At 53.4% G+C, this 56,309-nt stretch carries 56 protein-coding genes and 2 riboswitches (3 of these 58 cut by a window edge); of the genes, 31 read left to right on the top strand and 25 right to left on the bottom strand.

Annotated elements, in window-relative coordinates:
* The 4 genes from CA264_RS02750 to CA264_RS02735 form a co-directional block, all read left to right on the top strand.
* A protein-coding gene (locus CA264_RS02750; protein ID WP_025604372.1) for a neutral/alkaline non-lysosomal ceramidase N-terminal domain-containing protein crosses the window boundary here: on the top strand, positions 1 to 1,385 show its 3' portion. Its footprint begins 1 nt before the window's first position; 1,385 of the gene's 1,386 nt are visible here — the last part of the coding sequence; only part of the start codon is in view: it crosses the left edge, with 2 bases visible at positions 1 to 2; it ends in the stop codon at positions 1,383 to 1,385.
* A 327-nt stretch (positions 1,386 to 1,712) separates the two neighbouring features.
* Positions 1,713 to 1,955 (top strand): hypothetical protein, encoded by a 243-nt coding sequence (locus CA264_RS02745; protein ID WP_025604371.1) that lies wholly within the window; start codon positions 1,713 to 1,715, stop codon positions 1,953 to 1,955.
* Between the two features lie 112 nt (positions 1,956 to 2,067).
* Entirely contained in the window at positions 2,068 to 3,033 is a 966-nt protein-coding gene (locus CA264_RS02740) for an alpha/beta hydrolase family protein (RefSeq protein ID WP_025604370.1), read from the top strand.
* A 39-nt stretch (positions 3,034 to 3,072) separates the two neighbouring features.
* A complete protein-coding gene (locus CA264_RS02735; protein ID WP_025604369.1) occupies positions 3,073 to 3,651 on the top strand; it encodes a hypothetical protein in 579 nt (192 codons plus the stop codon).
* Between the two features lie 61 nt (positions 3,652 to 3,712).
* Here CA264_RS02735 and CA264_RS02730 read toward each other — a convergent pair whose 3' ends face one another.
* The gene (locus tag CA264_RS02730) at positions 3,713 to 4,201 is read right to left on the bottom strand and encodes a peroxiredoxin (RefSeq protein ID WP_025604367.1); all 489 of its coding nucleotides are present in this window, start codon (positions 4,199 to 4,201) and stop codon (positions 3,713 to 3,715) included.
* A 153-nt stretch (positions 4,202 to 4,354) separates the two neighbouring features.
* Between CA264_RS02730 and CA264_RS02725 the strand changes: the two genes are divergently transcribed.
* The 3 genes from CA264_RS02725 (at position 4,355) to CA264_RS02715 (ending at position 7,753) form a co-directional block, all read left to right on the top strand.
* Positions 4,355 to 5,047 carry a glycosyltransferase family 2 protein gene (locus tag CA264_RS02725; protein WP_025604366.1) on the top strand — a complete coding sequence of 231 codons (693 nt, stop codon included), beginning with the start codon at positions 4,355 to 4,357 and terminating at the stop codon, positions 5,045 to 5,047.
* A gap of 17 nt (positions 5,048 to 5,064) precedes the next feature.
* Positions 5,065 to 6,441 carry an MptA/MptB family glycosyltransferase gene (locus tag CA264_RS02720; RefSeq protein ID WP_025604364.1) on the top strand — a complete coding sequence of 459 codons (1,377 nt, stop codon included), beginning with the start codon at positions 5,065 to 5,067 and terminating at the stop codon, positions 6,439 to 6,441.
* A gap of 250 nt (positions 6,442 to 6,691) precedes the next feature.
* Positions 6,692 to 7,753 carry a serine hydrolase domain-containing protein gene (locus tag CA264_RS02715; RefSeq protein WP_025604362.1) on the top strand — a complete coding sequence of 354 codons (1,062 nt, stop codon included), beginning with the start codon at positions 6,692 to 6,694 and terminating at the stop codon, positions 7,751 to 7,753.
* A 93-nt stretch (positions 7,754 to 7,846) separates the two neighbouring features.
* On the opposite strand, the gene CA264_RS02710 is transcribed toward CA264_RS02715, so the two are convergent.
* The 5 genes from CA264_RS02710 to CA264_RS02690 form a co-directional block, all read right to left on the bottom strand.
* Positions 7,847 to 8,533 carry a DUF2461 domain-containing protein gene (locus CA264_RS02710; RefSeq protein WP_036775183.1) on the bottom strand — a complete coding sequence of 229 codons (687 nt, stop codon included), beginning with the start codon at positions 8,531 to 8,533 and terminating at the stop codon, positions 7,847 to 7,849.
* Between the two features lie 223 nt (positions 8,534 to 8,756).
* The gene (locus tag CA264_RS02705) at positions 8,757 to 9,353 is read right to left on the bottom strand and encodes a TIGR04282 family arsenosugar biosynthesis glycosyltransferase (RefSeq protein ID WP_025604359.1); all 597 of its coding nucleotides are present in this window, start codon (positions 9,351 to 9,353) and stop codon (positions 8,757 to 8,759) included.
* The gene (locus tag CA264_RS02700) at positions 9,340 to 9,855 is read right to left on the bottom strand and encodes a rhodanese-like domain-containing protein (protein WP_036775050.1); all 516 of its coding nucleotides are present in this window, start codon (positions 9,853 to 9,855) and stop codon (positions 9,340 to 9,342) included. The genes CA264_RS02705 and CA264_RS02700 overlap by 14 nt, the downstream gene beginning before the upstream one ends.
* A gap of 35 nt (positions 9,856 to 9,890) precedes the next feature.
* Entirely contained in the window at positions 9,891 to 10,706 is an 816-nt protein-coding gene (locus tag CA264_RS02695) for an anti-sigma factor (RefSeq protein WP_025604355.1), read from the bottom strand.
* Positions 10,696 to 11,253, bottom strand: a complete 558-nt coding sequence (locus CA264_RS02690; RefSeq protein WP_025604353.1) for an RNA polymerase sigma factor — start codon at positions 11,251 to 11,253, stop codon at positions 10,696 to 10,698. The genes CA264_RS02695 and CA264_RS02690 overlap by 11 nt, the downstream gene beginning before the upstream one ends.
* 190 nt (positions 11,254 to 11,443) lie before the next feature.
* On the opposite strand from CA264_RS02690, the gene CA264_RS02685 reads away from it, so the two are divergent.
* Positions 11,444 to 12,808 (top strand): NAD-dependent succinate-semialdehyde dehydrogenase, encoded by a 1,365-nt coding sequence (locus tag CA264_RS02685; protein WP_025604351.1) that lies wholly within the window; start codon positions 11,444 to 11,446, stop codon positions 12,806 to 12,808.
* A gap of 586 nt (positions 12,809 to 13,394) precedes the next feature.
* Here the strand turns inward: CA264_RS02685 and CA264_RS02680 are convergent.
* The 4 genes from CA264_RS02680 to CA264_RS02665 form a co-directional block, all read right to left on the bottom strand.
* Positions 13,395 to 14,159: a YdcF family protein gene (locus CA264_RS02680; RefSeq protein ID WP_025604350.1), complete on the bottom strand. Its 765-nt coding sequence runs from the start codon at positions 14,157 to 14,159 to the stop codon at positions 13,395 to 13,397.
* A gap of 138 nt (positions 14,160 to 14,297) precedes the next feature.
* Positions 14,298 to 14,519 (bottom strand): DUF2905 domain-containing protein, encoded by a 222-nt coding sequence (locus tag CA264_RS02675; RefSeq protein WP_025604348.1) that lies wholly within the window; start codon positions 14,517 to 14,519, stop codon positions 14,298 to 14,300.
* A 40-nt stretch (positions 14,520 to 14,559) separates the two neighbouring features.
* On the bottom strand, positions 14,560 to 15,162 hold the full coding sequence (locus CA264_RS02670) for a hypothetical protein (RefSeq protein ID WP_157593621.1): 603 nt from the start codon (positions 15,160 to 15,162) through the stop codon (positions 14,560 to 14,562).
* A gap of 11 nt (positions 15,163 to 15,173) precedes the next feature.
* Positions 15,174 to 16,019: a metallophosphoesterase family protein gene (locus CA264_RS02665; protein ID WP_084196133.1), complete on the bottom strand. Its 846-nt coding sequence runs from the start codon at positions 16,017 to 16,019 to the stop codon at positions 15,174 to 15,176.
* A gap of 283 nt (positions 16,020 to 16,302) precedes the next feature.
* Between CA264_RS02665 and CA264_RS02660 the strand changes: the two genes are divergently transcribed.
* Positions 16,303 to 18,750, top strand: a complete 2,448-nt coding sequence (locus CA264_RS02660) for a type IA DNA topoisomerase (RefSeq protein WP_025604343.1) — start codon at positions 16,303 to 16,305, stop codon at positions 18,748 to 18,750.
* Between the two features lie 122 nt (positions 18,751 to 18,872).
* Here CA264_RS02660 and CA264_RS02655 read toward each other — a convergent pair whose 3' ends face one another.
* A complete protein-coding gene (locus tag CA264_RS02655; RefSeq protein ID WP_036775049.1) occupies positions 18,873 to 19,274 on the bottom strand; it encodes an Ig-like domain-containing protein in 402 nt (133 codons plus the stop codon).
* Positions 19,275 to 19,781: 507 nt separating this feature from the next.
* On the opposite strand from CA264_RS02655, the gene CA264_RS22040 reads away from it, so the two are divergent.
* Positions 19,782 to 20,753 carry an SWFGD domain-containing protein gene (locus tag CA264_RS22040; RefSeq protein WP_025604339.1) on the top strand — a complete coding sequence of 324 codons (972 nt, stop codon included), beginning with the start codon at positions 19,782 to 19,784 and terminating at the stop codon, positions 20,751 to 20,753.
* Positions 20,754 to 20,967: 214 nt separating this feature from the next.
* Positions 20,968 to 21,576, top strand: a complete 609-nt coding sequence (locus CA264_RS02645) for a porin family protein (protein WP_025604337.1) — start codon at positions 20,968 to 20,970, stop codon at positions 21,574 to 21,576.
* Positions 21,577 to 21,645: 69 nt separating this feature from the next.
* Here CA264_RS02645 and CA264_RS02640 read toward each other — a convergent pair whose 3' ends face one another.
* The 4 genes from CA264_RS02640 to CA264_RS02625 form a co-directional block, all read right to left on the bottom strand.
* Entirely contained in the window at positions 21,646 to 22,287 is a 642-nt protein-coding gene (locus CA264_RS02640) for a carbonic anhydrase (RefSeq protein ID WP_025604335.1), read from the bottom strand.
* A 50-nt stretch (positions 22,288 to 22,337) separates the two neighbouring features.
* Positions 22,338 to 23,909 (bottom strand): SulP family inorganic anion transporter, encoded by a 1,572-nt coding sequence (locus CA264_RS02635; RefSeq protein WP_025604333.1) that lies wholly within the window; start codon positions 23,907 to 23,909, stop codon positions 22,338 to 22,340.
* 145 nt (positions 23,910 to 24,054) lie between these two features.
* The gene (locus tag CA264_RS02630; RefSeq protein ID WP_025604331.1) at positions 24,055 to 25,452 is read right to left on the bottom strand and encodes a HAMP domain-containing sensor histidine kinase; all 1,398 of its coding nucleotides are present in this window, start codon (positions 25,450 to 25,452) and stop codon (positions 24,055 to 24,057) included.
* The gene (locus tag CA264_RS02625; RefSeq protein ID WP_025604330.1) at positions 25,449 to 26,132 is read right to left on the bottom strand and encodes a response regulator transcription factor; all 684 of its coding nucleotides are present in this window, start codon (positions 26,130 to 26,132) and stop codon (positions 25,449 to 25,451) included. The genes CA264_RS02630 and CA264_RS02625 overlap by 4 nt, the downstream gene beginning before the upstream one ends.
* 139 nt (positions 26,133 to 26,271) lie before the next feature.
* On the opposite strand from CA264_RS02625, the gene CA264_RS02620 reads away from it, so the two are divergent.
* Positions 26,272 to 27,183 (top strand): cation diffusion facilitator family transporter, encoded by a 912-nt coding sequence (locus tag CA264_RS02620; protein ID WP_025604328.1) that lies wholly within the window; start codon positions 26,272 to 26,274, stop codon positions 27,181 to 27,183.
* Positions 27,184 to 27,185: 2 nt separating this feature from the next.
* Here the strand turns inward: CA264_RS02620 and CA264_RS02615 are convergent, their stop codons facing one another.
* The 4 genes from CA264_RS02615 to hpf form a co-directional block, all read right to left on the bottom strand.
* Positions 27,186 to 27,545, bottom strand: a complete 360-nt coding sequence (locus CA264_RS02615; protein ID WP_025604326.1) for a DUF1801 domain-containing protein — start codon at positions 27,543 to 27,545, stop codon at positions 27,186 to 27,188.
* A 154-nt stretch (positions 27,546 to 27,699) separates the two neighbouring features.
* Positions 27,700 to 28,329 carry a DsbA family protein gene (locus CA264_RS02610; RefSeq protein WP_025604324.1) on the bottom strand — a complete coding sequence of 210 codons (630 nt, stop codon included), beginning with the start codon at positions 28,327 to 28,329 and terminating at the stop codon, positions 27,700 to 27,702.
* A gap of 226 nt (positions 28,330 to 28,555) precedes the next feature.
* Entirely contained in the window at positions 28,556 to 29,389 is an 834-nt protein-coding gene (locus tag CA264_RS02605) for an SDR family NAD(P)-dependent oxidoreductase (RefSeq protein ID WP_237151165.1), read from the bottom strand.
* 144 nt (positions 29,390 to 29,533) lie between these two features.
* On the bottom strand, positions 29,534 to 29,839 hold the full coding sequence (gene hpf, locus CA264_RS02600) for a ribosome hibernation-promoting factor, HPF/YfiA family (RefSeq protein ID WP_025604320.1): 306 nt from the start codon (positions 29,837 to 29,839) through the stop codon (positions 29,534 to 29,536).
* Between the two features lie 219 nt (positions 29,840 to 30,058).
* On the opposite strand from hpf, the gene CA264_RS02595 reads away from it, so the two are divergent.
* From CA264_RS02595 to CA264_RS02550, 10 genes are all read left to right on the top strand, one after another.
* The gene (locus CA264_RS02595; RefSeq protein WP_025604319.1) at positions 30,059 to 30,682 is read left to right on the top strand and encodes a hypothetical protein; all 624 of its coding nucleotides are present in this window, start codon (positions 30,059 to 30,061) and stop codon (positions 30,680 to 30,682) included.
* A 7-nt stretch (positions 30,683 to 30,689) separates the two neighbouring features.
* Positions 30,690 to 30,998 (top strand): winged helix-turn-helix domain-containing protein, encoded by a 309-nt coding sequence (locus CA264_RS02590; protein WP_025604317.1) that lies wholly within the window; start codon positions 30,690 to 30,692, stop codon positions 30,996 to 30,998.
* 86 nt (positions 30,999 to 31,084) lie between these two features.
* Entirely contained in the window at positions 31,085 to 31,423 is a 339-nt protein-coding gene (locus tag CA264_RS02585) for a hypothetical protein (protein ID WP_025604315.1), read from the top strand.
* Between the two features lie 236 nt (positions 31,424 to 31,659).
* On the top strand, positions 31,660 to 31,950 hold the full coding sequence (locus tag CA264_RS02580) for a hypothetical protein (protein WP_025604314.1): 291 nt from the start codon (positions 31,660 to 31,662) through the stop codon (positions 31,948 to 31,950).
* 11 nt (positions 31,951 to 31,961) lie between these two features.
* A complete protein-coding gene (locus CA264_RS02575; RefSeq protein WP_025604312.1) occupies positions 31,962 to 32,228 on the top strand; it encodes a hypothetical protein in 267 nt (88 codons plus the stop codon).
* 102 nt (positions 32,229 to 32,330) lie between these two features.
* Complete coding sequence (locus CA264_RS02570) at positions 32,331 to 33,575, top strand: DUF4153 domain-containing protein (protein WP_025604310.1); 1,245 nt, start codon at positions 32,331 to 32,333, stop codon at positions 33,573 to 33,575.
* Positions 33,576 to 33,704: 129 nt separating this feature from the next.
* Positions 33,705 to 34,424, top strand: a complete 720-nt coding sequence (locus CA264_RS02565; RefSeq protein WP_025604308.1) for a hypothetical protein — start codon at positions 33,705 to 33,707, stop codon at positions 34,422 to 34,424.
* 208 nt (positions 34,425 to 34,632) lie between these two features.
* Positions 34,633 to 34,736, top strand: a riboswitch (SAM riboswitch).
* A gap of 321 nt (positions 34,737 to 35,057) precedes the next feature.
* Entirely contained in the window at positions 35,058 to 35,777 is a 720-nt protein-coding gene (locus tag CA264_RS02560; protein WP_025604306.1) for a phosphoadenylyl-sulfate reductase, read from the top strand.
* A 116-nt stretch (positions 35,778 to 35,893) separates the two neighbouring features.
* A complete protein-coding gene (cysD, locus tag CA264_RS02555; protein ID WP_036775047.1) occupies positions 35,894 to 36,802 on the top strand; it encodes a sulfate adenylyltransferase subunit CysD in 909 nt (302 codons plus the stop codon).
* Between the two features lies 1 nt (position 36,803).
* Positions 36,804 to 38,060 (top strand): sulfate adenylyltransferase subunit 1, encoded by a 1,257-nt coding sequence (locus CA264_RS02550; protein ID WP_025604302.1) that lies wholly within the window; start codon positions 36,804 to 36,806, stop codon positions 38,058 to 38,060.
* Positions 38,061 to 38,397: 337 nt separating this feature from the next.
* Here the strand turns inward: CA264_RS02550 and CA264_RS02545 are convergent, their stop codons facing one another.
* The 5 genes from CA264_RS02545 to CA264_RS02525 all read right to left on the bottom strand — a co-directional run bounded on the left by CA264_RS02545 (position 38,398) and on the right by CA264_RS02525 (position 44,820).
* Entirely contained in the window at positions 38,398 to 38,814 is a 417-nt protein-coding gene (locus CA264_RS02545) for an OsmC family protein (protein ID WP_025604300.1), read from the bottom strand.
* Positions 38,815 to 38,961: 147 nt separating this feature from the next.
* Complete coding sequence (locus CA264_RS02540) at positions 38,962 to 40,125, bottom strand: trans-sulfuration enzyme family protein (protein WP_025604298.1); 1,164 nt, start codon at positions 40,123 to 40,125, stop codon at positions 38,962 to 38,964.
* Between the two features lie 111 nt (positions 40,126 to 40,236).
* Positions 40,237 to 41,766, bottom strand: a complete 1,530-nt coding sequence (locus CA264_RS22425; RefSeq protein ID WP_025604296.1) for a TSUP family transporter — start codon at positions 41,764 to 41,766, stop codon at positions 40,237 to 40,239.
* 24 nt (positions 41,767 to 41,790) lie between these two features.
* Entirely contained in the window at positions 41,791 to 42,627 is an 837-nt protein-coding gene (gene cobA / locus CA264_RS02530) for a uroporphyrinogen-III C-methyltransferase (RefSeq protein WP_025604294.1), read from the bottom strand.
* A gap of 99 nt (positions 42,628 to 42,726) precedes the next feature.
* The gene (locus CA264_RS02525; RefSeq protein ID WP_025604292.1) at positions 42,727 to 44,820 is read right to left on the bottom strand and encodes a nitrite/sulfite reductase; all 2,094 of its coding nucleotides are present in this window, start codon (positions 44,818 to 44,820) and stop codon (positions 42,727 to 42,729) included.
* Positions 44,821 to 45,350: 530 nt separating this feature from the next.
* Positions 45,351 to 45,453: riboswitch (SAM riboswitch) on the bottom strand.
* A 384-nt stretch (positions 45,454 to 45,837) separates the two neighbouring features.
* Here CA264_RS02525 and CA264_RS02520 point away from each other — a divergent pair.
* From CA264_RS02520 to CA264_RS02515, 3 genes are all read left to right on the top strand, one after another.
* Positions 45,838 to 48,333: a TonB-dependent receptor gene (locus CA264_RS02520; RefSeq protein WP_025604290.1), complete on the top strand. Its 2,496-nt coding sequence runs from the start codon at positions 45,838 to 45,840 to the stop codon at positions 48,331 to 48,333.
* 204 nt (positions 48,334 to 48,537) lie between these two features.
* Positions 48,538 to 48,684, top strand: coding sequence for a hypothetical protein (locus CA264_RS22030; protein ID WP_157593620.1), 147 nt, complete (start codon positions 48,538 to 48,540; stop codon positions 48,682 to 48,684).
* A gap of 529 nt (positions 48,685 to 49,213) precedes the next feature.
* Positions 49,214 to 49,879: a YczE/YyaS/YitT family protein gene (locus CA264_RS02515; protein WP_025604288.1), complete on the top strand. Its 666-nt coding sequence runs from the start codon at positions 49,214 to 49,216 to the stop codon at positions 49,877 to 49,879.
* 50 nt (positions 49,880 to 49,929) lie between these two features.
* On the opposite strand, the gene CA264_RS02510 is transcribed toward CA264_RS02515, so the two are convergent.
* On the bottom strand, positions 49,930 to 50,199 hold the full coding sequence (locus tag CA264_RS02510) for a hypothetical protein (protein WP_025604286.1): 270 nt from the start codon (positions 50,197 to 50,199) through the stop codon (positions 49,930 to 49,932).
* Between the two features lie 647 nt (positions 50,200 to 50,846).
* Between CA264_RS02510 and CA264_RS02505 the strand changes: the two genes are divergently transcribed.
* Positions 50,847 to 51,743: an EboA domain-containing protein gene (locus CA264_RS02505; protein ID WP_025604284.1), complete on the top strand. Its 897-nt coding sequence runs from the start codon at positions 50,847 to 50,849 to the stop codon at positions 51,741 to 51,743.
* Positions 51,744 to 51,855: 112 nt separating this feature from the next.
* Positions 51,856 to 52,797, top strand: coding sequence for a TatD family hydrolase (locus CA264_RS02500; RefSeq protein WP_025604282.1), 942 nt, complete (start codon positions 51,856 to 51,858; stop codon positions 52,795 to 52,797).
* 2 nt (positions 52,798 to 52,799) lie between these two features.
* The gene (gene eboC / locus CA264_RS02495; RefSeq protein ID WP_025604280.1) at positions 52,800 to 53,708 is read left to right on the top strand and encodes a UbiA-like protein EboC; all 909 of its coding nucleotides are present in this window, start codon (positions 52,800 to 52,802) and stop codon (positions 53,706 to 53,708) included.
* 80 nt (positions 53,709 to 53,788) lie between these two features.
* A complete protein-coding gene (locus CA264_RS02490; protein ID WP_025604278.1) occupies positions 53,789 to 54,967 on the top strand; it encodes a 3-dehydroquinate synthase in 1,179 nt (392 codons plus the stop codon).
* Between the two features lie 65 nt (positions 54,968 to 55,032).
* Positions 55,033 to 56,309 carry the 5' portion of a metabolite traffic protein EboE gene (gene eboE / locus CA264_RS02485; protein WP_025604276.1) on the top strand. Its footprint extends 10 nt past the window's final position, so only the first 1,277 of its 1,287 coding nucleotides appear in the window; its start codon is at positions 55,033 to 55,035; the stop codon falls past the right edge of the window.
* A protein-coding gene (locus tag CA264_RS02480; RefSeq protein WP_025604275.1) for an alkaline phosphatase family protein crosses the window boundary here: on the top strand, positions 56,264 to 56,309 show its beginning. 1,358 nt of this gene lie beyond the right edge of the window; only the first 46 of its 1,404 coding nucleotides appear in the window; the start codon lies at positions 56,264 to 56,266; the stop codon falls past the right edge of the window. The genes eboE and CA264_RS02480 overlap by 56 nt, the downstream gene beginning before the upstream one ends.

Here is a 56,309-nt window from a genome sequence, read left to right as displayed (position 1 = left end):
TGAACGTCAACACAAAGAAATCCACACGCCGCTACACCTACTCCGCGGTGGTGCTGTTCTTACTGCTGCTCACCGCCTGCGTGGTGCGCCCCCTGGACCGCACCCCGTACCGGGAAACGGACTATTACGAGGAAACCATCGACGACCTGAGCGAAAGCCCTGCCGTTGTGAGCCACGGCGACACCGTGCAGGTGGGGTGGGCAAAAGTAAATATCACACCGCCTACAGGCACCCCGCTGGCAGGCTACGGCAAGCGCCTTGGCATGGAGTACGAAGAGGTGCACGACTCTACGTGGGCACGCACCTTTGCCTTCAGCAACGGGAAAACCGAAGCCTACTATGTGGCCCTGGACCTGCTGATCGTGCCGATGGAGGTACTGCAGGAACTGGAGAAAATGTACCCCAAACTTGGCCTGCAGCCTGAGCAAGTATACCTGACCGCCACCCATAGCCACACCAGCTTCGGCGGCTGGGGTAAAAAGCTGGGCATAAAATTCATGTCGGGTAAGTATGATGAGGAACTGGTGGAGAAGCTGGCAACCCAGGTTGTGCAAAGTATACAGCTGGCCCGCCAAAACTTGCAGCCCACCAAAATAGGCTACGGCAGCACCAGCGCCGCCAGCCTGGTGCGCAACCGCCTGCTCAAAGACGAGGACAACCCCTTCTACAACGACCGCCTGAGCAGCCGAGATACAAAGCTGCGCTTCCTGAAGTTTGAGCGCCCCGACGGCACCACGGCCGTGCTCTCCGTTTTCGCGGCGCACCCCACCATCCTTCCCTCCGATGCACCGGAGCTGTCCCGGGATTACCCGGGCGTGCTGGTGGATGAACTGGAGGAGCGGGTGGGCTTTACCTCTTTTTCAGCGGGTGCCGTGGGCAGCCACAGTGCGGTGTACCTCGATGGCGACACCTACGAGAGCACCCAGAAAGTGGGCGGCCAACTGGCGAAGCTGCTGCGCGAGGAGCTCATCCATGTGCCGACACAGTATGTCAGCACCCTGGGCTACGGACGCGTGCCGCTCGAGCTGCCAGACCCGCAGTGGCGCATCAGCAAAGGCATCCGTTTAGCTCCCTTTCTGTTCAATGGCCTGTTTGGTGAGCATCCCGCTTATGTCACCAGCCTGCAGGTGGGCAACGTGGTGCTGCTCGGCGCCCCCGCCGACTACTCCGGTGAGTTTGTCGCGCAGTTGGAGCAGCAGGCCCAGGCGCAGGGGCAGCAGGCGGTTGTTACCAGCTTTAACGGCGGCTATATCGGCTATATCACGCCGGATAAATACTATAACCTGGATGAGTACGAAACGCGGAGCATGAACTTCTTTGGACCGTACAGCGGCAGTTACCTCACCGAAATAATGCTGCGCCAGCTACAGCAGCACAAACGATAGCTTCCTCAGAGTCCTGTTGCAGGGTATAGTATAGCCTGCTTTACCAGCACATCGGTGGCTTCAGTGGCCTTGCCTACAGCTGGCGGTACACGCCTCTGCTGCCCTGAGGCTGCCCCATTGTGTGGCTAAGGCAGCAGGAGCTGTCCAACAGGGGCCTTCCTCCTTTTGCCTCTGCTCTTCCACAGAATACAATATCCGCCTTGCCTAAAGGCTAATAATCCAATCCCTTTCTTTTTATAGTTACAAACATTAGCACCATAAACAGGGTTAAATATAAGAGGGAGCCCCTTGTAAGGCTCTAATTGTGTACTACTTATAAAACGACTTATGGAACTGATAACAATAAATATAACCAACTTACTCTTCCTGACGGTAATCCTGCTTTACCTGGTGCTGTTAGGGCTGATATTGACTTACATATACTATGATGCGGAGCTACGCGGGCTCAACGGCTGGCTGATCACCGGGTTGACCTTCTTCTCCGGCACAACGCTTGGCGCTCTGGCCTGGCTGTTGCTACGCCCTAAAATGAAGCCGCAGCCTGTGCCCGTTCGCAGCCAGTCGAACTAAAACTGTGACTGAGGAAGAAGCCAGCAGCTGAAAAATGAGTATATTGTAGCTTGTTTGGCAGTTGCTGGCTTTTTTGCGTCCGCTGCTTTTTCTGTAGGCACTCCACCCCCGTATGGCAAAACAAACCGAAGTTACACAAGAGTCTATCTTTATACCTGTTACAGCCACTGATACGCTGCACCTGAGGCGCTTTAGCCGGGAGCAGCAGGGCCCACCGGTGTTCCTGGTGCATGGCTCTATCGAGAATGGCCACATTTTCTACTCTAAGTCAGGCAAGGGGTTTGCTCCCTACCTGGCTCAGCAGGGCTATGATGTGTTTGTGGCTGACCTGCGCGGCCGTGGCCAGAGCCGGCCAGCTATTTCGGGCAAATCAGCGTTTGGGCTAGACCACACGCTTACCGAAGACTTTCCGGCCTTTATCAGCAAGATACAGGAACTGAAGGGAGACGTGCCGCAGTACTGGGGAGCCCACTCCTGGGGCGGTGTGCTGATGCTGGCCTACCTGGCCCGCCCCGCCGTACCTGTGCAGGTGCAGGCAATGGCTTTCTTTGCCAGCAAGCGCCGCATCAGTATCTGGAGCCCTAAAAAGTTTCTGATGGTGGATGTGATGTGGAACTGGTTTGCCAAAGCCACCGTGGCAGCCACGGGTGCCCTGTACGCCAAGCAGTTGAAGATGGGCTCCGACAGCGAAACAAAGCACACGCACCGGCAAACGCACCAGTGGGTGGTGCAGCGCAGGTGGCTCAACTGGCACGACAAGTATGACTATGCCGCCGCCCTTCAGCGCATGCAGCTGCCGCCCACGCTCTACCTCACCGGCGCAAAAGACGATGTGCTGGGCCACCCCGTGGATGTGGAGAAACTGATGCAGGAGACCGGCAGCAGCCACAGTGAGTTTAAAGTACTGAGCAAAGCCAACGGCCAGCGGCACGACTACGACCACATCAACATTCTGACACACCCTGACGCGCAGCACGACCACTTTCCGGAGGTGGTTCGTTGGTTTAAAAACGCTGAGGCCACCATGCAACCCTTCCAGGCGCAAAGGGGTCAGGTAAATAGCGCAAGCGAAAATTAGCGAAAGCCCCTGTATACACTATTACATTTTAACCTTCTAATGAAGACGACCATTACATCCCTATTCTCCCTGCTTTTCGCCTCCGCTTTTCTGGTGGGCTGTGAGGACTGCGGCAGCGCCACCATTACAGAACCTACGGTAGCCGACACCGAGTGGCTGGTGTACTCTAGCGGTGATACTGCTGTTTTCAAAGACGAAAACGCCGATACAGTTTGGTACGTTCGCACAGGCATCTATGCTCAGAGTACCCCCGGCGACGGCTACAACGTGAGCGACGAGTGTATTGAAAAGCTCAACACACAGATAGCCAACATCATGGAAGACACCCGGGAGGCAGCAGACCAGAGGCAACCTTACCTCGGCACCCTGATACTCTCAAAACCAGACTCACTGCTTGTGCGGATCGGCGTTGGCACACAGGCCACCTGGAGTATAGACACAGCTGCTGCCACACAGGAAAAAGAAGTGAACGGCAAGACATACACCGGTGTGTACGTGCTTGAAGGCGAAGGCACCAAAGACACGGATGTAAAGAATGTCTACTTTAACAAGTCAGACGGCTTCCTGTACGTGGAGTTTAACAACGGCCGAAAACTAGAGTTGATCGAGGTGCGCTAGCACTGGCCTGTCTGTCAAATAAGAAAGGCTGCCAACAAAACGTGGCAGCCTTTTTTATACTTTATACTTTGTGATGATGCGCTTCGCTGTTGATTTCGCGCAGCACCTCCAGTGCGGTGCTTACGTGCTCCAGCGGCTTAGACATGGAGTTAAACACATAGCGCACGATTCCTTCCCGGTCAATAATGTAGGTTACCCGCCCCGGGAGCAGGCCAAGCTTCTTAGGCACCCCGAACAGCTTTCGGATACTCCCGCCTTTATCGCTAATCAGCGTGAAGGGGAGTTTGTACACTTGCTCAAACCGCTGGTGCGACTCCACGCTATCGGAGCTGACACCTACAACCTCCGCGCCCTGCTGCTCGAACACTTCATACTGGTCGCGGAACTCGCAGGCCTGCTTTGTACACCCGGGCGTGCTGTCTTTAGGATAGAAATATAGCACAACATTCTTCTCCCGCAGCGTCTCATACAGGCGGAAGAACCCTCCATCCTGGCGCTCCAGCTCAAAATCCGGTGCTTTGTCACCAACCTTTATGGCTTCCTCTTTCATGTTGTTGTGTTGTTTGTATCTACTTTATAACCTGCCATTTGGCAATAAGTTATCCCGCAAAGTTAATGCCTTACCGTGCAAACCACCAAAGAAAACCGCAGTTAATGGTTTGTGTTGAGGATTTTAGACATCTTTGCCGCACGTATTGCTCCTATGACCAGAATAAACGTTATCATACCCGCTTACAACGAAGAAAAATCCATTGCCCACGTACTGCACGACATCCCCGCCGGCTTTGCCGCTGATGTGATCGTGGTAAACAACAACTCCACAGACCGCACCGCCGAAACCGCCGCCGCCGCCGGGGCTACCGTATTGCACGAGCCCCGCCCCGGCTATGGCAACGCCTGCCTGAAGGGCATTGCCTACGCCGCCGCCAAGCCTGCCGCTACCCGCCCGGACATCCTTGTTTTTCTGGACGGAGACTATTCAGATTATCCGGAGGAGATGGTACAGCTGGTGCAGCCTGTGGTGCAGGGCGAAGCCGAGATGGTGATAGGCTCCCGGGCCCTGGGCCAGCGGGAGGCCGGGGCCATGCTGCCACAGCAAATCTTCGGCAACTGGCTGGCCACCTCCCTCCTGCGGCTACTCTACGGTGCCCGCTTCACAGATTTGGGCCCCTTCCGCGCAATCCGGCTGGATACGCTGCTGGCACTGGGCATGCGCGACCGCACTTACGGCTGGACGGTAGAGATGCAGGCAAAAGCAGCCCGAAAAAAAGTGAGCTACACCGAGATGCCGGTCACCTACCGCAAGCGCATCGGTACATCTAAAGTTTCCGGCACCGTAAAAGGCACTGTCATGGCGGGATATAAAATCATCCTGACTATATTTAAGTACCTGTAAGCCCTAAAGACAAACCGGTGAAGAACAAGCCAGCCCCCGACAAGCTGCTTCCTCGTAGCAGCAGCCACGCCACCAGCTACCTGGCACTGGGGCTGTCGGCGGTGGCGTACGCTGTGCTGGCCTATGCCACGCCGCGCACCGGTTTTACGCAGCTGGTGTTGCTGTACGCCTTTGTGTTTGCCGCCTACCTGTACGTCAGCCAGCAGCGGCTGAAGCTGTGGCACGGTTTGGCGGCAGCCATCCTGTTCAGGCTGGTTTTCCTTTTCTCGGTGCCTGCGCTGTCTGACGACTACGTTCGGTTTATCTGGGATGGGAGGCTGCTGGCGGCGGGGCTAAGCCCTTACCTGCACCTGCCGCAGTACTTCCTGACGCCGGAGGCGCCCCAGGTGCCGGGGCTAACCCGCGAGCTGTACCAGCAGCTAAACTCCCCGGCCTACTACAGCGTGTACCCGCCGTTGTCGCAGGCGGTGTTCTGGCTCGCGGTAAAGCTCTCGCCTGCCAGCACCCTCGGTAGCATAGTGGTGATGCGCCTTGTACTGCTCTTGGCCGAAACAGGAAGTATACTGCTGCTCCGGCGCATGCTCCGCAAGATGGTGCTGCCCGAGAAATATGTGCTGCTCTACGCCTTAAACCCGCTCGTTATCCTGGAGCTGACAGGCAACCTGCACTTTGAGGCCCTGATGATCTTTTTCCTGCTCCTGGCCCTTTACCAGCTTTACTACCACCGGATAGTGCTCTCCGCCGTTGCCTTGGGGCTGGCGGTAGGCACCAAGCTGTTGCCCCTGATGTTTCTGCCTTTTCTGCTGCGCAAGTTGGGGCCGCTACCGTTTGCGGTGTATAGCCTGGTCGTTTTGCTGACGCTGGTGCTACAGTTTTACCCGCTCATGAGCCCGCAGGTGCTGCTGCACATCTTCGATAGTATAAACCTGTACTTCCAGAAATTTGAGTTTAACGCCAGCATATACTACCTGTTGCGCTGGCTGGGCTTCCGGTTTGCAGGCTACAACCTTATTGCCCTTCTTGGGCCTGCCCTGTCATTGGTTGCACTGGCAGCTATCCTGGGGATGGCCACGGTGAAGAGGCTGGGCTCCATCCGCCGCCTGGCCGGTTATATGGCGGCAGCTTTAACTGTTTACCTCCTGCTGGCCACTACCGTGCACCCCTGGTACCTGACTACCCTGCTTGCCCTGACTGCGATGAGCCACTTCCGCTTCGCTGTTACCTGGTCTGGGCTCGCCATACTTACCTACGCTGCCTACCGCACCAGCAGTTACCGCGAAGACCTGGCCCTGGTCACACTGGAGTATTTCATTGTGTTCCTCTGGTTGCTGGTCGAGCTGTACCTCTACCGCCAGCGCCGCCGGCACGCGAACCTCAACGAGGCTGCCGTCTAAAATAAAATTACTATATTTATAGTAACCGCTCCCTTAGCTCCCGAACGGCTACGTAGAGGGGTGTTGTCCGACACAGTAGGTACAAGAGGTTCTTTCAAAGAGATAAAACCCTTAACCTCCTCAAAAGTCTATTTTTAAGCCCCAGCCCCAGCTACAGACCTTGTCGCTTTGGCTGCGCCTCGCGCACCTCCTATTCGGAAACGTTAACTGATAAAAGAACACTTAACCGGCACATAATCCAGGATAAACCATGAGAAAACTGTTGACGAGTTTACTTGTTATCTTAACCTCCTATGCTTTCGGGCAGCAGCACAAGCAGGTTGTTGATTCTCTGCTATATGGGCAAAATGGCATAAAACAGACGCACCCTGAAGTAGGCCTGGTGATAGGTATTTACCAGCAGGGCAAAACCAGTTACCACACTTTCGGTTCGAGGACAAAGGGCGGGGCAGCACCGCTGGACAGTGCCACGCTATTCGAGATTGGTTCTGCGACCAAAACATTCACGGCCCTGCTGCTGGCCCGTGCTATTATAGCGCAGGAAATGGGGATGCACGACTTCATCGATAACTACCTGCCATCAAAAGTAGCGCTTCCGTGCCCCCTTTCTAACAAGGTAAAGCTGACAGACCTGGCCTCACATCAGTCCGGGCTCCCCAACCTGAGTAACGACAAGTACTTTGCAGACTTGCTTAAGAGAGACCCCGTCAACCCTTTTCGGTTTGTCGACAAAGACTATTTGTACCGCATACTCCTGCGCACGGACTCGCTCACCGGCTACCGTCAGTACCAGTACAATAACTACGCCTACTCCCTCTTGGGAGACATCCTTGAAAGAAAAACAAAAATGAAGTATGAAGACCTTGTGGAGAGCACCATTCTAAACCCGCTCCACATGCAGTATACCTCGCTTGAAGTGCCTGTGGGTGCAAACGTGGCCGGGCTTTACAATGAAGACGGCGAGCCCCAGGTTTATATGATCATAGATGCTGCAAACCCCGCAGGAGGCTTAAAGTCAAACGCGGTGGACCTGATAAAGTACCTGAAAGCCCACATTTCCTCGGATGCGTTTGGCGAGGCTGTACAACTTACCCGGCTCATGTACTACGAAGACAGAGACAGAAAAGTAGGCCTGGGCTGGGACATAGGGAAAGACTTTTACCAAAAAGACGGCGACACCTTTGGCAACTCCGTTCTGATGCGGTACAGTGAGGCGCAGGACATGGCCATTGTAGTGCTGTCCAACCATCAGAACGGGCAGCTTGTACGGAATGCCGTTGACTTTATCTACAGCCGGCTAAGCAGCAAGTAACCGCACATACAGGAGCGCGGGCTGCCTTAACGGCACACGGTCTTCAGGTTAGCTCCCGCACCGGCAAGCCCGGCAACCAATTATTAAATTAAGCTATTCATCTCCTCCCACATCCAGCAGCGGGGCCATCAGGAAATCGTTCAGAGGCTTAAGCGCCTGAAAGCCGTCCAGCACCACCTGCATGAAGTCAGGGCGCAGCACTGTCTCGTCTGGTAACGGCATTACACCGTTCCAGCCTTTAAAACGCAGGTAGTGGATGGCCGGGTTTTCCTTGTCATAGCCCTTGGGCGTGGTTTTCAGCTGATCGCCCTGAATGCCTCCGAAGCGTTTCACAAACGCCTCTGACTCCACAATGCCCTTAAACTCCTCCAGGCTATAGTCAATTTCCTGCCGCACCGCCTTTAGCTGCTCTGCCGGCGGGTACCACAGGCCTCCTGCCAGAAACGAGTTATTGTTGCCCGCCAGGTGCAGGTAATAGCCCGGAAGGATAGATTTACGGCCTCCCTCTGCGATGTAGGCTCCAAAGTGATCCTTGTACGGCCGTTTATCATTAGAGAAGCGTACGTCGCGGTATATCCGGAAGACCAGCTCTTTGCCCTGCTGTCCGCGCGCGGCGGGCTCAAAGTGCTGCATTTCCAGTAACAGCTCATCCAAAAAGGAGATGTAGTTTTTACGGGCCTTATCGTAGCGGGCTTTATGCTCGCCAAACCACTCGCGGGTGTTATGCTCGGCCAGTTCGGCCAGAAAAGTAAGTGTATCCTGCTCTATTTTAATGGACATGAGTTCTATTCGTCTCTTGATTATGATGCGCTCCTGGCTGCTGCTGAAGCGATAGGCCTGGCCGCACATGCAAAAGCGGCGTATCCTGCTCGGTACATATACCATTATGGGCGCTATACTGTTTAACGTATTTCGCCCGCTGTACCTGCTTTCCTTCACTTTTTATGAGAACATGTACCACTGAGCAGGCGCAATAGTGGCGGCAAATAACCTTAAACAATTTCTACGCCAGCCAATCTTCATCCAGGTCCTCGGCATGGTCTACATCAGAGAGCCGGGGCAGCAGGGCGTAAGGCAGGTCCAGGTCCTGCAGATCCTGAACAGTATCGGGGAAGACATGCGCCGTGCTCCAGCGCTTGTTCTGGAACAGTTGCGGGTACAGGCGGTTCATGCCCAGCAGGTAGTAGCCCCCGTCGAGTGCCGGGCCTACCACAACCTCATGGCTCGCTAGCTTCTGGTAGGCATCCGCTATAATATCGCTGGTCAGCTGCAGGCAGTCGCTCCCGATGATCACAACGGAGGAATAGCCCTCTTCGAAGGCGCTGGCAAAGGCAGCCTGCATTTTCACGCCCAGGTCGCCGCCTGGCTGCACCCGCTTCTCATAGGTTTCGTTTGGCCAGAGATCATCCGGCTTTACCTCGTCGGTGTAGTACACAAGCTTGTGCACCGGCAGCTGCCGGGTTACCTCGCGTGTGTGCTCCAGCAGGCGTATGTACACCTGCAGTGCTTTTTCGGGCCCAACGGTAGCGGCCAGCCTGGTTTTTACCTTGCCCAGCTCCGGGTTGCGCACGAAAAGCAGCAATAGTTTACTCTTGTCCATATACTTTCTCTCCTTTCCGGAGCCACACGCCCCAGGCTCTGGAGTATGCATGCACTTTTACCGTTTTGCCTTTCTGGCTATAAACGGGGTATCCCTGGTTCACCCATTCGAATATGCCGCCGTAGAGGTTTTGTACGCTCGTATAGCCGGCTGCCTTTAACTGTTCTCCTACCCGCTCACTGCGGTAGCCCACGGCACAGTACAGCACGATGGGGGTATCATGGGGCACATCCGCCAGCTGAGCCACTTTAAACGTTTCGTAATCGACAAACCGGGCTCCCGGCAAATGGCTTACCTTGTACTCCTCCGCCTGCCGCGTGTCCAGCAGCAGGGGCTTCTCTGCCGCCTGCAGCATTTTTTGCAGCACCGCCGGCTTCACAAATGGGAGTGAGTTCTTGTAGAGCCCCTTCAGCATCAGCGCATAGGCTTTGTCTGTGGTTTGCCCACAGGCCTGTAGCAACAGCATCCAGCAGCACGTAGCTAAGAGCAGGAGTTTTTTCAAAACGGTAGAAAAGGATTTGGTTAGCTGTGCGTTACTCAGGACTGCACCTCCCCCATCACGTAGAGCTGCTCCAGCGTTGGGCTCGCGCTGCCGCCTTCCGGCTCCAGGGTAACGGCGAAGGCCTGTGCGGCCCCAACCGGCTTCATCTGCTGCAGGCCCGGCTGCCTGTTTACCTGTAGCATGCCCGCGTCAACGGGCTGGCCGCCTGCCAGGGCCCACAGCTGGTACTGCTTACCGGCAGGAGGTGCGGGAAGCTGCCCAGCGTCCACGTATACCTTCTGTTGGTCCGGGTTCCAGTAAACCATCATGGTCGCCTCCGGGTGTGCCTCCACTCCCTGCAGTTTCACAGGTTTATAGCTCTCATCGCGCAGCATGCGCAACAACAGCTCCTGCTGCTCTACCCGCTGCGACACAGTGCTAAAGTTCTGAGCCATTTGCTGCTCCTGCGCCACTGCCAGCGCCAGGCGGTCTTCGGCCTGCTGCCATTGGCTGTAGAAGTAAAAGCTCAGGATGCCGGAGATCAGGAAAAGGGTAATGCTGGCGGCAAACATCCATTTGTAGGGAGACGCCTCCTGCTCCGCGGGGTACAGCGGCCGGGCCTCCAACGCTGCTTTCTCCAGCGCCTGATCCTCTATCTGCTGCATAATGCGGCTTTTCAGAGCCTGCCCCGGCTGCACAGCGTAGGTCTGCGCGTAGCCTTCCAGGGCTAGCTGGGCCTCCTCCAGCGCGGCACGCACCTCATCCGAGGCGGCGGCGGCTTGCTCCACCTGCTGCCTCTCCTGCGGCGTAAGAGCACCCGTTGCGTAGAGCTCCAGAATTCCGGACGTTATGTATTCTTCTTTATTGAGCACGTCCCTTAAACAGTTTCACTAACGTTCTAATTGCACTGCGCGCCCTCGTCTTTACAGTTCCCAGCGGTATCTGGTACTCTTCTGCAATCTCGCTCTGTGTCATCCCCTCAAAGTACATCAGGTCGATTATCTGCTTCTGCTCCGGGCTCAGGGTCTCCGTAATTTCGCGCAGCCCAATGTGCTCCGGCTTAAAGTTATCGGCCCCCATATCGGCGCGCGGCGAGGCAGGAATCTCCCTGGTCTGTAAACTTACGCGGTGCTGTTTGGAGCGGATTTTATCAATGGCCAGATTTCTACAGATGTTGATCATCCAGGTGAACAGGCGCCCCTTGGAGGCATCATAACTTTGGAAGGAGTTCCAGATTTTCACGAAAGCCTCCTGCAGCACATCTTCAGCGGTCTCCTCCACCTTCACGATCTGCAGCACCACCCCGAAAAGCGTAGCGCTGTACATGTCGTAGAGGAGCGACACGGCCTTGGTGTCGCCGGACCTGAGCCTGGCAACAAGTTCTTCCTCTGTTATGGTGTGTGGTTTCTGGGTTGACAACGATATAACAGCTTGCAGTGCAGACACCTTTTAGCGTCTGCTCAAAATTAAGGATATTCTATACAATTACATCTTTAACTTTTAAACGAAGAAATTGTTGCTCCTGTGGCCTCTGCACACGTTAAACAGGAGTATTCAGCCCCTATAGAGGGCTTTGCGTATATTTACATCCCGAAAAAGAGAAAGAACTATGGCTATAGAAACCGTGAACCCTGCCACAGGCGAAGTGGTAAAAACCTTTACTCCCCACACACCCGAAGAGGTACAACAGAAAATAGCGGCTGCCGAGAAAGCCTTCCAGAGCTGGCGCGGCGTAAGCTTCGAGGAGCGCGCCAGGCATATGCACAGGCAGGCAGATATCCTGGAGGCGGAGGCGGAAAAATACGGCCGCATCATCTCGCTGGAGATGGGCAAGCCCGTGAAAGACGCCATGGCCGAGGTTAAAAAATGCGCGCTGGCCTGCCGCTACTACGCCGAGCATGCCGCCGACTTTATGGCAGACGAAGAGATCGACTCCAAAGCCTCGCGCAGCTTAATTTCCTTTGAGCCGCTGGGAGTGGTACTGGCCGTGATGCCATGGAACTTCCCCTTTTGGCAGGTGTACCGCTTTCTGGCCCCTGCGCTGATGGCCGGTAACGTAGGGCTGCTGAAACATGCCTCTAACGTGCCGCAGTGCGCATTGGCCATCGAGGAAATCGTACAGAAAGCGGGCTTCCCCGACAACGTGTTCCAGACGCTGCTGATCGGCTCCAAGGAAGTGAACGCTGTAATTGAGCACCCGCACGTGAAAGCCGTTACCCTGACCGGTAGCGAGACAGCAGGCTCGAAGGTGGCCGAGAAGGCCGGGCAGGAAATCAAGAAGACGGTGCTGGAGCTGGGGGGCAGCGATGCCTTTATCGTGCTGGACGATGCCGACCTGGACAAGGCAACAGAGGTGGCCTCCAAGTCGAGGATGATTAACGTGGGCCAGAGCTGCATTGCCGCCAAACGCTTTATTGTGGTGGAAAGCGTTGCCGATGCGTTCCTGCAGAAGTTCAAGACCAAAATGCAGTCCCTTAAAACCGGCGACCCGCTGAAAGAAGAGATTGACTACGGCCCGCTGGCACGTGCCGACCTGGCAGAGGAGTTGGAGAAGCAGGTGCAGGAATCGATCAGGCAAGGAGCCGAGGTGGTGCTGGATGGCGGCCGCGAGGGCAAAGGCAGTGCGTACTTCCGCCCGATGATCCTAAAGAACGTGAAGCCGGGGATGCCAGCCTACGAAGAAGAGATGTTCGGCCCGGTAGCTGCTGTCATGGTGGTAAAAGACGAAGAGGAGGCCATTAAAGTGGCAAACGACTCCCGCTTCGGCCTGGGCGGCGCTGTCTGGACACAGGACAAGGAGCGCGGCCTCCGGGTGGCCAGAAAGGTGGAAACAGGTGCCATGTTTGTCAATGCACTGGTCGCCTCCTCCCCCGAGATCCCTTTTGGCGGCATCAAAAAGTCGGGTTATGGCCGTGAGCTGTCTTACCTGGGCATCCGCGAGTTTGTGAACCAGAAAAGCATTTGGATTGACTAAGCTACTGTAGTAGTGCACAGAAAAAAGGCTCCATACACAGCGGTAAGTATGGGGCCTTTTTTCTGTGCTTTTACCTGCTCTGCGGGAAATACGCGTTAGATGGCAAATCCTCTTTTTTTACCTTGTTGCCCGAAACGGATGAGAAGATCGTGCTTTGCTTTTTTGATTCGCAAAGTATAAAACGCCTCCGATCTACAGGGTTTATAGGAGTAGTAGGTGGGCGGGACTTTCTGTTGTGTTGTGTCGGGTCTGTCCCTCCGTGGCCGGAGAAGGAAACCGGTCGTTACTTATGCTGAAGTATAAGTTTCGTCCGGGGGTATGGAAGTGTAAGAAGGGAAAGCAAAAGATAAAAGCGGAGGCAGTCGAAGGCACAAGCGGACGCTTGCGCCAGAGAAGCTGTTTCAAGCATCAACTGTAAGTATGGCTTTGCAAGCCAGTCGAGTTGCAAACTCGACACTATAGTAAGACACAAGTCTGAAGACTTGCGCCAGTAACAGTAACAGCAATCAGTTGGGGCGCAAGCGGGTGCTTACGCCGGGAGAGCATCACCCCTTGTCTTAGAAATTACCAGATTCCCACGTTTTGATCAGCAATAGCCCAGCACCTTGTACACCACATAGCCGGCAACCTCATGGATCAGGTGCTGCCAGTTCTCAAAGGCTACGGCGTTGGGCACGATGGTGGCTTCCGGGGTAAGCGCAGGAACTGAAGCGGAGAAGTCGGCAGGGTAGCTATCGAAGCTGACGCCGGCTTTTTTGAAGCAGCCGCTTGCACGGCGCATGTGAAAGGCAGAGGTCACCAGCAGCACTTTTTGCCACTCCGGGTGTTGCCGCAGCAGCGCTGCCGTAAACAGGGCGTTTTCCCGGGTGTTTACCGCGCGCGGCTCTGTAATGATATCCGTTTCCGGCACGCCAGCCAGAAGCAGGATGCGCTTGAGCTGCTCTGCCTCCGGCACCATGTCGTCCTTCAGAAAGCCTTTCCCGCCGGTGATCACGATCTTGCTTACCTTACCCAGGCGGTACAGCTGCAGCGTGTGCAGCAAACGGTCGGCGCCTTTGCGGGTGTGCACCCGGTCCGGGATGTCGGGGAAGTAGGAGGTTACCCCCGTGAGCACCACTGCTACATCATACTTGCCCACCTCACTAACTGGCACAGCACGCGCCTCCCACGCATACCAGGCCAAGTTCGAGAGAAACGGGTTGGAAAGCAGCAGCAGCAACGCCAGGGCACTCCCCAAACTGATACGCCGCCACTTGGCAGACTTCAGAAACAGGGCCAGGCACAGCAGCAGCAGCAACCACACCAGGGGCATCAACAGAAAATCAAGCGTTTTGGAAAGTACAAAGAACATGGCTTAGCTTAGAAGAACAGCCAAAGCAGCAGCACCAGTGTGGCATTAATATCCTGGCGAAGCGCAACTTCCGTCAGAGTTTATACTTTGGCGGCGGCAAGTTACGCAAGTACGGCCAAAGCAGGAAAAGGCCTGCGGCTAAAAGAACTTCCGCAGCACCCACATAACCAGCGAGAGCAGGAGGCTCAGCAGAATCATGCTGGTGATAGGCGCATAGAAGCGCATGTTCTTCTTCTCTACCCGGATGTCGCCGGGCAGGTGGCCAAACCAGCTGAACTTATCACCCGCCAGCCAAACCACCAGGCCGATCACGACAAGTATAACCCCCACGACAACAATGGTTTTCCCTATCGGCTGCATCTGATTTCCTGTTTGTTACAGGCCAAAGATACCGCTTTTGCTAAAAACCCGCACGCACGCCAATGGCAAAACTGAGAATGTCCCAGGCGGTGAGGGTCGGGTCCTTTATGGCAGAGGTAACGATCAGGTCGTACGTGCTTAGCTCCCCGTACAGGCTCAGCTCCTTTACAGTACTGCTGTTCCGGAGGCTGTAGTTCATTTCGGCCCCTATCCCCCCGGTTATCCGCAGGCTGCTCGTCCACCAGTAGTAGTTCTTGGGATACGAGCTGTCCCAGGATGTGGAGAACTGATCGCGGAAGTAGTAGCTCAGGCCGAGGTTCAAGCGAACAGGCGTTACCTGCAGCTGATTGCTCAGCTGTATGCGGTTAACTGGCTTAAAAATGCTGCGTACCGTGAGCAGGTGCAGCACCTCCTCGGCCTCAAACTTAGGCACCACGCCATACAGCAGCTCCGCGTTGATCTTATCATTGAGAAAGCTGTAGCTCGGCCCTGCCGCAAACATGCCCACGTTACCCGCAAACTGCAGGGTTACGCCATCGGGGGCGTACCATTTGCGCGCGGTGGAAGTGCTATCGCCCTGCGCCATCGTTTGCAGCGGCAGGCTAAGGAGGCACACTAAACCTAAAAGTAGTCTTATCGTCATGAGTTGATTTGCTAAATTAAAACGCGCTTAAAGCTCACGTTGTCGCCAGCCACCGTAAAAACCACGTATTCCAGCTTCTCCGTGGCTGCTGTCTCCAGCACCGGTAACTCTTCGCCAAAAGGAAAATGATACTTGTAGCTGTGGTTGTGCCCGTGCAGTGAGAATGTGGCGTTGTACTGCTTCAGCAGGTTAGCGTACCGCTCCTGGTTCTCCTCCCCGAACTCGGTGTTGGTTGGGGGAATGTGCGACACGACAAAAACGTTTTCATAGTCCGCCGCGGCTTTCAGTTCCTCCTCCAGCCAGTTCAGGTTTGGCACCTGCTTGTCGAACTCCAGGTAATTGGTGTTGAGTAGAATAAACTTTGAGTTACCTACCGCAAAACTGATGTCGTAGTCGCCGTACATGGCTGTAAACGCCTCTTTGCCGTTGTTGATGGCGTCGTGGTTGCCCACCACAGCCACGTATGGCACATTCAGGGTCTTAAAATCCTCATGTACCAGCTTAAACTCCTTTACCAGCCCGAAGTCGGTCAGGTCGCCGCCGAGCAGCACGAAGTCGATGTCGTCGCGGCGGTTAATGTGCGCCACCAGCTTTTCATTCTCCTCGTAAAATCCCTGCGCGTCAGCCGTGAGCACAAACCGGAAGGTATCGGTTGGGGCTATGTTCAGGGCTTTTATCTTCTCCAGGTTGCGCTGGTTGATGTTCTTTTCGTCATCGTCCAGCCTTATCTCATAGGGGCTGTACTCAAACTCCTCGCAAGCCTGGTGCAGCAGCGCCAGCGAACCCCATATAACCGTGAGCAGCAGCACACGGCTATACCTTTTTATCTTTGTCAGCATCATGCATGTATTTCTCATTTGTATTCAATTTTACCATACCGGTGCCCTTAATGTTGCGGCCCCGGCGCCGATAGCTTCCTTATTCATACTTTTAGTTATTTAAATATAATTTTATAGCCATAAGAATAAGCCATACCACCTGTAAGCCTAAGCCCCATTGTCAGATTCTAATACACAACAAGGCACTGAGGCTTATGTTTTTAGGCAGGGGCAAGACAGGTATATGTGCAGATTTTATTCGCAGATCAGCCGTAAAAGCGTTAAATTTGTTCTCTGTAGAAACTACATTAACCCCACTGCCTTGAAAGTTTGCATTGCTGAGAAACCAAGTGTAGCCCGTGAGATAGCCATGGTGATTGGCGCCAAAGCAAAGAAAGATGGCTACTATGAGGGCAACGGCTACCAGGTTACCTGGACCTTCGGGCACTTCTGCACGTTGCGCGAGCCAGACGATTACCGCCCGGAGTGGAAGCGCTGGAGCCTGTATGACCTGCCGATGCTGCCCGAGAAGTATGGCATTAAGCTCATGAAAGACAGCGGCGTGCAAAAGCAGTTTAAAATCATCAAACAGCTGCTCGACAAGGCCGAGGAGGTTATCAACTGCGGGGACGCCGGCCAAGAGGGGGAAGTGATACAGCGCTGGGTCTTAACCGAGGCCAAGTATAGAAAGCCCTTCAAGCGCCTCTGGATCTCCTCACTCACAGAAGAGGCCATCCGCCAGGGCTTTGCCAAACTGCGCGAAGGCGCTGAGTTCGACTCGCTGTACCAGGCTGGCAAGAGCCGCGCCATCGGCGACTGGCTGCTGGGCCTTAACGCTACCCGCCTTTTTACGCTGAAGTATGCCAACGGCAGCCGCCAGACGCTCTCCATCGGGCGCGTGCAAACGCCCACGCTGGCCATGCTGGTGAACCGCCACCACGAGATCGCCAACTTTGTGCCGCAGCCGTTCTGGGAGCTCAAAACCCTGTACCGCGACACGACCTTCTCGAGTACCAACGGGCGCTTTCAGAAGGAAGAAGAGGCCCTGAAGATTATGGAGGCCATCCGGGAGGCGGAGCTCACCATTACGGACGTAGAAACAAAAAAAGGAACAGAGGCACCGCCCAAGCTGTTCGACCTGACCTCGCTGCAGATCGAGTGCAACAACAAACTCAGCCTCTCCGCCGACGAAACGCTTAAAACGGTGCAGAGCCTGTACGAGAAGAAGGTGGTCTCCTATCCGCGCGTGGACACCACTTTCCTGCCGGACGATATTTACCCGAAGATCCCGGGCATTCTGCAGGGCCTGAGCAACTATAGCCAGGAGGTGGCGCCACTGCTGCAAAACAAGATCCGCAAGACCAAGAAGGTCTTCAACAACAACAAAGTTACCGATCACCACGCCATTATCCCGACGGGTGCGGCGGCAGGCGGGCTGTACGGCCGCGAGGCGGATGTGTACGACATCATCACGCGCCGTTTTATTGCAGCCTTCTACCCCGACTGTATCGTGAGCAACACCACCGTTATGGCAGAATCGGCTGGCTATACGTTTAAGGTGCGGGGCAAGCAGATCCTGGACCCGGGCTGGCGCGTGATTTACGGCGCAGAGGATGTTAAATCAGAGCCTACAGGCAAAGACGCGAAAGAGGAAGAGGAGGCCGCCGGCGTGCTCCCGCACTTTGAAAAGGGGGAGCATGGCCCGCACGAGCCGCTGCTGGAGAAAAAGATGACCAACCCGCCCAAGGAGTACACCGAAGCCACGCTCCTGCGCGCCATGGAGACAGCCGGCAAGCAGGTGGAGGACGAGGAACTGAAGGACGCCCTGAAGGAGAACGGCATCGGCCGCCCCTCTACCCGCGCAGCCATCATCGAAACGCTCTTTAAGCGCCAGTACATCCGGAAGGACAAGAAAAAGATCGTGCCCACGCAGATGGGCATCGACCTGATCGGTGTGATCCGGAACGAGACGCTGAAATCGGCGGAGATGACGGGCCAGTGGGAGCGCAAACTGCGGCAGATTGAAGGAGGCGAGTTTAAGGCAGAGGCTTTTCTGCAGGAGCTGCAGGAGTTTGTAATGAACCTGGTGCAGGAGGTGAAGTACGACCGCGCCACCGTAACGATTGAGCCGCAGCAGGATGAGAAAAAGCCAGCGGCAAAAGGCAAAAAGCCGGCTGCCGCCTCCAAGCCAGCCGAAAAGGCAGACGCCGCAGGCCCTGCCAAAGGCCTTGGCTCCTGCCCCGCCTGCAAAGAGGGCCACATTTTAAAGGGCTCGAAAGCCTTTGGCTGCATCCGCTACAAGGAAGGCTGCCGTTTCCTGATCCCGATTGAGCAGTACGGCAAAGAACTGACGGAAAAGCAAGTGCAGGCCCTGCTGAGCAAAGGAAAAACACCGACCATCAAAGGCTTCAAAAACGAGCAGGGCGAAAGCTATGACGGCGTTCTGAAACTGGACAGCAACAGGCAGCTGGTAGTAGAGCAGGTGGAGAAAGCGCCTGCCAAGGACCCGTTTGAACAGTGCCCGCGCTGCAAGCAAGGCAAGCTGCTGAAGGGCAAAGCCGCCTACGGGTGCAGCAGGTTCCGGGAAGGCTGCCAGTTTGTGGTTCCCTTCGAGATGGGCGGAAAGCAGCTGACAGAGAAGCAAATCGCGGCGCTGCTGCTCAAAGGGAAAACCCCCAAGATCAAGGGCTTTACCTCACAGAAGACGGGAGAGCCTTTTGATGCAGCCCTTTCTCTGAACGAGCAGTGGCAGGTAGTTTACCAGTTCTAGTCCCCGCTGGCTTTACAAGACGTGCTGCACCTGGTGTGCCACCGGCGACAACCAAAAGCATATAAACACAAAGAGGCGGCTGTGTCATCCACAGCCGCCTCTTTGTGTTTATCCGGCAGAAGCTATTTTACGTTAACCAGCACTTCCTGAATGCTAACATTCGTACGTTTGTCGGTTGCGCTCACTTTTAAAGTATAAACGCCCGGCGCGATGCCCGTTACGTTCACCGTAGTATCGAATTCTACCACGTTCTTCTGGGGGAACTTCTTAAAGTTAAGAACTGACTTCTCCGCATTCTGGCCCTCAAGGGTAAACTCGATGTCCTGGAACTTGTCTTTATCAACAGCCGTGATGTTGACGCGCAAGCCAGTGGCGGCTGAAACAGACTGATTCTTGCTTGGGTTGTTTACAGTTAAGCTTGGGGTAGAGCCATCTGGTTTCAGGCTCCCGTTCTCGAATAGATCCTCACATGCCGTCAGCATACAAACGGCTACCATAGAGGCCAGCATTGTTTTCAATTTCATAATAATTGGCTAAAGTCGTCACTATCTGGAAGCCAGCGCCATACACTAACTGGCCGGCTACCACAGCTGCCTTCTATGCAGCAGCACGTTGCAAAATTAAAAACCAATTTTCACAATGCAACTATACTTGCCAAAATATTTACAATTTTACTTTCATCCCCGCTGTACAGAGCCAGTTCAAAACCATTCTTTATATTACTAAAAAACAATATCTTAGCCACAGTAACACCACATATACATGTTTAACTATAAATATACCGATAGATAAAAGTGCAATTTACACATCACCCCCTCCCCCTCGCGGTACAATCGTGCTTAAGGGCTTTGCCAGGCGGGTGCGCCAGATAATGTAACAAGCGCCGGCAGCACCTTGCCTACAGCCTCCCGGAAGGCGGCAAAATATAACATATCCCTTTAAGAGCCGTAAAAAAAAACGTTGCTGGTATTTTACTTTGCCAGCGGCACACGTTCTTTAAAAACATCTTTAAACTAAAATAGAACTACACTATGAGAAGCTATGAGAACTCGGGCTACAACCCGTACAATGACAACGACAGGTCTCAGACAAGGGGATCTGCCAGAAACTATTATTCAAGTGATTACGACCTGACCGACCGCCACGACAGGGGCTTTGGCAGCTCCAGCGCAAGCGGCTACGGTAACCGCAATACAGGCGTAGGCTCCGGCATCGACGCCTACTCAAACTCAGGCTACGGCAACACATCAAGCTACGGCCGCTCAGCCGGATCAAGCTATGGCTCATCCAACTATGGGTCTAACTACGGCTCCGACTACAACCGTGACCGTGACCGCGATAACGACAGCAACATGTGGGACCGCTCCAAGAACGAGGTAAAGTCATGGTTCAACGACGATGACGACCGCAACAACAGGGGCAACATGCGTGACCGTGACCGCTATAACAGCTACGGCTCGTCCGGCTATGGTTCATCCAACTACGGCTCGTCTAACTACGACAGAGACCGCAACAACTATAACTCAGGCTACGGCTCCAGCTCATCAAGCTACGGCTCAGGCACGTACGGAGCGGGCTCTAACTACAGCGGCAACTACGGAAGCGGCACCTATGGCACTGGCTACACAACCAGCAACTACGGCTCTGACTACAACGACCGCTACGACAGAGACGAGATGGGCTACAGAACCAGCGGCAACAACTATGGCTCATCGAACCGCTACGGCTCTGACTACGACCGTGGAAACAGAGGCGGCAGCAGAGGTGACCATGACCGCGGCTTCTGGGACCGTGCCGGCGACGAGGTTAAATCCTGGTTCGGAGACGACGACGCTGAGCGCCGCAGAAGAAGAGATGAGATGCAAAACCGCGACAGCGACCGCGACTATAACTACACTTCCGGCAACCGGGACAGATATGGGAGTACATCTAGCTACAGAAACACCTATAGCGGACCTCCCTACTCTTACGGATCGTCTTCGAGAAGAGACTATGAATGGTAGAGAACCCCGCAGGCAGCCGTTTTCAGACGGTTACCGCCGGTAATCTTACCTTAGGATAGTGGATGTAACTCCACAGGAAAGCCCTGCTGCGTTTGCAGCAGGGCTTTTTGCGTTAACAGTTAGCTATATAAGCAGCTTTTTATACTTTTGCGACCAGGATCGGCCCTAACTGTGGCTGTTTCCACTTACAGCGAAGCAAATTTTAGACTTTAACATGAAGAAGTTGATCTTAGGGCTGGGCCTCGCCCTGATGGCAGGAGCAGCCAGTGCCCAGAGCGTTGGCGTGAAAGCCGGCCTGAACTACACCAATTTTAAAGGCGATGCCGCCAACGACTACGACTACCGCCCGGGCTACACCGTAGGTGTAACGGCGCGCCAGGGGCTGAACGACCTGATCGGCGTACAGACCGAGGTGTTGTTTACCTCCAAGGGGGCCAAGCGCGAGTTCAGCAGCAACGGCACCGAAACAGAGGCCAAAACCCGCCTCAACTACCTCGACATCCCGGTGCTGCTCAGCGTGCAGATGAGCGGCCTGTACTTTGAGCTGGGCCCTCAGGTGTCTTTCCTGCTCAAGGGGAAGGAGATTGTGGAAGTATCGCGCTCCAGCTCCACCACCACTACCGAAGTAGACGTAACCGACAACCCCTACCCTATTGATTTCGGCTATGCCGCCGGCCTGGGCTACCGCGCCAGCAACGGCATTGGGCTAGGGCTGCGCTACAACGGCGGCCTGAAGGACATAGATGACGAAGGAGCGTTTGAAGGCAAAGAGCGCCGCAACACCTCGTTCCAGCTGACATTGAGCTACACCACCGGCTGGTAGTGCAGGCATAAAAAAAGGAGCCCCTGCACATGCAGGGGCTCCTTTACAAACTAAACTTAAACAGAAGGCTTATGCTTTGGCGGTGGCTTTGTCAGTCACGTTGTAAATGTGCTCAAACTGCTCAAACTGCTCTTCATTCACCTGCAGGTCGCGTAGCAACCCTTCTCTGATATCATACACCAGGCCGTGCAGCTTCGGAGGGTTGTCCGAATGCATGGCGTTCTGAATAATGGAGGTCTTGGCCAGGTTGTGCACCTGCTCCATCACGTTCAGTTCCACAAGGCGGCGCAGGCGCTGCTCTTCATCGTCAATGCTTGTCAGCTCCTGGGTGTGCAGGCGCATCACGTCTTTAATGTTGCGCAGCCAGTTATCGATCAGGCCGAACTGCTTGTTGCTGGCCGCCGCCGCTACACCGCCGCAGCCGTAGTGGCCGCAAACGATGATGTCCTTCACCTTAAGCACCTCTACCGCATACTGCAGTACCGACAGCAGGTTCACATCTGAGTGCACCACCAGGTTGGCAATGTTCCGGTGCACGAACATCTCGCCGGGGCCATGCCCGGTAATCTCGCCGGCCGGCACGCGGCTGTCGGAGCACCCGATAAACAGGTAACGCGGCTCCTGCCCTTTGGCAAGCTTTGCAAAGTAATCGCTGTCCTGGGCAAGCTTCTCAGCTACCCACTTTTTATTGTTCTCGAATATTTTTTCCATTTATACTACAGATTTTCGGTCTTTTGTTTAGTCTTTAGCTTCGGGCGGGCCTAGTGCATGTCCAGCACGGCCACGTCCTGAATGTTGATGAGCTCTACCTGAATGTTGCGCTCGTGCGCCGTTTTCTTAAACTCCTGAATCGCCTCCACTACGTCATAGTCTATGAAGGCAGAGTTCTCGCCGTCAATGATCACATGGCTGTCGTGCGGCAGGTGATCCAGGGTAAGTATGATGCTGGCCTTGTTCAGGAACGACACGTGTTCGCTCAGCTTAATGCGGATAATGTCTCTGTCGCGATGCTCTTCTTTGTGGTAGAAGTAAGGCGACTTGTAATTGGCTTTCAGGATGTAGAACACACCCACGGCAAGGCCCACACAGATACCGATCAGCAGGTCGGTGAAAAGTATGGCCAGCACCGTCACCACGAAAGGAATGAACTGGTCTAGGCCCAGCTTAAACTGCGTTTTGTAAAGGGCCGGTTTGGTTAGCTTAAAGCCTACCACCAACAGCACGGCAGCCAGGGCAGAAAGCGGGATCAGGTTCATTAAGTTTGCCAGCAGGAACACCGACAGCGCCAGGAAAACACCGTGCACAAAGCTGGACACCCGAGTTTGGGCACCTGCGGCCACGTTGGTGGAGCCACGCACGATTACAGCCGTCATAGGCAGGCCACCCAGCAGCGAGGCCACAATGTTACCTACGCCCTGCGCCTTCAGCTCACGGTTTGTGTCGCTGCGGCGCTTGTGCGGGTCCAGCTTGTCGATCGCCTCAATGCTCAGCAAGGTCTCCAGGCTGGCTACGATGGCAATGGTAAAGGCTACAATGTACAGCGAGGGGTTCGTCAGGCCGCTTAAGTCCATAAACGCGACCTCAGATTTGATATCACTGAAGCTCTCCAGCACCGGCAGGTTTACCAGGTGGCTGTCTGCGATGGCAAGTGCCGGCACGTAGTTGTTAAACACCACATTCAGGATGATTGCCAGCACAACGGCCAGCAGCGCGCCCGGTATAAGCTTCAGGTACTTGTTGCTCTTCACCTTCGGGTTATCCCACAGCAAGATCACAGCCAATGAAACAATCCCCACGATCAGGGCGCCCAGCTGGATTTTAGAAAACGCGTAGCCAATTTCAGAGAAGGTGTTGCGCCCGTCCGGCTGGAAAAACATCATTTCGCCGAAAAAGTCCTCATCAGCTCCCACAAAGTGCGGTATCTGCTTCAGGATCAGGATAAGGCCGATAGCGGCCAGCATGCCCTTGATAACGGACGAGGGGAAGTATAAGCCAATGACACCGGCCTTCATAAAGCCCAGCCCCAGCTGCAGGATACCGGCAATCAGCACGGCCAGCAGGAACAGCTCAAAAGAGCCGAGCGTCTCGATACCGTTCAGTACGATAACCGTAAGGCCAGCGGCAGGGCCACTAACGGCCAGCTGAGAGCCACTGAGCCAGGCCACGACCACGCCGCCTACAATGCCTGTAATCACCCCGGACAGCAGCGGCGCGCCAGAAGCCAGGGAAATACCCAGGCACAGGGGGAGGGCTACGAAAAACACAACCAAGCCCGACGGAATGTCCTTGCTGAGGTTGGAGAGGTAGCCGAAGTTATTTGTTTCTTCTTTCATGTTCCAATTCAATCTAATCTGTGTGAAGGTGTCTGCGGAGGCCTTTCGGGCAGCTTATCCAGCTGAAACAAAGCCACCTCCAGTTTGACTGTGCAAACCTACTAACACAGGATTAAGACCGAATTAAAACGACATTAAAATGAGATTAAAGTCTGGGAAAGGTAGGGATTGTGGCGTACGCCTGCCGCAGGGTAATGGTCACCTCCGTGCCTTTGTTGATCTGGGAGTGCACGCAGATCGCGCCTTTGTGCAGCTTCAGGATACGCTCCGTAAGGGGCAGGCCAATGCCGTGCCCGGTAATGTTGCGCACGTTCTCCGCCCGGAAAAAAGGCACGAAAACATGCTTCAGGTCCTCCTGCGAGATACCCAGGCCCCGGTCCTGCACGCGTAGCAGCACCTCGTGGTCCTGCACGTCTATCTGGCCGGTGGCCACCTGCCCGTTCGGCGAGAACTTCAGGGCGTTCTCCAGCACGTTTACCACAGCGATCAGCAGCAGGGCCTCGTTGCCCCGCACCACCAGCCGGTCCTCATCCTCCGGAAAATTGGCGAAGTCAATATCAATGCGGGCGTTAGGCTGGCGTTTAAGCACCTGCTCCCGGGCCATCCACACGAGCTCATCGAACCGCAGGTAAGCGAGCTTTATCTTGGAGGGGTCCAGGCTGGCCTGGGCTATTTGCAGGAGGCCGTTCGAGAGCTCTGTCAGCAGGCGCGCATCCTCCAGCGTGCTTTGCAGCACCCGCCGGTACTCCTCGGGCTCCCGCGACTTCATCAGCGCCACCTCCAGCTCCCCGATCATGGCGGTGAGCGGCGTGCGCAGCTCATGCGAGGCGTTGGACACAAAGGTGCTCTGCATCTCAAAAGCCAGCTCCAGGCGGTCGAGCATCTTGTTAAAGGTTTGGGCCAGGTGCGATACCTCGTCTTTGCCGTCGGCGTTGCTCAGGCGCAGGTGCAGGTCGTTGGCGCTGATCTTCTCCACCTCGCTCACCACTTTGGTAATGGGGCGCATTGCCTGTTTGGAAAATACCCAGCCGGCCACCAGCACCACACCCATGGAGCCCAGAAAACCCACAATCAGGATAATTTTCAGGTGCTGCAGCTTCCGCAGGCTGTACGCATCCACGCTGGATGCCAGCACAATAAAATCGCCCTGGTTATCCTTGTAGCGAATGCCCACTACCTGCCGCACCCCCTGCTCATACTCCACAGAGCCACGCTGGGCTATCTTATCCAGTTCCGCCTGTGTAACGCCCAGGTTCCCCTTCCCCTTAGAGAAAAGCAGTTCGCCATTGGTGCGGTATATCCGCACGGCCTCGTAGGGCAGCTCGTGGTAGAAGTTGATCTGGTTCTGCTCCCGCTGCTGCTTGCTTACCTCATCTGCTTCCAGAATATGCTGGGCGGCCACCTGCGCCCGCCGGAAAATCCGCATATAAAAATCGTCCTGGCGGTAGAGGGATGTAAAGTAATACACCACCAACGAGAACAGGACCAGGATCACAGTCATGATGCTGGCAAACTGCAGGGTTAACTTAGAGCGGATCTTCATGCGTTGTCCTGTTCTTTTAGCACGTAGCCCATGCCCACCAAGGTATGGATCAGCTTGGTGTCGTGCGCCTTGTCTATCTTTTTACGGAGGAAGTTGATGTACACGTCAATCACGTTGCTGCCCGTGTCGAAGGAAGTTTCCCAGACCTGCTCGGTTATATCCACGCGCGACACAACGCGCCCCTGGTTCCGCAGCAGGTAGTGCAGCAGCGAGAACTCCCGTGCCGTGAGGTTGACGGGCTTACCGCCACGGGTCACTGTTTTCTTCGCCACGTCCATCTCCAGGTCGGCAATACGGATTTTTTCTCCGGTGGCGCCCTCGCTGGTGCGGCGCGACAAAGCCCGGATGCGGGCCAGTAGTTCCTTGAACTCGAAAGGCTTGGTCAGGTAGTCATCGGCACCGGCATCCAGCCCGATAATCTTGTCGTCGGTCGTGCCCAGCGCCGTCAGCATGAGGACAGAAACGGTCTTGTTGTGCCTCCGTATCTCGCGGCACACATCCAGGCCGCTCATGTTGGGCAGGATGATGTCCAGGATGATCAGGTCGTACTCATGCTGCAGCGCCAGCTTTATGCCGAAAGTGCCGTCATAGGCCTGTTCCACCTCATACGTTTGCTCCTCCAGCCCCTTTTTTATAAAGGAGGCTACCTTTGGCTCGTCTTCGATCAGCAGTATTTTCATGGGCTACGGGGATATTGTACCTTTACGGGCAAGCTTACGGTTGCAGCTGCACACAAATGTACAACGTAAGCACTAAACACCAACGGTCGCCGGCTAATCCGGCAGGTATCTAACTGTATCCTTTTCCGTTTCATACACTATGGCACACGCACACCACAACCACCAGGGCGGGCACGGGCACCATCACCACGGCGCCAGCGATAACATCAAAGTGGCTTTCTTCCTGAACCTCGCCTTCACCATACTGGAAATTTTTGGCGGCCTCTGGATAAACAGTGTCGCTATCCTGTCGGATGCCCTGCACGACCTCGGCGACTCCCTTTCGCTGGGCCTGGCCTGGTACTTTGAAAAGCTCTCCAAGCGCGGGCGCAACAAGAAGTTCACTTTCGGCTATAAGCGGTTTTCGCTGCTTGGGGCAGTCATCAACTCGGTAGTGCTGCTGGTTGGCTCATTCTTTATACTTTCGGAGGCGGTGCCGCGCATCTGGGACCCGCAGGAGGTAAACGCACCCGGCATGATGGGCTTTGCCGTGTTGGGCATTATAGCCAACGGGGCAGCGGTGCTGCGCCTGCAAGGGGGCGCCTCGCTAAACGAGCGCGTGGTGAGGCTGCACCTGATGGAGGACGTGCTGGGCTGGGTGGCCGTGCTGATAGGCGGTGTTATCCTTTACTTTTTCGACGTGCCCTGGATTGACCCGCTACTGTCGGTGTGCATCACGCTGTACGTGCTTTACAATGTGGTGCGTAACCTGCGCGAAACCATGACGATCCTGCTGCAGGCCTCCCCTCCCCATATTAACACCCAGGACGTGGAAGCCAGGCTCGAAAGTATAGACGACATCAGGTCGGTGCACGACCTGCACATCTGGACGCTGGACGGCACCTACAACGTGCTGTCGATGCATGCCGTGGTGAAGGAGGAGCTGCCGATGCAGCAGGCAAAGGAACTGAAAAAGCGGGTACGCACGGCCATGTCCGACATGGACATACAGCACGTAACCATGGAACTTGAAAGCCCTGGGGAAGAGTGCACCCACCAGAGCAAGATATGATGTTAGTTCTGGTTCAGCTGTACCGCCTCGCGTACCAGATCAGCAAAATAAGCTTCGTCGATGTCTTCTAAAGAGCGGACTTTGATGTGCGGGTACTGGCCATTGCGGCTTACCAGGCGGCGGTGCGGGTCAGAAAGCTCTTTGCCACGGAAAAAACCGAAGTGGATGCCGCTGCGCGAAGACGCGAAATAGCATATTGGGCCGTAGAAGAAATAACAGGCACAGTCCCAGCGCACGCACTCCTCCAGGTGGGCCACGGAGCCGTTGATGATTCTGCGAACCTCCTGTGCCAGCAGTTGCTTCTCAGGAGATAGTTTTTCGACATACTCGTCTACTTGGTTTGTTGTTGTTCTGCTTCTCATATAGGTTTGGATATCGCTCGTAGGAGTAAACTCAGTAACACCTAAATATACTAGAATTCTAATATACGGGCAAACTGGCTCCGGGGTTGTTGCTGATGCTGCAAAAGCCCTATATAGAAGAGTATCAATACAAAAAAAGGAGTTGGGCACCTGACTACAGGAGCTGCAGCATGCGCTGCTCCAGCTCGTTCAGGCTGACGTAGCCGGCGGAGAGGCGCTGCGGCCCCTCGCTGGTGTTGAGGTAGGTGCTGGGGTAGGTGGAGGCCCCAATGCTGTCTACAAAAGCGAACTCATCCTCCAGTTGCTGCGCAATCTCCTCCGACTCAAACAGGGTAAGGAAAAGATTTTCGGGGATGCCAAACAACCGCACCAGGCGCACCAGCACGTCCGGGTCCTTCAGGTCCTGGTTATCCACGAAAAAGGCCGAGTGCATGGCCCGCAGCACCTCCAGTGTTAGCACCGGGCGCAGCAGCCGCACGCACAGCATGGCCCGGCAAGCCGGTTCTGTGTTAAATACGAAGCTGCGCTGTATAAAAAAGCGGTAATCAAAGGGCAGGTACGTGCGCTCCTGTACCCGGTGCCAGCTGAGGGCTACCTGCTCCTTCTGCTCGTGCTGCAAAGGCTCTTTCACGTGTGCCTGCAGCTCCCCGAACAGCACCTGCACATGGAGCCGCCCCTGCCAAAGCGCCCGCAAACGGCGCACCACCGGTGTAAACCCATAACACCACGCGCACATGGGGTTGGTGACGTACAGCAGCGAGATATCAGCAGGCAGGTTATCCATAGGCAATGTGTTGTTCCGCCTACTGTTTACCGCTTTTAGCAGCCTTGGGTTGTTGGGGAGTTTTAAAAAACCCAGTAATTGAACTCGGAGAGAATGAATGAAAATGTGTGCTTAAGAAGCAGAAACGGCTGACTCCCTTGGCTTTCCCCGTACATCAAGAAAAGATTGCCCAAATCTGCCAATTCATACTTCATACTTCATACTTCATACTTCATAATTCATACTTCTACTTATAAATCATTTTCACAGTCATGCCGCCATCGATGGTCAGGCTCTGCCCTGTGATAAAGCCAGCCTTGTCGGAGCAAAGGAACAAGGCGGCCTCGGCAATATCCTGCGGCACGCCCACGCGCCCCACCGGGTGCTGCTCTTTGTCCTCTTTGGAATGGTTTGGTTGATACTGTTCGCTTTCCTTCTGCCACTCGCCGGTTTCTATCCAGCCGGGGGCAATGGCGTTTACCCGCACCCGCTCCTGTGTGAGGCTTACCGCCAAAGCGTGCGTGAGCGCCTCCAGGCCACCTTTGGAGGCTGAGTACGGGAAGGTGTTGGGTTCCGACATAAAGGCGCGCGTGCTGGAAATGTTCAGGATAGCCGGATGCTCCGCCTGCTGCAGCAGCGGCAGGGCATGCTTGGCACAGAGCAAAGGGCCGCGCAGGTTCACGGCCAGCACCCTGTCGAACACGGCCATATCCAGCTCCTGCAAAGGCCCCACGAACGGATCGGCTATGCCAGCGTTGTTGAGGAGCGCGTGCAGCACCTGGTGCCGCTCCCCCACCTGCTGCATCAGGGCCTTCACTTCCTGCTCCTGGCTTACGTCGCAGGCGATGAACGTTACCTCCAGCTTCTGCCGCTCCAGGCGCTGCACGGCCTGCTCTCCGGCCTCTTTGTCCTGGTCTGCGATGATAACGTTGGCTCCGGCCTCGGCGAAACGCTGCGCCATACCCAGGCCTATGCCCTGGGCTCCTCCGGTAATGAGCACGGCTTTGTTTTTAAAGTACGTGTGGGTCATGTTCTGCTCTTGTATGCGGTTGGGAAGTATAAGGTGATAGGTATAACTCATGGCGGGCAAAAGTGTTGCGGCAGCCAAACTCGCCGGCAGCTTGCCCACGCCAGTAAAACCTGCGGCAGCTTAACGCAGAGCCCGCTGCACTAGCAGGTTATACCTGAAGTGCAGCGGGCTCCTGAAGTGTGCGCTAGCCGGGTTTTATTTTTTCTCCAGCTGGCGCTTAAGCTTCTCCTCCACGTTTTTCAGCAGCTCGTACCAGTTGTCGCCCGAGTCCTGTGCGAATACATCGTTACCGGGCACCCCGACACGCATGTGCACGCTTTTCTGATTGGTAGACTGGCTGGCTTCCTCTTTAAAGTACACATCCACCGAGTCGATCTTTTTGGCGTGGCGCTTTATTTTAGAAATCGAGTCGCGCACGCTCTGCTGTATGGCGTCGGAAATGTCTATGTCAACGGCCTGTACGTCTAGCTTTATGCCTTCAAAGTTCTCTGTATAGTTCATCGTTTATCTGGTTACTGTTTAAATAAAAAAGAAGGATTGCACATTGCACCCCTCTCTGTTTCCTGCTTTATTAACGTATGGCGTGGCCTTTGGTTAAGCCGGGTGCGGAAAGGCCGACAACCTGTCTGCGCCCGCTTCCCTGCATCGTTAAAATATCTTATACTTATTTCTTGACTTTACGTAAACCTCTATTAACTTTGAAACACAAAGTACTTTATCATGAACCACCAGCAAGACCAGCTAGCCACCCTGCACGAGATCCGCAACATTATGGATCGCTCTTCCCGCTTTATCTCGCTTAGCGGGCTTTCGGGGGTAGCAGCCGGGGTTTCGGCGCTTTTAGGGGCTGCGACTGTTAAGTGGTACCTGGTAACGCACAACATAGACTACAGCCAAACGCTTGGCCGCAGCCTGACCAGGGAGGCTGTGGTGTTTTTGGTTGCGGTGGCGGCACTGGTGTTTATACTTGCCCTTTGCCTGGCGACGTACTTTACCGCACGCAACGCCAGAAAGAACAGCCACCGTGTCTGGGACAGCAAAACTGAGCGGATGCTCATAAACCTGTTTATTCCGTTGGCCGCAGGCGGCTTTTTTTGCGCCATACTGATTTACCACAACCTGCTGTACCTGGTAGCCCCGGTCATGCTGATTTTCTACGGTTGTGCCTTGCTTAATGCCAGCAAGTACACTTTGAGCGATATTCGGTACCTGGGCCTCTGTGAGATTGCCCTTGGGTTGCTGGCAAGCTACTTTGTTGCCTATGGCTTCGTGGCCTGGACCATTGGGTTCGGAGCGCTGCACATAGTGTATGGAGCGTTAGTATACTTCAAATACGAGCGCTAGAGGATACGTGAAAGATTACTTAGACAATATAAATAAGGCCTTTGAGAGCAGGGCGCGGCTAGGCATTATGTCGGTGCTGATGGTGGAGGACAAAGCCGACTTCAACACCCTGAAGGAAACGCTGCAGCTAACGGACGGCAACCTGGCCAGCCACTTGCGTGCCCTGGAGGAAGCAGCGTACCTGCGTGTAGAAAAGCAGTTCGTGGGCCGCAAGCCTAACACGACTTACCATGCTACCGAGGCTGGACGCGAGGCTTTTAACAGCCACTTAGATGCGCTGGAGCAGCTTATTTTGAGCAACAGGAAAGACAGCTGATATTTTTTTACGCCTATACTTTGAAACTCAAAGTACTTTTAAAAATACCTTGCAAAAACAAATGCTACACTAAAAACAATACAGTTATGGCACAGCACAACGAACCTCAACACCAGCCGGTCCACCCGGCCTCAGTAGGCAGGCGCATGCTGCAGGGCGCAGCGGCAGGGCTACTTCTGATCGCGTTTTTCCTGATAGGGGCTGGAGAGCCTGAGCCAGAGTGGCCAACGTTCTGGATGGTTAAACCGCTACTGGTGGTCCCGCTGGCGGGGGCATTGGGTGGCCTCTTCTACTACAACATGGACCACCTGCGGTGCCAGGGCGGCTGGAGAACGGCATTGGCTTATACGTTAAGCCTGCTGGTATACTTCGTCGTGCTGTGGCTGGGCGTTGTTCTAGGCTTAAACGGCACGATGTGGGACTAACATCCCAAATCCACGCAAACACCTACACTTCAGCATCTTGCCCCTATGTGGGTAGAAATGGAACCACGGAAGGTAGCGTGTGGCAAAGAGAGAGCTCCTGGAACAAGTATGGCCGTGGCTTGCCTGGGCAGTGGTAAACGCAGGTAAGCTACTGATTAGCACACTATAGCAACGGCTATTTGTAGCCCCTAAAGCACAAAACACACGATTCAAACTTCATCAAAAAAAGAAAGATTATGGTTACGCAAAACAAACGACTTACAGGCATTGTGCTCGCAGTAGCGCTCCTGTTGCTGATTCCATTCACAGCCATACAGTTCACCGATGAAGTGGTCTGGACGCTGTTTGATTTTATAGTTGCTGGTGCCCTGCTGCTCGGCACCGGTCTCCTGTGTGAATTGGTCCTGCGGAAGGTCAAGAGTGCAAACTACAGGATCGCCATCATTGCAGCTGCTCTAATCGTCCTCTTCCTGGTCTGGGCGGAGCTTGCCGTGGGCATATTCGGGTCGCCTTTCGCGGGAAGTTAAGCTGCAATGCAATGAAAGGCGCCGCCGTAGTATCGTACGTTGCCAGTTGGGTGTTTGCCCTAGCGGTTTTTGTAACCGGCTTACTGCAACTGACGCTGGTGCATCCTGTTCCGGGAGTTGTTTACCTGCTGCTTTCCTCCCTTTACGCTCCTCCGGCAAGCGCACTGCTCCGGAACAGACTCGGCTTTTCGATACCGCCCCTGGTAAAAGTCATCTTGGGCGTAATCCTTATCCTGTTTACGCTGGGCGTTAGTGACCTTGGAGACATGATTGACTGACCGGCCAGTACTGCTGTGGCGGCAGAAATCGCCTTAGGGCACCTACAAGTTGTGTAAACACCACAGAATCAAAAGCATTCTTCCTCCAGATAAAAAACAGCCATGAAAGAAGAGATCTTAATCCACCTCAACGACCCCGGGCAGCTCGAAAAGTTGTACAGAAGCAACAAAGCCCCCTTTAAGCGAGCCTTCAGTATGGTGTACCCGGAGCTGAAAGGCAACACCCTTGCCGATTGCTGGAACGAAAGGCTACAGTACGAATCAGACGAGATTAACTGGGGCTCCACCACAGAACTGTTGCTGGTTGTGGCTGCGGCTTTAACGGCAGGCTTTATCGCTAAAATACCGGCCCTGTTCCATGTCAGCGAAGCGTTCTTTTACCCTAGAAACGCAGGCTTTATCTTTCTTCCGCTCCTGGCGGCCTACTTTGCCTGGAAGAATAACCTGCCACCCCAGCGCATTGCCGTGCTCGGCGGAGTGATGTTGCTTTCGCTGATCTACATAAACGCCCTTCCTGCATCCACCGAGAGCGATACACTGCTGCTGGCGTGCATCCACCTGCTCCTGTTGCTGTGGGTGCTTTTAGGCGCTGCCTATGCAGGCCAAGACCTCAACAGCTACGACAAACGGCTCGACTACTTGCGGTACAACGGCGATCTGCTGGTCATGACGACGCTTATTCTGATTGCCGGAGGAATAATGACAGGGCTCACGATCGGGCTATTCTCGCTGATCGGTTTTCAGATTGAGGAGCTATACTTTCAGTACGTCGGCATTTTCGGGCTGGCCGGGGCCCCTATCGTGGGCACTTACCTGACGCAGACCAACCCGCAGCTGGTAAACAAGGTCTCCCCTGTTATTGCCAGGATCTTTGGGCCGCTAGTGCTGGCCATGCTTGTGGTTTACCTGGGCGCCATCGTGTACTCCGGCAAAGACCCCTACAACGACCGCGAGTTCCTGCTCCTCTTTAACTTGCTGCTGATCGGGGTAATGGCTATTGTTTTCTTTTCGGTGGCAGAAAACTCCAGGGCAGCGCGCAACACCACGGCGGCCTGGGTGCTTTTGCTTTTGTCAGTAGTAACCATACTTGTAAACAGCATCGCGCTGTCTGCCATCCTGTTCCGGATAGCGGAGTGGGGCTTTACGCCCAACAGGCTGGCTGTGTTGGGAGGCAACATCCTGATCCTGGCAAACCTGCTGCTGGTAACCTTTGGCCTCTACAGAAGCGTGACCAGAAAGGCTGACACAGCTGCTGTAGGAAGGGCTATTGCTGCGTACGCTCCCGTTTACGGTGCCTGGGTAGTCGTTGTGGTGTTTCTCTTCCCGCTGCTGTTCGGCTTTAGGTAAGCCGGCCGGGCTACCGGTGCTTTGCTCCCACCGCAGGCGCTGCCGCTCCAATCGTTTACCGCTGCCCAACCTTCTCCTGCCCCTTTTCCGTTTAATAGCACAAGTACAAACTACTTAAGTTGATGGCCTATGAACACCCTACCTGTCAACTGGCTCACCGAAGGGCTTCTGGATTTTGAGTATAAAAAGTACCTGCTGCTGGCTTACCTGCAGGCAGCCAAATCAGAGTTTGGCAAGCAGCGCCTCTACCCTATTTTCTCGGACCTGATCATGCACTACCGCAACCTGCAACAGGTAAAGGAGCACAAGCGCCTGGTGTACGAGTCGTTTCCGCAGCGCATCAGCCGTGCCGACTTTGAAAAGCTGGAGCTGGTGTATGAGAAAATCGTGCAGGACGACGAAACGATGGAGCAGATAGAGGAAATCATACAATACGCCACGCCGCTGTTCAGCCAGGCGCTGGGGGAAGGCAAAGAACTCTATGAGTTTGTGGAGCGCCACCTGGAGATCAGCCCGGTCGGTATTACCCCCATGTACCACAACGAGGGCTACCTCTTTCTGGACACTTACCCCGGCAAGGAAACGCAGGTGTATGCCTACCACATCACGGTGTTTGAGAATACCTACGAAAAGTACCGGGGCATTAACACGCGGCACCTGCAAACAGTGCGGCGCAGCCTGGCCCAGACACACGAGCACCTCAAAGTGCAACTGATAAGAGAGCGCCAGGAGCTGCCCAACCCGGCTACGTTTTTGGCTGTGGCCAAGCTGCCGATTCCGGTGGAGCAGTCGCTGTTGCCCATCGCCAAGCGCTCGCTCGTAAAGTATGTAACCCAGCTGGCGGCCTGACCGCCTGCGGCCCGGGAGTGTAACGCAGCAAATACAGCCCTCATACAGCTTTTACCACGCCACTTCCGCTGACCCAGGCACCTGTTATTTCTGCCCTGTGGCCCTTATCTTCACCGCTGTTTCACAATATTTTACACAAAGGGTTACACATCTCAGAAAAAGCCGTAATTTTGTAGGAGTATCACCAATGGACGTAACGTCTGTAATAAATTTATAAAGAAGAGGCGAGAGACTAGGCTCCGCGACCCTCTGGCAACCTCCGGTACGGTAAGGTGCCAAATCCTATCCCGGCCGGGCCGGGGCATATAAATTGATAAAGCAATGCAAACCTACAACCTTACATCAGCAACACTTACCCCAGCAGGTTATGGCTACGCCACAGCCCTTGCTGCCTCTGCCCCAACAACTGCGCGCGCAAAGCAGATCTGTTGTTGCTGTTGTTGTTCCAGCTGCTAAAGCTCCTCTCACCAGTCCCATTACGGTTTTAAAAAAGCTCCCGCAGGAGCCTGCTGCCACTCTTAGAGCACAGCAGAAATACCGGTGCCTGCTCCTCCTGTGGTGGATTGGCATAGTTATAGCCATGAATGGGACGTCAGTTACCAATTTAGTTTTCAAGAGATTAAAGTATATCCCATGGATTTATCACAAGAATTGCTGGCGAAGCTGGACAGCCTGCGCGCCTCCCTTACCGGACTTTCGGCTGAGGAGGGATTGCAGCGTCTGGCACAGGAATTCAATGGCAATATTGCCTTTTCCTCCAGCCTTGGTATAGAAGACCAAGTCATTACGCATTTCATTTTCGAGAATAACCTGCCGATACGTGTGTTCACGCTGGATACAGGTCGCCTCTTTAACGAGAGCTATACCCTGCTGCACAAAACCAACAACCACTACGGCAAAAAGATAGAAGTATACTTCCCGAAGCATGAGGCGGTAGAGCAGTTGGTAAACGAAAAAGGCCCTATGAGCTTCTACAACTCCATCGACGACAGAAAACAGTGCTGCTACATCCGTAAGGTGGAGCCACTGAACCGCGCCCTGCAAGGAGTGAACATCTGGGTGACGGGTATTCGTGCCGATCAATCAGGTGCACGCCAGGACCTGCAGCTGCTGGAATGGGACGAAGGCCACCAACTGATTAAGTATAACCCATTGCTGGACTGGTCGCTGGAGGATGTAAAGGCTGCTGTAAAAACGCTAAACATCCCATACAACCCGCTGCACGACAAAGGCTTTGTAAGCATAGGCTGCGCCCCTTGTACCCGTGCCATCGCTGAAGGTGAAGACTTTAGAGCCGGCCGCTGGTGGTGGGAAGACAACTCCAAAAAAGAATGCGGCTTGCACGCACGATAGCTAATTATAAATTAGAAATCATGAATTATGAATGTGTTTTGTGAATGGATAAAAGGCATAGGCTTCTTGCTCCAATTCATAATTCAGCATTCATAATTCAGAATTAAATACAAATTATGACAAAGAGATATCTGGATTACCTCGACCAGTTGGAGGCAGAAGCTATCCACATTATGCGCGAGGTAGCGGGGCAGTTTGAAAAGCCAGCCCTGCTCTTTTCGGGCGGCAAAGATTCTATCACACTGGTACGCCTGGCTGAGAAAGCCTTTAGACCGGGTAAATTCCCGTTCCCGCTGGTGCACATCGATACCGGCCATAACTTCCCAGAGGCTATTCGCTACCGCGATGAATTAGCAGAGCGCCTGGGCGAAAAGCTGATCGTGCGCAACGTGGAAGACACCATCAAACGCAAGAGTTTATCGGAACCTAAAGGTCGCTACGCCAGCCGCAATGCGCTGCAAACACATACCCTATTAGAAACTATCGAAGAGTTTGGCTTTGATGCCTGCATTGGTGGTGCCCGCCGCGACGAAGAAAAAGCCCGCGCCAAAGAGCGTATCTTCTCTGTTCGTGACGAGTTTGGCCAGTGGGACCCGAAACGTCAGCGCCCGGAGCTTTGGAACATCTACAACGGCCGCATCACAAAAGGTGAAAACGTACGCGTGTTCCCGATCTCAAACTGGACGGAGCTAGACGTGTGGAACTACATCAAACGTGAAGGTATTGAGCTGCCGAACATCTACTATACTCACGAGCGCGAGTGTCTGGTGCGTGATGGGAAGCTGATGGCATGGTCTGACTTTATTTATCAGGAGCCGGACGATGTGGTAGTGAGAAAGCAGGTACGTTTCCGCACGGTGGGCGATATGACCTGTACAGCTGCTGTAGAGTCAATCGCACATGATATAGACGGCGTAATCGCGGAGATTCTGGAGTCTAAAATAAGTGAGCGTGGCGCGACCCGTATCGATGATAAGCTGTCTGAAACAGCAATGGAAGACCGCAAAAAAGGAGGATACTTTTAAGATGGATATACTAAGATTTATTACCGCAGGCAGCGTAGACGATGGAAAGAGCACCCTGATAGGTCGCCTGCTGTACGATACAAAACAGATTTTTGCCGACCAACTGGAAGCCATCGAAAGCTCTGGCCGCCTGAACGAAGACGGGCAGGTTGACCTTTCCTTGTTAACGGATGGTCTGAAGGCAGAGCGCGAGCAGGGCATCACCATTGATGTAGCTTATAAGTACTTCTCTACCGAAAAGCGTAAGTTTATCATTGCCGATGCGCCGGGTCACATTCAGTATACCCGCAACATGGTTACAGGTGCATCCAACTCAAACTTGTCTATCATACTTGTAGATGCCCGCAAAGGAGTACAGGAGCAGACGCGTCGCCATTCTATTATCTCTTCCCTGCTAGGTATTCCGCATTTGGTTATCTGCATCAATAAGATGGACTTGGTAGGTTATGACGAGCAGGTGTATAATCAGATTATAGCTGATTATAAGCAGTTTGCCAAGAAGCTGAACGCCAAAGACATCACCTTTATACCTGTTAGCGCCCTGAAAGGCGATAACATTGTAGAGGGTTCTGAGCTGACTATGCCGTGGTATCAGGGGCCAAGTCTGCTGGAGCACCTGGAGCAGGTGCCAGTTTCACAGGATTTCAACTTAGATGACTCCCGTTTCCCGGTACAATACGTTATTCGCCCACTCACGGCAGAGCATCACGACTACCGTGGCTATGCTGGTAAAGTGATAAGCGGTACTTATAAGGCTGGCGATAAAGTAACGGTGCAGCCTTCAGGCCAGACAACTACCGTTAAGTCTGTAGAGTTAGGTGGCAAAGTGCTGGAAGAGGCGTTTGCCCCTATGTCTGTTGTTCTTCAGCTTGAGGATGAAGTAGATATTAGCCGTGGTGACATCATAGTTAAAGCAGCTGAAAACCTGGAGGTAGCGCAGGAGTTTGAGGCCACCGTATGCTGGATGCACAACAAAGCCCTGAAACCAGGTGCTAAACTGTTGCTCCGCCACAACTCCACCGAAACCCGCTGCGTGGTACGCAACATCGACTACAAAATTGACATCAACACCCTGGACCACCTGGAGGATGTAGACCAGATACAGCTGAATGATATTTGCCGTGTGCAGATTAAAACAGCCTCTCCGCTCCTGCTCGATAAATATGAGGATAACCGTTCAAACGGTGGTTTTATATTGGTTGACGAAACTTCGTTTGCCACTGTAGGTGCCGGTATGGTTTCTGAGATAGAGTTCTAGGTAGAAAGTAATTTTAAGCATAAAAGCCGCTGCAGTTTATACTTGCAGCGGCTTTTATGTTTTATGAGATGCCGCTAGTTTGAGCGAAGCGGTAACTAGTGGTTACGTCTGGCAGCCAGTTTGTAACTGGCGAAATTAAAGCTTGAGTAACGCCAGTTACAAACTGGCCTCACACCAAGCCACAAGTTGCGCTACCGCTAAACTTGCGGCATACTTGGCTATGAATTTAGCTAGCTTCTAACTGGCGAAAGCATACACAAATGGCACAATGCCATGCCACACGTACATTACCGAATCCTGTCCATCTATTCATCCTGCAAATCCTGATTCAGACAAACTACTTTACCAGCTCAAAGCTGTAGTTGATAGTAGCTGTTTTGTAAAGTATGGCTGCCACCGAGCAATACTTGTCCATTGATAGTTGAATAGCCTGCTGTACTTTAGCTTCTTCCAATGGTCCGCCAAGTATGAAATGTATGTGGATCTCTTTGAAAAGCGAAGGCACCTCACCTGGAGTACGCTCCGCCTTTACGTTGATTTTAAAGGAATCTATCTGCTGGCGCTTCTTCTTCAGAATCTGGATGATGTCGATGGCGCTGCAACCGCCAAGGCCCATTAAAAGCAGCTCCATAGGACGGGCACCTGCATTGTGACCACCAATTTCCGGTGAACCATCTATGTTTATTTCTACCCCAGATGCACCTGTTGCAGCAAAGTGAAAATCTTGATCTACTCGCGTTAAATTAACTTCCATGTTTTATGTGCTAGTATGGCTGCAAACTACAGCAGCCATTATTGTAAATGTAAGTTTATACTTATATCTGCTAAAGCAAAAGCCTCGTTACGAAAGCTGAAAGCTTTATTTATAATAACCACAAGATGAAATCTTGCAGTAGGGTTTCTAAACTGCTTCCAATGCTTGTGTAACGTCTTCGATAATATCCTCTATACTTTCCAGGCCAACAGATACACGTACCAAGCCAGGGGTGATACCTGTGGCTGCACGTTCTTCTTCTTTCAGTTTGGAGTGTGTGGTTGAGGCTGGGTGTGTCACAATCGTTCTGGTGTCTCCGAGGTTAGCGCTTATACTGGCCATCTTCAGGTTATCAATAAAACGCTTGGCAGCATCGTAGCCTCCTTTCACTTCTAAGGTTACAATTCCCCCACCCTGGCGCATTTGTTTTTTGGCCAGCTCATACTGCGGGAAAGATGGCAGAAACGGATAATTCACCTTTTCCAGCGCTGGGTTGCCTTCTAAAGCTTCTGCCAGTTTTAGGGCATTTTCACAATGCTTCTCTACCCGGAGTTGCAGCGTTTCAAGGCTTTTAGACAGCACCCAGGCATTGAACGGCGACATAGCCGGGCCAGTATGGCGGGCAAAGTATCGGATCTGCGCAATCAGCTCTTTTGTACCTACTGCTATTCCTCCAAGCACACGCCCTTGTCCATCAATATACTTCGTGGCAGAGTGCAGCACCAGGTCAGCGCCAAAATCTGTGGGGTTTTGCAGCACAGGTGTGGCAAAGCAATTATCTACTATAAGCAACAGGTTACGCTTGCGCTTCAGCTCGCCCAGCCACTCCATATCAATTAGCTCAAGCCCCGGGTTAGAAGGCGTTTCGATAAGTATAAGCTTGGTGGCAGGCGTGATCAGGTTCTCCCACTCTTCTGGCTTGCTGGCATCGGCGTAGCTATACGATATCCCCCACTTCGGAAAGATGTTGGTCAGCAGTTGATGCGTAGACCCAAATAATGAGCGACAGGCAAGCACGTGGTCACCGGACTGCAAGAGCGCACCTAAGCTGCCGAAAATAGCCCCCATGCCTGAGGCAAAGGCAAAGCCATCTTCTGCTTTCTCGAGGTAGCACATTTTCTGGAGCAGTTCGTCTACATTAGGGTTGGCGTAGCGCGAGTACACCTGCCCCTGCTCTTCCTCCGCAAACACTGCACGGGCCTGCTCCGCATCCTCAAAAACAAAGCTGGAAGTTAAGTATAAAGGTACAGAGTGCTCTCGGTAGTGGGACCGCTCCGCCTGGAGGCGAATCGCTCCGGTTTCTTTTTCCATAGTTTTATAATTTAGACACAAGTATCAAGTAGCAAGACACAAGACTTTCAGTCTCCCGTTTTTATACTTCTTGATTCTGCTCATTTCTAATTTTTAATTTCTAATTCAAAATTAAAACGGTAGCGCCATCACGATCAGTCTTAAACTGACGATTATCACCACAATACCTACAATGATCATCATGGTTTTAACCGGAAGTTTACGCGCAAGCCTCGCCCCAATAGGAGCAGAAATAGAGCCCCCCAGTATAAGGCCAAGTATAACCTGCCAGTGCGAAATGCCTGCAAATGCTACAAAAGTGGCCGAGCTGGCAATAGACACAAAGAACTCCGCTAAGTTAACAGAGCCAATAGTATACATCGGGTTTCGGCCTTTGGCAATAAGCGTAGACGACACAATCGGTCCCCAGCCACCACCGCCAATGGCATCCAGGAAGCCACCTGCTGTAGCCAAGAATCCTAAGCGCTTTACAGGCTGTTTCTTTACCTTTTTGCGCAGCACCTTTCTCAGAATCAGGATACCTAGCACTAAAGTATAAAGTGCCACAATTGGCTTGATAATAAACAGGTACTCTTCAAAACTGAACAGCAGGTAAGCACCAAGTATAGCGCCCAGCACACCCGGTAAAACGATGTTTTTGAAGAGCTTACTGTTTACATTCCCAAACTTCAGGTGCATCCAGCCAGACACGCCCGAAGTAAAAATCTCGGAGGCATGTACGCTGGCACTTGCCGCCACCGGGCTCACGCCAAAACTCAGCAGGAAAGTAGTGGCACTTACGCCATAAGCCATACCTAGTGCGCCATCTATAAGCTGCGCTACAAAACCGGCCAGTATAAACACAAGTATGTCTGAGTCTATCTGCCCTGCTACATCCATGGCTGCATTACCAATGCTTTGCAGCGGAATGTAAGTAAAAAGCAGGTGCCCTGTTATCATCAGGGCAATGGCTGCGAAAAGCGTTACCAGCACAGAAGTCAGGCTGAACCTAGCCTTTTTCTTTGGCACCGGCCTTACCAGCCCCTCTGTGAGTGTATTTAGTTGCTTTACCTTTTCCGCAAAGTCACCGTTAAGTTGCGCCCTGATCTTACCCATTTTACCGAGTACTTGGTCTATTTCCTCCGGGAAAGCCTCATGCAGCACCTCTTTTACTCTTTTGGCCACTGTCGGAGATTTACCGTTAGTAGAGATGCCGAACTTCAGGCTCCCCTTTTGCACCACGGAGCCGAGGTAGAAATCGCACTGCTGCGGCGTATCAGCCACATTCGTCAAGATTTTCCTTGACTTTGCCAGATCACGAATGGCCTTGTTCAGCACATGATCATCTGTGGCAATCAGCACAATGTCCTTATCTGCCAAGTCATTTTCCTGAAACTCGCGCACCACCAGCTCTACCTGCGGGTGCTTTGCCACCAAGGCCCAAATATCAACATGAATCTCTGGCGCAACCAATCGTACCTGCGCCTTAGGGCTGTTGGCAAGTATAGCTGAGAGTTTTTCCAAACCCACTGCCCCACCGCCAACTACCAGCGTATGCAGTTCCTCCAGCTTCAGGAAAACAGGGAACAAAGGGTTGGCAGCTTCTACTGCCACTGGTGCCGCGGGAGAAAGGGTAATATTATCGTCCTGGAGATTATCCATGAATAATTGCTTCTGTTGTTATACTTATACAGCTACCAATTCCTGCTGCTTTTGCAAAGCAAGGGTATAGCGCAGCGCCGGGTGATAGTTAACTACCTCGCCGATCACAATGATTGCAGGCGCGCCAACATTTTTGGCCTCCACCCGCTCCATAATATTATGCACATTGCCCAACGCAATTTTCTCGTTAGGCAATGAGCCATTCTGGATTACTGCAACAGGCATATCTGCCTTACCGGCGGCTGTATAGATTTCTGAAATTTGCTGCAATTTACTTACTCCCATCAGAATTATAACGGTAGCGCTGGATTGAGCAGCCAAACTTACGTCCGATGAGATTTCCCCAGAGCTGGTTGTGCCTGTAATCACCCAAAAGCTCTCGTTCACGCCACGTATGGTAAGCGGTATCTGCTGCAGCTCCGGCACCGCAATAGAACTGGAAATACCCGGCACCACCTCCGTCTGGATGTTAAACTTATCGGCATAAGCCAACTCTTCGTAGCCCCGGCCAAACACAAAGGAGTCGCCTCCTTTCAGGCGCACCACATGCCCATGTGAGAAGGCAGAGTCCACGATCAGGTTGTTTATTTCATCCTGCTTTAAGTAATGTGCTCCGGCACGCTTGCCTACAAATATTTTAGGGGCATGGGCTGGTGCATATTGTAGTAACTCCGGGTTTACCAGCGCATCATACAGCACCACATCGGCCTGCTGCAGCGCTTTTACACCTTTCAGCGTGATCAAGTCTTCATCTCCGGGGCCTGCGCCTACCAGTGTTAGCCTCGGTAGTTTATACTTTGCTAGCCCTGTCTGCTGCGCACCCGCAGCTATAGCTCTTATCTCTTTTCTTCTTGATGCCATGTTTTTTTAATTTTGAATGAGTGAATGTGTGATTGAGTGAATGTAGATGATGAAAAATCAGGGTTTGCTACTTTCCTGAAGATTCGCTCATACACTCATTCACACATTCACAACTTTTTCCTGGCGATAGCGAGTTGCTTCCTGTAGAAACAGCAGGGCCTGGTTTAGGTAATCTTTTGCAAAAGCCTCGCTTGGTTGGTTTTGATTGATCTGCAGCACCTTGCTCTTGAAGTCTGCTCCAAAGCTGAAGATGCCTGTCTCTACAAAGTTTTTGTCGAACTCCTCCATGATGCTGTTCTGCGTATTGGTGCTCACATTTTTGTCTAGCAGCAGGGCTTTTGCTGTGCTGATGAAGGCTGCATAGCCGTAGTAAATGGCATCCGCGAATCGCTTGCCTTCCATCGCTTCTCCGGCCCATTCCAGTTTCTCATCAGCCTCATACAACAGCGTAGCTACCAGGTCAATCATCACACCGGCACACTCCCCCACACCAATGGCAGGCTGAAAATCATCCTGATGGCCCCAGTCTATAAAATCTTCTGGTGTTAAGGTGGTAAGGTCGGTAAGCGGCTTTAGTAACTGGTAAAAATAGTCTTTGCCGTTGCGGTCGTAGTAAGCATTGAAGTGTTCACCTTCCTGCTTCTTTGCCTGGTAGTCGTTCAGCACATAGCGCAGCACTTCGGGTCCTCGTTTGCTAGGCACTTTTAACAACTTTTGCGCAATACGGCCTTCACCATTGTTCACGGTGCCGCCGCCTAACAGCACCTGCAGCGCCGGAACCACGCTTTTTCCGCTCTTGAGCGAGGAGCCATGAAAACCTAGGTTCGCCATGCCATGCTGGCCACAGGAGTTCATACAACCGCTTATCTTTATTTTGATGTCGGTGTTAAAGAGCATCTCCGGGTACTCCTGCACAATCACCTGCTCCAGCACTTTGGTGATATTCGTACTATTCGAGATTCCTAAGTTGCAGGTGTCGGTACCCGGGCAGGTGGTAATATCAGCAACGCTGTTGAAGCCGGGCTCTGCAAGGCCCAATTCATCTAGCTGAGCAAAGAAGTATGGCAGCGCCTCTGCACGCACGTACTTCAGCAACAGGTTCTGGCCCTGCGTAACACGTATCTCATCGGCTGCAAACTCTCGTACCAATGGCACTAGCTTTCTGGCTGTAGTGCTGCTGATGTCTCCAATTTGCACTTTGATATAGATACCGTAGAATCCTTCCTGTTTTTGGCTGAACACATTCGTCTTTAGCCACTTGTTATACTTATCTGTATCCTCTACAACGAAGTCAGGAATCTCCTTAGCTGCCGGAGGTGCAGGGTTGAATTCTATACTTTTGTCAATCTCATATACATGCGACTTCAGGGCCTTGTATTCCTCATTCACCAGGCGCATCACCTCATCCAGACCCAGCTTAGCAATCAGGTATTTAAACCTGGCTTTGTTGCGGTTGTTGCGCTCTCCGTAGCGGTCAAAAATACGTAGCACGCCTTCTATAAGCGGAATCACCTTGTTCTCTGGCAGAAACTCAAATGCTGTATGTGCCAGTGCAGGCTGAGCGCCTAATCCACCGCCAATCATCACTTTAAAGCCGCGCTCTCCGTCCTTAAGCTTTGGGATAAAGCCCAGATCATGCATGTAAGACATCGCCGTATCGGAGTCGCTGGACGAGAACGACATTTTAAACTTACGCCCCATGTCCTGGCAAATTGGGTTGCGCAGGAAGTATCGGAAAGTAGCATCCGCATAAGGCGACACGTCGAAGGGCTCGTTCGGGTCAATACCAGCCTCCGGTGAGGCCGTTACATTACGTACGGTGTTACCGCAGGCCTCTCGCAAGGTAATATCGTCCTGCTCCAGTTTCGCCCAAAGCACGGGTGTTCTATCCAGACTCACGAAGTGAATCTGGATATCCTGCCGCGTAGTCAGGTGCAGGTTACCTGTTGAGTACTCATCTGAGATATCGGCAATGCGCGTCAGTTGCTGCGTGGTCAGCTTTCCGAAAGGCAGTTTGATGCGCACCATCTGCACGCCTAACTGGCGTTGGCCATATACGCCACGCGCCAGGCGAAGGCTCTTAAACTTATCTTCCTGGAGCTTTCCTTCGCGGTAAAGGCGTATCTTTTTCTCCAGTTCGATGATGTCTTTTTCGACTATGGGGTTTTCTATTTCTGTTCTGAAGCTTTGCATGCTGGTAAAGTATAAGTTGCCGCCTAAGCGACCTGGTGGTACAATATGGTATAGGAGTTTCGGGCGCGGCCTATGTTGGCTGCGCTACAAAGGGTTGTATAAGTATAGATTTACCTAACAGGCGCGCATGCCTAACAACTGCTGCATACAGCAACAGCAGGCAAGGGCAAGGCACATAGCGGTAGCTTGTGCAGCAATAGGTGCTGCAGCAAAGGAGTGGCGGAAGTATAAAACGGAAGTAGTGGCTGCTGTACGCATACTATCTGCTGTGGAACACTGAAAAGCAGCTGGCAAAAGCATAGCTGGCCTTACCGCAGTATCAGTGCTCAAATAAAACTTGTGAAAAGCGGGCAGTTTGCCTTGGTGGCAAATAGATCAAGTTCAGGCCCGAAAAAAGAGAGGGTTCCTTAGCAGGTACAACAGCAACAACACATCGCGGCAGAAGCGGTGGCAATAGAGGAAGCCAGGCTGTTTTGAAGAGATACGCTTCCGGATGCTGAGATGTAAATTGTCGTGTTCATGGTTTTCTAAATTTATATTTTCCCTTTGTCGGGCAGGATGTGGCACCTTTCCGAAGCGGATGGTTGCCAGAGGGTCGCGGAGCCTGTTCTCTCGCCTCTTCGTCTATAAATTCTCTTGCGGTGTGCAACAGTATTCGCTGCAAATGTACTTAACAAAAATTAAAAAGATACAGAAGCAGCATATTTTTTAAGAATAAGACAATCAACAACTGGTAAAATGCCCATTTAAGCAAAGCAGGCGCACTTCCGCATGCTTCGGCTCTGTATGCTACTCACCTCTCCTGCTGCCATATCCGACCAACCTTCTGCTTTGGCCTACCAACAGCTAATCGGTTTACAGCAGCTATTCATATAGAAATGACCTCTATTGGTCTAAACTGTTTTATCAACTCGAAAAAGCAGCTTTACTTTGTTACATAAAGATGTGCGAATCGTCCGGACAAACCGAATCACCAAGTATAAACCTACGCAAGAGCACCGTTTTCTACACGAAACTATGAAGAAAAATCTACTTGTATTATTGCTGGGCCTAGGTACCACAGCAGTACTGGCACAGGCTCCCCAGCAGGCACGCCCACAGCAGCAGCAGCAAGCAGCCATTCCGGGCACCACCGCGCCGAAAGGCAACGCTAAAATCAGCGGTACTGTGCTGGATGCCGATACGAAGCAGCCTATTGAGTTTGCTACCGTAGCGCTTATTAACCTCAGCACCGGCAAGCCTATAGATGGCACCATGGCCGATGATAAAGGCCGCTTTACCTTACAGAAAGTAGCCGCTGGCAAGTATAAACTAAATGTTTCTTTCCTGGGCTACCAGTTGCAGGCGGTAGAGAATGTGACCGTAGCCTCTGATAATGCTGAAGTAAACGTAGGAACAGTTGCTCTTGGCGCTGATACAAAGAAACTGAGCGAAGTAGTAATTACAGGCGAAAAGCCACTGGTAGAAGAGAAGATAGACCGCACCGTCTACAATGCGGAAAAAGACATTACCAACGCTGGCGGCAGTGCTGCCGATGTACTGCAGAAAGTGCCTTCGCTCAGCGTGGATACAGACGGTAACGTACAGCTGCGTGGTAGCGCTAACGTGCGGGTGCTAATCAACAACAAGCCTTCTTCTATCATGGCGGGTAGCGTGGCTGATGCACTCAAGCAGATCCCAGCCGACATGATCAAGTCAGTAGAGGTAATCACAAGCCCATCTGCCAAGTATGACGCGGAAGGTACAGCTGGTATCATTAACATCATCACCAAAAAAGACAGCGGCCTGCAAGGTGTAAACGGCTCTGTGGCGCTTACAGGTGGCACCCGCTCCAGCAACGGCAACGCCAGCCTGAATGTGCGCAAAGGCAAGCTTGGCATTAACGCCAGCGCCAGCACGTTCATGTTCTACAACCACGGCAACATGTCTAACACCACTGTCTTTGCCGAACCAATCGAGACAAGAACCATACGCAACCAGTTTGGTGATACCGAAATCCGTGGTGCTTTTATGAACGGGCAACTTGGGTTTGACTATGAGATTTCTGCCAAGAACAGCCTTTCGGGTAGTATTCGCCGTAACGGGGGCGAGTTTAAGATGCAGAACGACCAAAGCCAGACCTTAACCGAAGGAGGCGTGTTGCAGCCTGAAGAAGTTTATAACACTGATATCGAGAACCGCAACAAGCGCCAGGGCACTGACATAAACCTCGACTTTGTACATACTTTTGAGAAGCCGGGTCAGGAGCTCGCCATCCTTTCGCAGTACGCCACAACCAACACCGATACCCGCAACTACCAGGATCGCTTTAACGCCGGCGAAGCGCCGTACTACTTACAGCGTAACCAAAACGACGGTGGTAATGACGAGCTGACGTTTCAGGTGGACTATGTGCACCCGTTTGAAAACAAAACAACTTTAGAGATAGGTGCAAAAAGCATTTTCAGGGACGTGGACAGCGATGGCATCTACCGTGACATAGAGAAAGGGGAAGAAGAAACAAGGCGGGAGAAGTTTGAGTACGGCCAGGATGTTTACGCCTCATACTTAACCTATGGCTTCACCCTAAGCAAAAAGCTAAACGTGAAGCTTGGTGGCCGCTATGAATACACCGAAATCGACGCCAACCTTATAACGGCAATAAGGAAGTTCTCAGATAGTTATGATAACATCATTCCAAGTGTAGCGCTCTCTTACACCATCAAAGAAAAGCACACGGTAAAAGCGAATTTCACCCAACGTATTCAGCGTCCGTCGTTGTTCTACCTGAACCCTTTTGACCAGGTGCAGGCACCAGGCACAGTAGTACGCGGTAACCCAGACCTTGATGCGGAGCTAACTGACCTTTACGAGTTAGGCTACAGCACCTATTTCAAAACGTCCTCCATCAGCGCCTCTCTTTACATGCGCCAGACGGATAACGCCATCGAAACGGTGCCTGATGTAGAAGGAAACACAACGGTGCTGACCTTTGCCAACGTGGCTAAGAACAAGACCTACGGCATGAGCCTCTTCGGTTCGGTTAAACCTGTAAAAGCCTGGAACATCAGTGGTAGCTCGAACATCTATTATGTTGACCTGAAGAGCACCAAGTATAACAACAGCGGTTGGATGTACAACATCAACGCTAACTCTTCTTATGATTTTGGCAAAGGCTTAAGCGCACAGTTCAACGGTGGCTTTAACTCCAGAAGGGTACAGTTGCAAGGCAGGTTCTCCTCTTTCTCCTATCATACTTTAGCGATCAAGAAGGAACTGTTTGAGGGCAAAGGCGGCATCAGCTTAGGTTTGGACAACCCCTTCCGCAAGAGCATGAAGATGAACAACGATGTAGAGGCGATCGGCTACACGCAGAAAATACACATCAACAACTATAACCGCGGCGCCCGTGTTACCTTCGACTACCGCTTCGGTAAGATGGAGAAACAAAAGGCACCACGCCGTAAACGCAGCATCCGCAACGACGACACCAAACAAGGGGACGGCAACGGAGCAGCAGGCGGGGTTCAATAAAAAAGACACACTACCTAGTTCTACCTACTACCAATTGGCAACGGCCTCACCTGCACAGGTGAGGCCGTTTGTTTACCTGCAGCATATTTTTAGGGCTGGCAGCGTGCGCAGCTCCTGCGAGCGGTATCGTGCGGACAGGTCGCGACCTGTCCCTACAAAAGGTCCTGTACTTATAAGAAGCTGTAGCAGTCAGTAGCTATCGGAATGTTTCCAGTCCTTGGGTTGAGCGCCTCGAGAGTTTCCGGTGACGAGCGTGAGCGAGGCAGCCCGAGGCACGAGGGCAGGAAAGGAAAGCAGCGCGATGCCCTTATCGAGGGCCCCTACCCCCAGGACGAGCCCTCGCGGGCTTGAGCGCTCCAAAGTATAAAGTAAAACATTTGGTATTTGGGGAACTGGAGGATGAACGGAAGCTAGAAAATACAGCTTGGCTGAAGATGCATTAAGCAGTGGCTGTGGAAGTATAAGCTGAAGCAGGTTTGGCTAAAGCTATGCAACTATGGCTCTGCGAGCCAGTTGAGTTACAAACTTAACACTATAAAAGCACACAAGTCTAAAGACTTGCGGCATAAGAGCAAGTTGGCTGCAAGCTGGTAGCAGCGGGAAAGAAGTCAAAGCAGGGGCAGTCTAAGGCACAAGCGGACGCTTGCGCCAGAGAAGCTGTTTCAAGCATCAACTGTAAGTATGGCTTTTCAAGCCAGTCGAGTTGCAAACTCGACATTACAGTAAGACACATGTCTGAAGATTTGCGCCATCGGAGCTAAAAAGGAAGTAGGGCAGTTAACAACTGCACTTTGAATGCTAATAACACAAACCCTTCTAACAAAACATAATGGAAGAACGGGAGGTTTTAACTAACCTTGCAACAGAACAGACTCCTGCTATGCAACTAAACATTTTCAAAGGCGACACTACCCGCAACTGGCTCATCCGCTATGCCTTCTTTTTTATGGGCCTCGTATGCTTTGGGCTTGGCATCGCCATCTCTGTAAAAGTTAAATATCTAGGCCTGCACCCGTGGGATGTACTGAATGTGGCGTTCTCCCAACGGTTTGGCTTTAGCATTGGCACCTGGAGCGTCTTTATCGGACTGGCCCTGATCCTGGTCTCCCTGTTTATCAGCAGAAAGTACATCAACATCGGGACATTCCTAAACGCCCTGCTTATCGGCCCTATACTTGACTTTTTCCTGTGGCTGGATGTGTTGCCAGACGCGACCCATACCGGGCTGGACTACCTCTTGTTACTGCTTGGGATTTTGATTGTGGGCATTGGAGGAGGCTTGTATGTGGCAGGAGGCATCGGCGCTGGCCCCCGGGACGGCTTTATGCTTACGATCTCTGACCGGACAGGCTTTTCGGTGAGCAAGGCGCGTATTGTGGTGGAGTGCGTGGTGCTGGTGATCGGGTACCTGCTAGGCGGGCCGGTATTTATCGTTACCTTCTTCTACACCTTTATCCTGAGTCCGATTTTCCAGGTTTCGCTAAAGCTGTTTGCCCGCCTGCGCGATATGCTCTGTGAGCCGAAGCCGGCAAAGGCAAGGGTATAAAACTAAAAAAGGCAGCCGGGGAGCTGCCTTTTTGCTTGTTTCAAGCTTTGTTACTTTAGTGTCTCGTATAGCTTTTTAGATTTGACGTGCAGGGAGAACCAGTCGTAGTTGTTTCTCAGCATGCTAAAGTTAGTACCCTCCACTACGCCGTTCACTCCTTTTCTGGCCAGGGCCTCGGCAATTACGTTGTCTTCAATCACAAAAGAATCCACTACCAGGCCGCCATTCACAAAGGAACAGGCCAAGCCATTGCCGTTAGGTTTGTACAACAGCGTTTTACTTTTCTTTAGTCCGTTTTCTATTCTTTCCAGTTCTTTCATAATTCTTTCAAGCTTCTACAGGATACACATCAACCGAGGCGATATAGTTCAATACTAAAACAGAATAACACAACCAATCTTCATTTGTACGTGAACAACCAAAAAAGGAGGGTGAATGATGCTAAAGAAGACCCTAACACATTACTCCTATATTTGAGGTAACTATCCTTCACGAAATATCAATGTATAATTACTGCAGAAGTGCAGTTGTAAGGCTATACTTTGCCAGGAAACAAAAGGTTGCCAGCTTGATACAATTTTATGTTTTAGTAACAGTATTGTAACACTGTTAACTAGGTAATCAGTGTTAAAACACCTTTTGCAAACAGTCCTATTTAAAATTCAACCCACTTTTTTACGCAATAATATAAAGGTACCTCCCTCCCGTATCTGCCAGCAACAGAGGGAGAAGTCCGGTGGCACGGGCAGGGCACCAGCAGCACAGGCCTTAGAAGAGCAGCCCAGGCATAAACCTTCTTCTTCTGTGGCCGTAAAAAATCAGGTAGTAATAGTTTAATGGCTATATAGCTGTTCCTGCAATAAGTTCATACTCTCCGGCCACGGGCATTTGCGCGCTCGGCCGGTCAACGCTAGGCCAGGAACAAGAAAGCCGCCAGATTGTCTTACGACCCTAACCCTTTTCAACTGTGTATCAGGCAGACATCTACGCAACCAAAACATTTCTGAAAGAGCTGCTGGAGCGCAGCACCACCACACAGGGGCAGGAATGGCTCACAAAGAAAATGGAGCTCATCGATGCCGAAGGCGCTACCCCTAAAGACCTGTACCTGGCCTTTAGCGCCGCCCCCCGCTTTGTAGGACGAGAGCCGCTGCACCTCTCGCAACACGAAATAGAAATGGCTAACCTGATCCGGCCCGGGTTTAACCCAAGCCGCTGGAACGCCGCCCAAACCGCACGCACGCTTCTGATACTTTCGCAGCCTTACCAGGATGGCGAGGCCTTCCGTGATACCATCGAGACGCTGTTCAACACCGCCGACATGGGCGAGTTGGTGGCGCTGTACGCTGCCCTCCCGCTACTGCCGCACCCGGAGCTGTTCCGGAGCAGGGCCGCCGAGGGCTTCCGCACCAACATGGGCGACGTGTTCGAGGCGGTGGCCCTGGACAACCCCTACCCTGCTGACTACATGCACGAGGACGCCTGGAACAACATGGTGCTGAAGACGCTGTTTGTGGGCAAGCCCGTTTTCCGCATCTACGGCATCGAAAAGCGCAGCAACGCCAAGTTGGCCCGCATCCTGTCGGACTACGCCCACGAGCGCTGGGCCGCCGGCAGGCCGGTATCGCCGGAGCTGTGGCGCCCAGTGGGTCCTTTTATAGACGAGGCCATACTAGAGGATATCAAAAAGCTCTTCTCCCAGCCAAACGAGCTGGAGCAGGAGGCGGCAGCTCTGGCCTGTGCCGAAAGCAGCTGCACCCCCGCCAGGGAGCTCCTGAACGCACACCCCCAGCTAAAGTCCCGCGTCGAAAACGGGGAAATCAGCTGGAGCCTGATCGGCGACAAAGCGCTTGCCGCTAACTAGCCGCCACCCCAAAGCAGTAAACACAAGACCTTTAACCGGCGGCAGAACGGTGGCAAAAGCCGTTCCGCTGCTTCCGTAACATACACTTCACCCAACCTTAACCCCATCCCTTATGAATACGCAGAACCTGATGCTGATCGACCCGCACATCCACATGACCTCCCGCACTACCGACGATTACGCGCGCATGCGCCAGGCAGGCATTGTGGCCATCATAGAGCCGGCTTTCTGGCTGGGCCAGCCCCGCACCGAGCCCGGCTCCTTTAAAGACTACTTCAGCAGCCTGGTGGGCTGGGAGCGCTTCCGGGCAAGCCAGTTCGGCATTAAACACTACTGCACCATCGGCCTTAACTCCAAGGAAGCTAACAACGAGCCGCTGGCCGAGCAGGTAATGGAGCTGTTGCCGCTGTTTGTCTGCAAAGAAGGCGTGGTAGGCGTAGGCGAGATCGGCTATGACGACCAGACACCTATCGAAGACAAGTACTTCAGGGCGCAGCTGGAGCTCGCCAAGGAAGTAAACCTGCCCGTGCAGGTGCACACCCCGCACCGCGACAAGAAAGCCGGTACCATCAAGAGCATGGAAGTGTGCCTGGAGCACGGCATCGCCCCCGACATGGTGGTGATTGACCATAACAACGAAGAAACGGTGAAAGACGTGCTGGACAGAGGCTTCTGGGCTGCCTTTACCATCTACCCTAATTCTAAAATGGGCAATGAGCGCATGGTTGAGATTGTGAAGCAGTACGGCTCTGAGCGTATCATCGTAAACTCATCTGCCGATTGGGGCGTAAGCGATCCGCTTTCGGTGCCAAAAACGGCATCTTTGATGCTGGAGCGCGGTATCAGCTTAGAAGATGTGCGTAAAGTTTGTTACCAAAATGCACTCGACTCCTTTGGTAAAAGCGGCCAGATGCATGAGTCAGACTGGCTACAGGGAAGCCAGGTAGACCAGCGCGAGAAGTTCTCGGACAACTCCGTTCTACGTGGTGGTCAAACGCCTGTGGTAGGCGACGTAACCACCGACGGCACACTGGAATCTAACATAGTACGCTAAGCATGACGAAAGTTGGAGCATACCTGCGGCTGATGCGCCCGGCCAACATTGTAACCGCCATTGCAGATATTATGCTAGGTTACGCGGCCTCAGGCGCCTTGCTGTCGCTTAGCCTGTGGGAAAACGGATTTGAGGCGGCTAACCTGTACCTGCTCGGCTGGCTAGTGCTGGCCACCATCGGCCTGTACGGGGGCGGCGTAGTGTTTAACGATGTGTTTGATGCCGAGCTTGACCGCGTGGAGCGGCCAGAGCGGCCTATCCCGAGCGGGCGGGCCAGCCTGGCAGGTGCCTCCATACTTGGCCTGGTCCTGCTGGTTGGCGGCGTCCTGGCTGCGTGGCAGGTGTCGGTGGCCAGTGCGGCCATAGCCCTGGCCGTAGCGCTGCTTGCCCTGCTCTACGACTGGAAGGGCAAGCACCACACGTTTCTGGGGCCGATAAACATGGGCGCCTGCCGGGGCGGCAACCTGCTGCTGGGCGTGAGCGCCATCCCCGCCGCCATAGAGGATCTGTGGTTTATCGCCTTGATTCCTATCGTTTACATTGCAGCCATCACCATGGTAAGCCGCGGTGAGGTGCACGGTGGCAACACGGCAGCCCTCAAAGGAGCCGTCGCCATGTACGCGCTGGTCTTTGCGGGTATCATCAGCCTGGCGCTGTTGCCACAGTTTAACCTGCTGTACAGCCTGCCCTTCCTGTTGCTGTTCGCCTTCCTTATTTTCCCGCCGCTTCTCAAAGCCTTGCCGGCCCGGGAGCCAAAGCTTATCATCAAAGCCGTGAAAGCCGGTATTCTGGCCCTGATCGTGATGAACGCCAGCATCGCCGCCGGTTTTGCCGGCTGGCAGTACGGGCTGATCGTTTTACTGCTTTTACCCGTATCCATTTATATCGCCAAGAGCTTTGCCGTAACCTGATCAGGCGCTGGACGCCATACGTCCAGCCCGTTTCAACAATACATACTCATTCACCCATTCACCTTTAACATGCCCCGGATATGAAGACGATTGAACAGAATTTTGCAGTACCATTTCGGTATGGGGTATACTTCACAGAGAACCTCTTTGCCCCTTCGAACCAGGTGCTGGCCGATGTGCTGGCACAGGACAGGGCTTCCGGCCCACGCAAAGTAATGTTTGTGGTCGACAGCGGCGTGGCCGAAGCGCACCCGCAACTGCTTGAGCACATCCACCATTACACCTTGGCGCACCCCGATGCACTGCAGCAGGTGGCGGCACCGCTTGTGTTGCCGGGCGGCGAGGAGGCCAAGAACAGCAAGGAGCACCTGCAAGCCATACTTTCCTCTATCAACAAATTCGGCGTGTGCCGCCACTCCTACCTGATCGCGATCGGCGGAGGGGCCGTGCTAGACCTGGCAGGCTTTGCCGCCGCCATTGCACACCGCGGCATCCGCCACATACGCGTTCCCAGTACCGTGCTGTCGCAGAACGACTCCGGCGTAGGCGTAAAGAACGGCATTAACGCCTTTGGCAAGAAAAACTTCCTCGGCACGTTCGCGCCCCCTTTTGCCGTAATCAACGACAGCAACTTTCTGCTGACGCTGGAAGACCGCGACTGGCGGTCCGGGATTTCGGAGGCTGTAAAGGTAGCCCTTATCAAGGATGCGGCCTTTTACCAACGCATCAAGCAGGATGCCGGAAAGCTGGCGCAGCGCGACATGGAGGCCATGCAGCAGCTCATCCACCGCTGCGCAGAACTGCACGTGGAGCACATCGGCGGCCCGGACCCCTTTGAGCTGGGCTCCTCCCGTCCGCTGGACTTTGGCCACTGGGCGGCACACAAGCTGGAGCAGCTCAGCAAGTACAGCCTGCGCCACGGGGAAGCCGTCGCCATCGGCATTGCGCTGGATGTGGTTTACTCGCAGCTCCAGGGCCTCCTGACCGAAGCCGAGCAGGACGATGTGCTGGACCTGCTGCAGGAGCTGGGCTTTGAGCTTTTTACCCCGGAGCTGGCACAGCAAACCCCGGACGGGCAGCTGGCCGTGATACAGGGCCTGCGGGAATTCCGGGAGCACCTGGGCGGCGAGCTGACCATTATGCTGCTGCGCCAGATCGGGGTGGGCGAAGAGGTTCACCACGTAGATGAGCACCTTGTGCAACAGGCCATTGCCCTTCTACAGAAAAAACGTCAACCTCAGCCGCTTTCGCAAGTATAAGCACAGACGGGGCAGTTGGTTTGAAGTATAAACCTGCTGCAATTTTCTCACCTAACCTGATAAAAATGTACCTGGACCAAGGCTATCACCTGACGTACTGTACCAACATCCACCCCGGCGAAAGCTGGAGCGAGGTGTACCAAAACCTGAAAACATACTTGCCTCCGCTTAAAAAAGAACTCTCCCCCGACAAACCCTTCGGCATTGGCCTGCGCCTTTCGCACAAGGCCAGCGAGGAGCTACTAGAAGGGGACCGCCTGCCAAAGCTGAAAGGCTGGCTGCAGGAGCAGGATCTGTACGTGTTCACCATGAATGGTTTCCCCTACGGCGGTTTCCATCATCAGGAGGTAAAGGACAAGGTGCACCAGCCCGACTGGACCACGGCCGACCGCCTGGGCTACACGGTTCGCCTGGCGAAGGTGCTGGCAGAGCTGCTGCCCGAGGGCATGGAAGGCGGCATCTCCACCTCTCCCCTCTCCTACAAGCCCTGGCTGCTGGAGGAGGATGACCAGAAAAAGAAGTCCGTTTACGCACAGTCTGCCAAGCACCTGGTGCAGCTGGTGGAAGAGCTCCTGAAGCTAAAGCAGCGCACGGGCAAAACCATACACCTCGACCTGGAGCCGGAGCCGGACGGGCTGCTGGAGAACTCCAATGAGGTGATCAACTTTTACCAGGAGTGGCTGCTGCCGATGGGCCTGCAGAAGCTGCAGGAACAGGAAGAGCTGCCCCTGACAAAGGATGAAGCCCGGGAGGCCCTGTACACGCACCTGCAGCTTTGCTACGACGTGTGCCATTTCGCCCTGGCCTACGAGAAGCCGGCAGAGGCCTTTGCCAAGCTGCGGCACGCGGGCATCCGGATCGGGAAGATACAGCTCAGCGCCGCCCTCAAAACCAGGCTGCCGGAGGATGTGGAAACACGCGGCGAGATAGCCGAAACCATGGCCACCTTTGCCGAATCGACCTACCTGCACCAGGTGGTGGAAAAGGACAACGAAGGCAACCTGACGCAGTACCCGGACCTGACCTTCGCACTGCAGCACATCCGCAAGCCCAACGCCGTGGAGTGGCGCACGCACTTCCACGTGCCGCTGTTTACGCAGGAGTACAACGAGTTGCAGTCTACGCAGGAGGATGTGGCGGAAGTGCTGCGGCTGCTACAGCAAAACAACGTAACACAGCACCTGGAGGTGGAGACCTACACCTGGGACGTTCTCCCGGAAGACCTCAAAAAAGACCTTTCCCTATCCATCCGGCGCGAGCTGGAGTGGGTAATCGAACATATCAACAAAACTCATAATGCAGAAAACGGTAGTTCTGAACATCGTAGGGCTCACGAAATCCC

The organism is Pontibacter actiniarum (assembly GCF_003585765.1).
Lineage (GTDB): Bacteria > Bacteroidota > Bacteroidia > Cytophagales > Hymenobacteraceae > Pontibacter > Pontibacter actiniarum.
Note: the sequence above shows the minus strand (reverse complement) of the source record. Positions and strands in the feature narration are given on the sequence as shown.

Excerpts from the sequence above, each read along its gene's own strand:
- CA264_RS02585 (WP_025604315.1), top strand. The coding sequence starts at position 31,085 with ATGGCACAGCACAACGAACCTCAACACCAGCCGGTCCACCCGGCCTCA.
- CA264_RS02670 (WP_157593621.1), bottom strand. The coding sequence starts at position 15,162 with ATGACGATAAGACTACTTTTAGGTTTAGTGTGCCTCCTTAGCCTGCCG.
- CA264_RS02610 (WP_025604324.1), bottom strand. The coding sequence starts at position 28,329 with ATGGATAACCTGCCTGCTGATATCTCGCTGCTGTACGTCACCAACCCC.
- CA264_RS02725 (WP_025604366.1), top strand. The coding sequence starts at position 4,355 with ATGACCAGAATAAACGTTATCATACCCGCTTACAACGAAGAAAAATCC.
- CA264_RS02575 (WP_025604312.1), top strand. The coding sequence starts at position 31,962 with ATGAAAGGCGCCGCCGTAGTATCGTACGTTGCCAGTTGGGTGTTTGCC.
- CA264_RS02680 (WP_025604350.1), bottom strand. The coding sequence starts at position 14,159 with ATGTTCTTTGTACTTTCCAAAACGCTTGATTTTCTGTTGATGCCCCTG.
- CA264_RS02515 (WP_025604288.1), top strand. The coding sequence starts at position 49,214 with ATGCAACTAAACATTTTCAAAGGCGACACTACCCGCAACTGGCTCATC.
- CA264_RS02635 (WP_025604333.1), bottom strand. The coding sequence starts at position 23,909 with ATGAAAGAAGAAACAAATAACTTCGGCTACCTCTCCAACCTCAGCAAG.
- CA264_RS02730 (WP_025604367.1), bottom strand. The coding sequence starts at position 4,201 with ATGAAAGAGGAAGCCATAAAGGTTGGTGACAAAGCACCGGATTTTGAG.
- CA264_RS02525 (WP_025604292.1), bottom strand. The coding sequence starts at position 44,820 with ATGCAAAGCTTCAGAACAGAAATAGAAAACCCCATAGTCGAAAAAGAC.
- CA264_RS02540 (WP_025604298.1), bottom strand. The coding sequence starts at position 40,125 with ATGGAAAAAGAAACCGGAGCGATTCGCCTCCAGGCGGAGCGGTCCCAC.
- CA264_RS02565 (WP_025604308.1), top strand. The coding sequence starts at position 33,705 with ATGAACACCCTACCTGTCAACTGGCTCACCGAAGGGCTTCTGGATTTT.
- cysD (WP_036775047.1), top strand. The coding sequence starts at position 35,894 with ATGACAAAGAGATATCTGGATTACCTCGACCAGTTGGAGGCAGAAGCT.
- CA264_RS02560 (WP_025604306.1), top strand. The coding sequence starts at position 35,058 with ATGGATTTATCACAAGAATTGCTGGCGAAGCTGGACAGCCTGCGCGCC.
- CA264_RS02675 (WP_025604348.1), bottom strand. The coding sequence starts at position 14,519 with ATGCAGCCGATAGGGAAAACCATTGTTGTCGTGGGGGTTATACTTGTC.
- CA264_RS02520 (WP_025604290.1), top strand. The coding sequence starts at position 45,838 with ATGAAGAAAAATCTACTTGTATTATTGCTGGGCCTAGGTACCACAGCA.
- CA264_RS02605 (WP_237151165.1), bottom strand. The coding sequence starts at position 29,389 with ATGAGTTATACCTATCACCTTATACTTCCCAACCGCATACAAGAGCAG.
- CA264_RS22030 (WP_157593620.1), top strand. The coding sequence starts at position 48,538 with ATGTTTCCAGTCCTTGGGTTGAGCGCCTCGAGAGTTTCCGGTGACGAG.
- CA264_RS22425 (WP_025604296.1), bottom strand. The coding sequence starts at position 41,766 with ATGGATAATCTCCAGGACGATAATATTACCCTTTCTCCCGCGGCACCA.
- CA264_RS02550 (WP_025604302.1), top strand. The coding sequence starts at position 36,804 with ATGGATATACTAAGATTTATTACCGCAGGCAGCGTAGACGATGGAAAG.
- CA264_RS02490 (WP_025604278.1), top strand. The coding sequence starts at position 53,789 with ATGAAGACGATTGAACAGAATTTTGCAGTACCATTTCGGTATGGGGTA.
- CA264_RS02580 (WP_025604314.1), top strand. The coding sequence starts at position 31,660 with ATGGTTACGCAAAACAAACGACTTACAGGCATTGTGCTCGCAGTAGCG.
- eboC (WP_025604280.1), top strand. The coding sequence starts at position 52,800 with ATGACGAAAGTTGGAGCATACCTGCGGCTGATGCGCCCGGCCAACATT.
- CA264_RS02710 (WP_036775183.1), bottom strand. The coding sequence starts at position 8,533 with ATGTCCATTAAAATAGAGCAGGATACACTTACTTTTCTGGCCGAACTG.
- CA264_RS02620 (WP_025604328.1), top strand. The coding sequence starts at position 26,272 with ATGGCACACGCACACCACAACCACCAGGGCGGGCACGGGCACCATCAC.
- CA264_RS02705 (WP_025604359.1), bottom strand. The coding sequence starts at position 9,353 with ATGGACAAGAGTAAACTATTGCTGCTTTTCGTGCGCAACCCGGAGCTG.
- cobA (WP_025604294.1), bottom strand. The coding sequence starts at position 42,627 with ATGGCATCAAGAAGAAAAGAGATAAGAGCTATAGCTGCGGGTGCGCAG.
- CA264_RS02665 (WP_084196133.1), bottom strand. The coding sequence starts at position 16,019 with ATGAGAAATACATGCATGATGCTGACAAAGATAAAAAGGTATAGCCGT.
- CA264_RS02745 (WP_025604371.1), top strand. The coding sequence starts at position 1,713 with ATGGAACTGATAACAATAAATATAACCAACTTACTCTTCCTGACGGTA.
- CA264_RS02740 (WP_025604370.1), top strand. The coding sequence starts at position 2,068 with ATGGCAAAACAAACCGAAGTTACACAAGAGTCTATCTTTATACCTGTT.
- CA264_RS02625 (WP_025604330.1), bottom strand. The coding sequence starts at position 26,132 with ATGAAAATACTGCTGATCGAAGACGAGCCAAAGGTAGCCTCCTTTATA.
- CA264_RS02685 (WP_025604351.1), top strand. The coding sequence starts at position 11,444 with ATGGCTATAGAAACCGTGAACCCTGCCACAGGCGAAGTGGTAAAAACC.
- CA264_RS02510 (WP_025604286.1), bottom strand. The coding sequence starts at position 50,199 with ATGAAAGAACTGGAAAGAATAGAAAACGGACTAAAGAAAAGTAAAACG.
- hpf (WP_025604320.1), bottom strand. The coding sequence starts at position 29,839 with ATGAACTATACAGAGAACTTTGAAGGCATAAAGCTAGACGTACAGGCC.
- CA264_RS02595 (WP_025604319.1), top strand. The coding sequence starts at position 30,059 with ATGAACCACCAGCAAGACCAGCTAGCCACCCTGCACGAGATCCGCAAC.
- CA264_RS02640 (WP_025604335.1), bottom strand. The coding sequence starts at position 22,287 with ATGGAAAAAATATTCGAGAACAATAAAAAGTGGGTAGCTGAGAAGCTT.
- CA264_RS02570 (WP_025604310.1), top strand. The coding sequence starts at position 32,331 with ATGAAAGAAGAGATCTTAATCCACCTCAACGACCCCGGGCAGCTCGAA.
- CA264_RS02655 (WP_036775049.1), bottom strand. The coding sequence starts at position 19,274 with ATGAAATTGAAAACAATGCTGGCCTCTATGGTAGCCGTTTGTATGCTG.
- CA264_RS02735 (WP_025604369.1), top strand. The coding sequence starts at position 3,073 with ATGAAGACGACCATTACATCCCTATTCTCCCTGCTTTTCGCCTCCGCT.
- CA264_RS02715 (WP_025604362.1), top strand. The coding sequence starts at position 6,692 with ATGAGAAAACTGTTGACGAGTTTACTTGTTATCTTAACCTCCTATGCT.
- CA264_RS22040 (WP_025604339.1), top strand. The coding sequence starts at position 19,782 with ATGAGAAGCTATGAGAACTCGGGCTACAACCCGTACAATGACAACGAC.
- CA264_RS02545 (WP_025604300.1), bottom strand. The coding sequence starts at position 38,814 with ATGGAAGTTAATTTAACGCGAGTAGATCAAGATTTTCACTTTGCTGCA.
- CA264_RS02630 (WP_025604331.1), bottom strand. The coding sequence starts at position 25,452 with ATGAAGATCCGCTCTAAGTTAACCCTGCAGTTTGCCAGCATCATGACT.
- CA264_RS02615 (WP_025604326.1), bottom strand. The coding sequence starts at position 27,545 with ATGAGAAGCAGAACAACAACAAACCAAGTAGACGAGTATGTCGAAAAA.
- CA264_RS02645 (WP_025604337.1), top strand. The coding sequence starts at position 20,968 with ATGAAGAAGTTGATCTTAGGGCTGGGCCTCGCCCTGATGGCAGGAGCA.
- CA264_RS02500 (WP_025604282.1), top strand. The coding sequence starts at position 51,856 with ATGAATACGCAGAACCTGATGCTGATCGACCCGCACATCCACATGACC.